The organism is Gordonia sp. CPCC 205333 (assembly GCF_048537885.1).
In the GTDB taxonomy this organism is placed as follows: Bacteria; Actinomycetota; Actinomycetes; order Mycobacteriales; family Mycobacteriaceae; genus Gordonia.
The window spans coordinates 748,445-806,115 of the sequence record NZ_JBCLVI010000003.1 but is presented as its reverse complement, the minus strand read 5'-3'; the positions used below and the strand labels follow the sequence as shown (position 1 = coordinate 806,115).

Genomic DNA, 57,671 nt, shown 5'->3' with positions numbered 1-57,671 from the left:
TCTCGACCGGATTCGAGGCCTTTACCCCAGAAGTCGGCGAGGATCCCCCGCCGCGAGGGGTGTTGGTCGCCCGGCTGCACGGTATAGACAACAGGAACGCCCGCTGCTTCGCATGCCTCGCGGATCGCGACCATATTCGGCAGCGCGGTCGCCATCGGTTCCGCGTTCATATCGTAAGCGTCGATGAAATAGCGCTGCATATCGTGCACCAGTAGCGCGGTCCGGCTTGGATCAAGGGTCCAGTCGACACGATTGGGAAAAGGGCCCGGCGGTATGTCATAGGGGGTGATCGGCGGGATACTCATTCCTTTAGGCTAGCCTAACTAAGGTGAAGGTAACTTCTTGGCCCCCAGAACTTGCGGAACGGTTTCGCCGGGACGGACTTTGGCGTGGGGAGACTTTTGACGACGTGCTGCGCGCGCGGGCCGAGGATTCATCGAGCGCCGACAGGGCCGCGGTAGTCGACATCGAACGTCGACTGACCTATCGCCAGCTCGATGAACGGGTGGAACGTCTGGCCGCGGGCCTCGTCGCCCGCGATATTGGGCCGCACGATCGGGTCCTGCTCCAAGTCCCCAATCGGGTGGCCTATGTCGAGATCGTCTTCGCGCTGTTTCGGGTGGGAGCAATCCCGGTATTCGGTTTGCCCGCTCATCGCGAATCCGAACTCGTAGGTATCGCGCGTTCATCGGAAGCGGTGGCGATGATCTCACCACACGCGGACTCGTCGTATGACTATCTCAGGCTCGCCGACTCCATTGCGGCACAGGTTGATTCGATTCAGCAGTTAATCGACGTCGACAATTTGGAGGCACTCTGGGTCGATCCTGTCGAACATCCCCGCGCCGATCCGTCCCAGCTTGCCTTCCTGCAACTGTCGGGCGGCAGCACTGGAATACCCAAGTTGATCCCGCGGACCCACGACGACTATCTGTACTCCGTCATTCGGAGCAACGAACTGTGCGGCGTCGACGCCGATACCGTCTACCTCGCTACTTTGCCTGTCGCCCATAACTTTCCGATGTCGTCGCCGGGAATACTCGGTGCCCTGTACGCCGGCGGCACGATTGCACTGACCGCGTCGCCCACGCCGTCAGTCGCGTGGCAGATCGTTGAACGTGAAAAGGTCACGATGACCGGACTGGTCCCTCCGCTGGCGCGACTCTGGACCGAATCTGCCGAGCGGGGAACCGAATTCGATATTTCCTCACTTCAGACTATCCAAGTCGGTGGCGCTCGCTGCCCAGACGAGTTGGCGCGTCGGATCGGCCCCGCGCTCGGTGTCACTTTGCAACAGGTCTTCGGGATGGCCGAGGGATTGGTGTGTTACACGCGTCTCGATGATCCGATCGAGGTCGTGACCACCACCCAGGGGCGGCCGATGTCGGACGACGATCAGGTGCGTCTGGTCGACGAGGACGGGGAGATCGTGCGCGAAGGTCCGGGATTTCTGGAAACCCAGGGGCCGTACACGATTCGAGCCTACTGGGCTGGTGCGGGCACCACGTCATTCGCCCCCGACGGTTGGTATCGGACCGGCGACGTCGTCGAAATCACCGCCGAAGGCAACTTCGTCGTCCGTGGTAGGGGCGGGGATCGCGTCAATCGGGGCGGCGAGAAAGTCTCCGCCGAGCAGCTTGAGGAGCAGTTACTCGAGCATCCCGGTGTGCGCGACGCCATCGTCGTGGCTCAGCCTGATGAATACCTGGGCGAGCGAACCGTCGCCTACCTGTTGGCCGTCGACCCCGACGAGCCGCCGACCCTTCCGCTGATCCGGAAGTTCGTCCGCGACTCAGGGCTCGCCGAGTGGAAATTGCCTGACACGGTAAAAGTTCTGGACACGTTCCCTGAGACCGGCGTCGGCAAGGTGAGTCGGCGAAAGTTGCGCGAGTTGTTGGCGGCCCCCGCTACCGGGTGAGCTGTCTCGATACCCGCGCGTCTCGCACTCGACGAGCGTGGTAGTTCGCAATCGATTGTCGGTAGTTTCCGCTGGTCGCGTGCCGGCGAGGCGCTAGCCGAGTCGCGTGTATCGAGACCACTTCAGCGGGTAGCCAACACTTGCTCTCGCCGCATCCCGACCAATCCGCGCAAGGTCAGCGCGGCCACGACGCCGAGGATCGCCAAAATCACGCCGTAGTAGACGATTGCGTCCGACGCCGCCCAGATCGTTCCGAGGAGGCCCGCGACGAGGGCGCCGACTGTGACTCCACCGACCTCCTGTGCCATCCAAATACCATTCACCCGGCCGAGTAGTGGGCCGGGCGTGTGCTCCTGGATCAGGGCGTACCGAATCACCTCGCCGACGGCATCGAGAAACCCGATGACGAACAATACGACGATGGCCAACCACGCGAACGGTGCTAGGCCGAAGAGGATCTGGAACCCGCCGGCGAGAATCAACACGATGAGCAACAGTCGCCCAGGTCGCGTGACGCCGGACATCCAGCCACTCGTCAAAGCGGCCACCATTGCTCCGGCCGCGACTGCGGCGTAAAGCAGGCCCGTCGCCGCGGCATTCTCGTTGAATCGCTCGGCGACCAACGACGGCAGCAATGCGACAAGTCCGGTGCCAAGCATGGTGACGACGCCGACGATCATCACGCCGGTTACCACTCGCTGAGTACGCAGGAAGTCGAGCAGTGATGGTGGTTCAGGTTGCGCCACAGCATCTTCCGCGGCAGGCGCCGCCGCCGCTGGGCCGCCGGTAGGGGCCGTCGGTGGCATCGACGGCAATCCCACCAGGATGAGCACCGTCACCACGCCACCCAGGGTGGCCACCGTGTACGCCCATTCAACACCGGCGCCGGCGATGATGAAACCGGCGATACCCGGTGAGACCGCCGCGCCGATCCGCACGGTCAATGAGTTGATCGCGCCAACCGCCATCAGATGTTCGGCCGGGATGAGTGTCGGTACCGCCGCCATGAGCGCCGACGTTGACAACGCGCCAATCAGTCCATCGACAACCGCGAGAAGATAGACCACCCAGACCAGCGGTTCCCCGCCGAAGACGCCGAACGCGTTGGCGGCCAGGCCGGCGAAAGATAGTGCCGCACCGCTTCGCCCGATGATGATGAGCAACTTGCGATCGAACCGGTCGGCCAGCACGCCGCCGAGCAACATGCCGATGAAGGTGCACAGGCCCGTGACGGCAGTCGCCGCACCGACATGTGCCGACGATCGCGTGAGGTCGAACATCTGAACTGGGACCGACACCAGTAGCAGGCCGATGGCCAGCAGTGAGATGAGTCGGGCGACGAATACCCGGCGAAATGGAGCGCTGACGCGCAATGGAGTGAGGTCGATGAGGACCTGGGACGCGGCGCTCATGACGCTCCTGTCGATGTTGTGGTGTCGCTGGTAGGTAGCTGAGTCTCGGATCGGCTCACCTCGGTGAGGGCGTCGAGCCAACGGTCAGCCAACCCGACCACGGTGTCGGCATCGATGAGCCGCGGCTGATACGTCCACGTCGCGCGCAGACTCGTTCCGTCGGGACCGTCGAGTGTCGTGATGTCGACGATCAGGCCATACCCGGCGGGCATCTTCTCACCCGGGCCGACATCTGCCGATTCGGGTGCCATGCCCCAGTCGTCGAAGCCGAATGATCGGTATCGCCCGAGATAGTTGAATTCGATTGCGGCACTTGGCAATTGCTGGCCACCGAGATAGCGAAGTAGGCCGTAACCAATCCCGTCGTCGGCGAATCCGGCTCGGCGTTCGGCGACCTGGCGCGCCTGCTCACCCGGTGTCGCAGAACCGCCGACCGCTACCGGGTGCACCGCGGTAAACCATCCGACGGTGCCTGAAAGGTCCGCGCCCGGAACCAATTCCTCGATCCGGCCGTGGCCTTCGAGATCGACCAGCGTCGGTGTTCGGGCGGCGGTGCCGAATGCGCCGAGGAGTACATCGTCGACAGCGACACCGAGCTGTGCCGGAATTGGGCCGAGAATCTGCTGCGCTACCGCCGCATCGACCTGCACGTGGTGCACGCGCGCGGAGCCCTGTATGTCGCGGCGTGAATCAAGTTCGTCGGTGAACAGCGCGTGCGCATTCGCCGACGAGACGGTTTCGTGCCACTGTGACAATTCAGCTGACCGGTCCTCGTTGACGAGTTCGCGCACGAACGCACCGTAGTCGGTGGGTGCGGCCGCGAGCGATACCGAATCAGGAGAGCGGCCATCGGCGAGTTGCGTATAGACGGCGATGAACTCGGGGACCACCGTCCGCCACGACACGCCGTCGACCACCAGGTGATGAATCTGTAGCAGAAGGCGACCCGGCTCGTCGCCGAAATCGATCAGACTCGCCGACACCATCGCTCCGGTGAGTGGATCTAGTCGTGCCCGCGCGCGCAGCGCAACCGCGTGGATGTCGCGGTCCGTCTCGACGACAACCGTGGGATACATTCCGGCGGAGAGGCTTTCACGTGGCGGAAGTTCGAATCGCCAGGATGATTCGGAGGTAATCAATCGAGCTCGCAACATATGATGACGTCGCACCAGCAACCGGAGGGCCTGGTCGACGAGTGTCGCGTCGATGTCGGCTGGCACGGTCAGCAGTGCGGATTGATGGAACCCCGCAATCACTTCCGGACGGCCGTCGGCTAGTTCCTGCAACCAGCGCACAATCGGCAATGCGGGTACCGGTCCTGATTCCACGCGGTCGAGGGTGACAGTCGATGCTGTTGCGGTAGGGAGGAATTCGGCGAGTTCGCCCGCCGTGCGATAAGTCATCACCTCGCGTGGCCCGACGGTGAATCCCTCAGTGCGCAGTCGGCTGACGAGGGCCATCGCGACGATTGAATCACCACCCAGTTCGGCGAAGTCGTCGTCGAGACCGATGGTGTCAACCGGCAGATCCAGTACGTCGGCGAACGCTTGACACAACTGCTTTTCAATCGCCTTTTCCGGCTTGCGGATTCGGGACTCGATCGTGGGGAGTGGCAGGTTGCGCCGGTCGAGCTTTCCGTTCGGCAAGGTTGGGAACCGGTCGAGGATCACAATCGCCGACGGCACCATGTAATCCGGCAGCACTGATCGGGCGGCCGAGCGCAGTGTCACCGAATCCAGTTGTGCGCCTTGTTCGGCGACCACGTAACCGATCAGTCGCCCAGCACGGGCGACGGTCAGCGATTGTGACACGCCGTCGACTCGCGCGAGCGTTGCTTCGACTTCGCCGAGTTCGACCCGGAATCCACGGATCTTCACCTGGTCGTCACCGCGACCTCGATACTCCAAATAGCCTTCGCGAGTCCAGCGGACCACGTCACCGGTGCGGTACATCCGTGAGCCGTCGGTATTGAACGGGTCGGCGACAAACCGCTCCGCGGTGAGATCGCCGCGATCGAGGTATCCGCGGGCCAATCCGGCGCCAGCGAGATACAACTCGCCATAGACTCCGTCAGGCGCCGGCAGCAGTGCGGTGTCCAGCACATAGGCGTGGGTGCCATCTACCGGACGCCCGATCATTGGATGTTCGGTGTCGCGAGCCCGCGCGACCAGTGCGTCCACCGTGCCTTCGGTTGGCCCGTACAGGTTGTAGGCGTCCGAGTCGGTCAGCATCCTCAGTCGCTGCCATTGCGCGTCCGGAACCGCTTCGCCACCGAACCCGATGGCAGCCATGCGCTCTGGTGCGCTACCGAGACGCGCGAGATGCGAGGGTGTCAGCTCAAGGAAATCCCATTCTTCTGAAGTCAACTGTGCGGCAAGTGCTTCGGCATCTCGTTGGGTGTCTTCGTCGACGATGACCAACTCGTGTCCGTCGAGTAGCCACAGTTGGGGCTGCCACGAAGCGTCGAAGGCCAACGACCACGCATGGCCCACCTTGAGCCGCCGGCGGCCGGTGCGGGCCTTCGCGGGGTCATAGAGCATGCGCCGATGACTGGCGAAAAGATTCGTCAATCCGCGGTGCGGCACGACGACACCCTTAGGTGTGCCGGTGGATCCCGACGTGAAGATCAGATAAGCGGGGTGCTCGGGTAGCAGTGGCCGTGCCCGCGTTATCGCTGGCACGTCTACCGAACTCACCGATAGCAAGGGGTCGTCGAGGCTGTCGATTACCCGAATCGGCCGAGCCAGTTCGGTCATTGCCGCAACGCGTTCGATCGGCGTCGACGGATCGATCGGCAGGTATGCGGCGCCGGAATAGAGGACCGCAAAGATGGTCTCCAATGCGACAACGGTTCGGGGCAGCGACACAACCACGACGTCTTCGGCGCCGATGCCCTGCGCGGCGAGTTCTGCTGCTATCGCCCGGACGCGCCCGGCGAGTTCGCCGAAGGTGCGGCTGCCGTCGGAGCCGGATAGTGCGCGAGCGGTGGGGTCGGTCACGACAGCCGCATCAAACAGTTCGGCGAACGTTGCAGGCGGTGGGCCCGACCGGAATGTATCGCGGTATTCGGTGCCGATCCGGATGTCGAGTCTGCGTAACGATGCGTCAGGATCGCCGACCATATAGCTCAGAATCGTCTCGAGTCGCGTAGCCATCGCCTCGACGGTCGCGCGTTCGAATAGGTCGGTGCTGTATTCGATGACGCCGCCCAGTTGTGCGTGCGGACCCGAGGTGTCTTCGACGAAGTCGAAGGACAGGTCGAATTTGGCCGTTGTCGGTGCGGGCAGGGCGGTGTCACCGGAGAGGTCGAGTTGTCCTTCGACGTACATGACCATCGTCTGGAAGAGCGGATTCATCGCCGTGGAGCGAGCCGGTGACACCGCTTCGACGACTCGCTCGAATGGCAAATCGCGATTGTCGAAGGCGGCGAGGTTGTTCTCGCGGACCGAGGCGAGAAGCTCACGCGTCGACTCCGGCGACTCGACGTCAGTCCGCAGTACAACGGTATTGAGGAAATAGCCAACCAACTGATCGAGTCGCGGATCGTTACGCACGGTGACCGGTGTACCCAGCGGAATGTCGCCGCCACCGCCGAGCCGCGACAGCAGCACGGCGACCGCTGCCTGGATCACCATGAACATAGACGTCCCGGTCGCGTTCGCGAGTGTTCGCAGATTGTCGGCCAATTCGGTTGGAACACGCAGGAATACGCCGTCTCCGCGACCGGACGGCCGCGCGGGACGCGGACGGTCGTAGGGCAATGCCAACTCTTCGGGAACGCCCGCGAGGGTATCGCGCCAGAAATCGAGTTGGCTCTGTGCGCGGTCGCCAGCGCACGCGTCGCGCTGCCACGCGGCGAAATCGGAGTATTGCAGCGGCAGTTCGGCCCAGTCGGGTCGCCGGCCGGCCAACCGGGCCAGGTACGCGGTATCGAGATCAGTGCGCAGCGGCGCTGCCGACCACTCGTCAGTCGCGACGTGATGCATCGTGAGCACGGCGATATCCGATGTCGCGGTGATCCGAATCGGGATTTCCGTCTCGAGGTCGAACGGATAGGCCGCCGCTACCGCGAGATCAGCGGCGTCGGCGGCGACCGACACCGGCACCACTGGCCGGTCAACCAGTTCCGGCCGTTGCTCCGGGTATCGAGTGCGCAAAATTTCGTGACGTTCGACGACATCGCCGACGGCTGCCCGCAGTGCCTCAATGTCGATGGGCGTGGACACAGAGGGTCGCCATAGCAGCGGGACGTTGTAGGTCGATGACGGCCCGGCAAGCGCGTCAAGGGTCAGCATTTGCTCCTGACCGAACGAGAGGACCGGCTCGGTCGACGCCCGGCGGGCCAGCGCTACCGCTCTCGGCACGGTAGTCCCGACACCGTCGAGATATGCGGCAAGCTGGGCGACAGTTGGCCGATCGAAGAACACTCGCAGACTCAGGTCGATCTGTTGTGACTCCCGGATGGCATTGATCGCCTTGATAGCCAGTAGCGAATGTCCGCCCGCCGCGAAGAAATTCGCGTGAATGTCGGTAACCGGGCCACCCAAGACCGCCCCGAACGCCTCGGCGACCGAGATCTCGGTCGAAGTCGTCGGCGCCTCGCCTGCCGTTTGGGTGGGCAGTGGCAAGGCCCGCCGATCCAATTTGCCGGTGTGATTGAGCGGGAATTCGTTGAGGACCACAAGTGGGGCCGGCACCATATACGACGGCAGAACTGCGGAAAGTCGCTCGGTGAGACTACTCGCGAAAGTGGAATGCTCAACCGACTGGTCGTCAGGTACCACCCACCCGACCAAGAAATCACCGGTCACCGCGACTGCTGCGGCAGCGACACCGTCGACCGCTCCGATGACCGTCTCGATTTCACCAAGTTCGACCCGGTTGCCGCGAACCTTCACCTGGGTATCCGCGCGGCCAACGTAATAGAGGACGCCGTCGCGCCGCCGCACCAAGTCACCCGTGCGATAAAGACGCTTACCGGTTTCGCTGGTCGGGTCGGCGACGAATGACGCCGCGGTCAGATCCGGACGACCGAGATAGCCACGAGCCAACGCGACGCCGCGCACATAGAGTTCACCGACACTGCCGTCAGCGACCCGGTTCAAGGAGCTATCGAGGATCAGCAGATCGGTGCCAGCGACCGGCCCGCCAATCGGCACCGGCCCTGACACCTCTCGCTCCAAGGTTTCGTCGGTCACGACCACAGTCGTCTCAGTCGGACCGTAGGCGTTAGTGATACGCAGTGGTGTGATGCGATCGTCGTGTTCGGCCGCGGCAAGGGCGCGCGCGACCAGACCTGCGGTAAGCGCCTCACCGCCGGCGATGACAGACCTCAGGGTAGGTGTCCGGTCTAGGTAGGGGACGAACAGCTCGAACACCGATGGAACGAATACGGTTGTGGTGACGCCGAATTCGGCGATGATGTGTGCTTGTCGTTGCGGATCACGTTGTGCCCCCGGTTCGGCGACGACAACCGAGGCGCCTGCCGCGAACGCCAGCAGTAGTTCCCAGGCCGCACCGTCGAATCCTGCGGGCGTCTTGGCCAAGACCACATCGTCCGGCCCGAATCCGCCGGGATAGCTGTCCAACCGCCAACGCAGCACGTTGACAATGCTTCGATGCGAGACGACTACGCCTTTGGGGCGACCGGTGGATCCCGAGGTGTAAATGACATAGGCGGCGTCGTCCGGATCGTTCGTGACGACGACGGGATCGATATCGTCTTGGTCGGCGAATACCTCGTCCGGCCCTAGCGTCACCGTCGCGAATCCCGTTGTGCGCCTGAGGTTGACCTCATCGACGAGAACGGCGGTTGGTGCGGCGTCGTCGAGAATGAGAGCGATACGCTCATCGGGCAGATCGGCATCGATTGGCAGATACGCCGCGCCCGCGCGCAGTGCGGCCTGTAGCCCGACCAATTGCGCGATCGAACGGTCCATCAAGACGGCGACCACGTGGTCTCGTCCGACTCCGGCACTTCGCAGTCGAGCTGCGGTGCGGTTGACGAGATTGTCGAGTTCGGAATACGACAGTGCGCCACCAATTGTGTCGCGCAAGGCGATTGCCTCCGCACGCGCGTTGGCGGTCGTTCGGAACAACTCGGTGAGGGTGAGATCGTGATCCATCGCGGGCGGACCGCTCTCGGCGGCGAGCAGGCTGGCGGTCTCGGTGTCATCGAGGAGTTCGATGGCGTCGATGCGGATCGCCGGATCGGCCGCCACGGCGTCCAGTGTCCGGCGTAAATGATCGAGCAGGGTGGTTATGGTGTGGGGATCGAACTGCTCGACGGCGTACTCGAGTGCGATGGTCAATTCGCCTGACGCGGTGATGTCGACGAAGGTGAACGCCAGGTCGAATTTCGCGCCGATGGCGGTGAGCGGCTCGAAAGTCGCTGGAATACCAAGAAATTCGCCTGGTGTACCGTCGAGCGGCAGATAGCTGACGCTGACCTGGAACAGCGGGTTGCGACCTGCGACACGATCGGGCGCTAGTTCTTCGACGATCCGTTGGAAGGGCACATCGGCGTTGTCGAACGCGGTCAGATCGGTGGTACGGATGCGGCCAAGTAGCTGCTCGAATGTGGGATGACCGGCGACGTCGGCTCGTAAGACCTGGGTGCCGACGAAGAAGCCGATAAGATCGTCCAGTGCCGGGTCCGATCGCCCGGAAATCGGGGAGCCCAGCGGGATGTCGTCGCCCGCGCCTTCTCGGTGGAGAAGGGCTGCCACGGCCGCCTGCAGCAACATGAACATGCTCGCGCCGGCAGATCGCGCCGAATCGGCGAGTTTGGCGCGGGTATCGACACCGAGGACTATGGTCTCGGTCGCGGCGGGGCCAGGACTACCGGGCACTCGTGCGCGATCACGCGGCAAGGTCAGTTCGGCGGGCACGTCTGCCAACTGTTCGGTCCAGTACGCCAACTGCTGATCGCCCGACTCGGCTACCTTATCCCGGTGCCACACCGCGTAATCGGCGTATTGCACTGGTAGCGGGGCGAATTCGGGTGCGCTACCCGCGACGCGAGCCGAGTACGCGAGGGTGAGATCGGTCAGCAGTGGTCGGTCGGACCACTCATCGGTCGCGATGTGATGCATACCGATAGCCACGATGGCCGAAGTGAATGCGCCGGCGGCGTCGCGGAGTTCGGTAACCCCGACCCGGATCGCTGGCTGCTCGCGCAGATCAAATGGGCGGGTGAGGATTTCGGCTGCACCCGCGGTCAGTGCCGCTGGGTCGGCCGCAGCGTCGACCGACGCCGTTATCCGTTCGACGTGAAGAAGGTCGGGAACCTCACCTAGCGCCAGGATTCGTTGGTGCACATCATCGCCGGAGTCATCGATGACGGTGCGCAATGACTCGTGACGGGTGACGACATCGAGCAGCGCCAGTCGCAACGCCTCGATATCGATGGGTTCGTGCAGCCGCACCACGTGCCCGTAGTGGTAGGACACGTCGGCCGGGTCGAGTTCGTAGAGAACCCAGAGGCGCTCCTGCGCCGGTGACAGCGGAATGGTGTCGGAGCGGTTGCCAACGGGAATATCCGAAGCAGTGCCGGTATGTCGTGCGCGCCGAGCGATCTCGGCAGGCGTGCGCGCCTCGAAGAGATCCCGGATGGCGAGTTCGGCGCCAGTCGCGGTCCGTACTGCGGCAACAAGTTTCATCGCTGCCATCGAATGCCCGCCGAGTTCGAAGAAGTCGTCGTCGACGCCGACCGCTGATTCTCCGTCGACGCGTGAATCAAGTCCGAGTACTTGCGCGAAGACCTCGCACAGCGTGCTTTCGAGATCAGTTGTCGGGGCGCGACGTACGGTGGTGCGCTGCGGCTCGGGCAACGCCGCGACGTCCAGTTTGCCATTGACTGTCATCGGGAACGTGTCGACGGTGGCAAACAGGGTCGGCACCATGTAGTCGGGGAGTACCGAACTCAGTTCGCGGCGCACTGCGGTGAAGTCGATCGTGGGCGGTGACATATCGGACTCTGCTGGAATGACGTATGCCACAAGACGTTTGATATCGGGCGACGACGGATCGGCCGCCGCGATCACCGCGGATCCAGCGATTTGCGGCAGAGCGGTCAATGCGGCATCGATCTCACCCAATTCGACCCGATAGCCGCGAATCTTCACTTGATCATCGGTGCGCCCGAGAAAGTCGAGATTGCCATCCGGGCGGACTTTCATCAGATCGCCGGTCCGATACAGCCGGCCGCCACTGCGAAAAGGGTCGGCGACGAAGCGTTCGGACGTCAGATCGGGCCGCCCGAGGTAGCCTCGTGCGAGTCCAGCCCCGCTGATATACAACTCCCCGGCAATACCGGTCGGCACCGGTCGAAGCCACGGGTCGAGTAGATGCGCAGTGGTGTTCCAGATCGGCGTGCCGACCGACGACGTCGGCGACTCGTCGGTGCCGATTCCGAGGGTATTGATGGTGTATTCGGTTGGGCCGTAAAGGTTATAGCCGAAGGTGGCCGGGTGGTCGCGCAGATGCGTCCAGACCGGGTCGCTAACCGCTTCGCCGCCAAGCAAGACCAGCGGCGGTACGTGACTATCCGAGCCGGGCGTCAGGAGTCCATCGGCGAGTAACTGGGCCGCATAGGTCGGGGTCACGTTGACCACATCGATCCGATGTGCGCGACAGTAGTCCACCAATGCGGTTGAATCGCGTCGTAGGTCTTCGTCACATACGTGCACAAGGTGTCCTTCGACGAGCCACAGCAGCTCTTCCCAGGACATGTCGAATGCGAACGAGACGGTATGAGCGATCCGCAGTTGCCCGGTGATACCTGCGGCGGCTGCCAGCTCGATCGCGGGCGCGAATACCTTCTCCCGGTGATTGAGTTGCATATTCGTCAGACCGCGATACGGGGTGATGACCCCCTTAGGCTTGCCGGTAGAGCCCGAGGTGTAGATGACGTACGCGGGGGAATCTGGATTGACCAGTGGCGCAACCCAATTCGGGTCTGACACGGCGGGCAATTGATCGATGAGAAGGGTGGGTAGACCTGCCTCGGCGAAACGTACGGCTACCTGCGAGTGTGTGAGTACCAGCAGCGGAGCGGCGTCGTCGAGGATGGCCCGGAGGCGTTCGTCCGGGTGATCCAATTCCAGCGGGAGGTAGGCAGCGCCGGCACGCAGGATCGCGAATAGTGCCACCACGGTGTGCATTGTTCGTGGAATAGCTAGCGCCACGACGGTTTCCGCACCGACGCCATTCTCGGCCAAAATCTGCGCGCACGCGTCAACCGCCGCGTCGAGTTGCGCGTAGGTCATCGATCCGCTGTCGGTGACAGCGTAGGAAACCAACGCTGTCGCGTCTGGTGTTGCCGTGGCCTGATCGGCCAGCAGGTCGGCAACCGTGCGTTGCGGCAACTGGTGTGAAGGACCCGCCAACGCCAGGTCGTCAGGCAACGTGAGCGCGAGCGCGCCGACCGGCGATCGCAGTGCGGACCCGATGCCTTCCAGCGCGATGCGTAACCGTGTGACGATGGCTGCCGCAGTGTCGGCGTCGATCAGGTCGTCTCGATATTCGAGGCGGAATGAGATTTCGGCGCCGGGACTTACCACTAGCACCAACGGGTAGTGGGTATGGTCCAGGCTTCCCTCGCCGACGACGTCGTGCAGTGCGGACTGAGCGCGTTCCTCCTCATCGGTCCGAAAATTCTGCAGGACGTACAGGACGTCGAACAATGCGTTCTGCCCGGTGTCTTCGAGTAGCTGCGCGAGCCGAATATGGTCGTAGGCCATCAGATTGACTCGGTCGTCTTGAACCCGGCGCAACAATTCGACCAGGGGCTCCTCAGGCCGCAATATCGTCCGCACCGGAACCGTATTGAGAAATAGTCCGATCACCGTATCGATGCCGGGAACCTCAGTCGGCCGTCCGGCCACGGTTGATCCATAGGCGATGTCGGTGCGGCCGAGCACTCGGGACAATGTGAGGGTCAGGGCGGTCGACAGCACCGTGTTCAAGGTGACTCCGGCGGTCCGTGCGTCAGCGCGTAGCCGCTCTGACAGATCAGGGCCGAGATCTACCTCGATGCGTCGCGGCGGGCGGGGAGCGGCGCCCGCCGCCCGTGGCGCGACAAGCGACGGTTCGTCGTAACCCGCCAGAGTGCGCAGCCAGTGCGCTCGGGCATCGGTGTCGTCGTTGTGCGCGACCCACGAGAGGAAGTCGCGTAGCGACGCCTCGCGTGTCGGCACCGCGGTGCCGTTGAGATAGGCGAGTAGCCGGGAAACGAATAGACCGCCAGACCAGCCGTCCCACAACATGAATCGGCGATTGACGACCAGCCGGTCCCGTCCGCCGGGCAACTGGATCAGTGTCATCCGCCACAGGGGTGCGTCGTCGAGTGGTATGTCGGCACGGCGGTCATCGGCGAGGACCTTCTCGAGCGCCTGCGTCGCGCCGGGTGATGTCACGTCGTCGAATGCCGACAGATCGACCTGAGCCAGTCTGGGCGGCACGTCGGCACGGATGATCTGGACGGGTGTGCCGTGATGATCAATGAAGGCCGCCCGCAATTCAAGATTGTCCGCCATTAGTTGTTCGGCCGCACGCCGCAGTGCGTCGGCGTCGATTCGATGACCGAAATCCAGCCAGAACTGGGCGGTGTAAATGTCGTCGTCGGCATCGACCTGAGCCTGGTAGAACAGACCTTCCTGCAGCGGCGCCAGCGGCCAGATGTCCTCGATGAGTCCGTAGCGGGACTCCAGTGACGCCAGCTCCGAATCGTCGAGCGGAATCAAGGTGTCGGCGGCGAATTCGGCGACCGCCGCGGTCAGCACGTCGATGACCGCTTGAGCGTCGCGGATACGAGTCGGATCGGCGCTCGCCTGTACCACCCACTGTCCTTCGACGCGGCGAATATCGACGCTCAAGCGATGCCCGGTCGGCAGACCATACTCGCCGATCAGGATATCGGCGTCGACGATTTCGCCGGACTCGGTGGCAGCGTCTAGGGCAACAGCTACCTGCGGCGACAGGTAACGCAGTGCGTCGAGCGGCGGCCCGGCCAAGGGAGTGTGTTGCGACACAAGAGGATTGACTCGGACAGGACTGAGTGCTTGCAGGGGACCGGTGGTTTGCGCGGCGTCCGGGGTCCGGAGATCGACGGCAAGGTCGATCAGCAATTCGTCGGGCGCTGCCTCTGCCCACACGCGGGCCAAGGCTTGCGTGACGACGGGCAAAAGCGCGGCCGAATCGGCCTGCGGGGGACGCCGGGTCCCCGCGATATCTAGTGGTCGACTGGCGGTCAGTATTTCTCGAATGTCGATATCGGAGTCTGGCCGAGGTGCACCGGCACCGGGCGCCATGATTTTCAGCCACTGCGGCAGCTCTGACGGATTCGCCGCACTCGCGATGAGCCGGGTCGCGATATCGGGCAGGGGAATCGCGCATGGTGTGAAGTCGATATGTCGTCCATCGGCGAGGTCATCGAGGGCGGTCTGTAGATCGGTCTCCAAAAGCGCCGCCGATACCGGATCGATGAGCGCTGCGGGTAGATCGACACGTACGTGGCCGGTGTGCGAGTCATATTCCGACACCGGCGGGATGTACGCGCCAGTCGGCTCGGTAGTCAGGGTCCACAGGATTGGCAGGGGCCGCGCGAGAGTGGTGCGCAGCGCCGCACGGCGGGTCGCCAACAGGGCGAGAGCGGAGTCGATATCCGCGATGTCGGTGCCGGGAGCAGCCGTCGCGTTCAGGCGCCGGGGCTCAAGTGTGCCCGGGTCGATACCGGCCGTGCGTAACCGGTGGATCGCGGGTGTCGGTGGCACCGGCCCGGACACCTCGAGAATCGGCGCGGGAGCGATACCGGTCGACAATTGCTCGAAGCGAGCGGTAGGAGCTTGCGAAAGCAGCGTGACGAACTCGGCGAAAGACTCGCCGATACGAGCCGCGCGCGACGTCGCGGATTCGACTGCGCGGATGACGACTTCGGCTGGCATTTCCTTGCGGCGCAATTGGATTTGGATCTCGACATCGGACACGGGGCCGGACGCGAGACCGTGGGCGACGAACTGTTCTCCACCGATGGTCTGCCGGGTCGTATTGGCCATCACGTTCACGCCGAGGCCGAACATCCGATACGGCGCTCGTGGGGAATCGGCCTGTGCGGCCAGCGCGCGACCGATGTCTTCGCCGCGGAACCGACTGTGCGACAACAGCGCGAATAGTGCGCGATCGACTTTACCCGCCGCGTCGGCGAGGTTATCTCGTGGATCGAGCCTAACCCGTAACGGCAGAACGCTGGTCACCATGGCCGGCGCGGTGCGCACGACCCGATCGAGCCGGCCAGTCACCGGTAGGGCGAGAACCAGATCTGTTGCGCCGGTGGAGGTGTGAGCGAAGGCAGCGGTGGCGGCGATGAGTAAAACCGCGGGCCGCACGCCGGTTTCACTGGCCACCGCGCGCAGGATGGTGAGTTGTTCGGTTGGAATGTCGAAACGGGCGGCGACCAAGCCGATACCGGGCTCAAGATCGTCGGGGAGTAGCCGCACCGGCGCCGGTCGGTCACCCATTTTCGTCAGCCAGTAGTCGCGGTCCTGGGCAAAGCGGTCGCCGTTGCGATACTCGTGTTCAGCCGTGGATACCGCGGACAAGTTCCAGTCAAACTTGCGGTCCTTGGCGTCGTAGAGGTCGCGAATAGCCGTGGTGAAATGGATCAGGCCAAGCCCGTCGCACACGAGGTGATGAACTTTGACGTAGAGGAAGATGGTGTTGTAGTCGGCGCGCAATACCGCGAAGCGGCTCAACGGCCCATTCTCGACATCCATCGGCCGAGCCATGTCGGCACTCATCCAGGCGTGCGCATCTTTGCCACGAATATCGACGAATTCCAGTGACCAATTCTCGGCAGGCAGGATGCGCTGGTGGACCTCGCCGTCCACCACGGAAAAGACCGCACGCATCGCTTCGGCTTTGGTCAATGCCGCGAACAGTGCGTCGGCTAGCCGATCGACATCGATGGAGCCGTGGAATTCGGCGAATAGGCCCGTGTTGTAGAGCGTTGGGTCTTGCACCACCTGCATACCGAAGTAGATATCGCGTTGCCCGGCCAGTGCAGGCAGTGCCTGTTCGGCGGTCAGGTCACTTGGGAATGACGGGTCCGCGTCAATGGCATCGTCGAGCGTGGTCATGAACGAACTCCAGAATCAGATTGCACGACAAGGGTTTCCACCGCGCCACGCCAGGAATCGGCGAGGCGGGATACGGAGTTGGCGTCGAGTTGATCGGGTAGGTAGGTGAAACGCGCGGCGATGACCGGGCCGGATGCCTCGTCGCGGCATACGATGTCGATCTCCAACGGGTATGCGGCACCGAGATCGGGATCGGCCGTCGCATTGAGGGCGGTTGATTCGGCGGACGGCTGCCAGGGCGCCCCGCCACCGACGGAGAATCGGCCAAGGTAGTTGAGCAGTACGCTCGGGCGGCTGAGCGTAGCAAGCGCAGCGGACAGTTGCGGGTTGATATACCGCAGCATCGCGAATCCCGCACCCGCACTGGGCATCTGACTCCAGGCCTGTTCGGCTGCGATGACTGCCGCATCAACCGTGCCGACCTGAGCCAGCCGCAGCGGTGCGAAGGTCGTGAACCAGCCGACCGTATGCGAAAGATCAGCGGGCAGGCCCGCGACATCGGTGTCGCGGCCGTGACGTTCGGTGTCGACCAACAGATCGGCGGTGCCGCAGGCCGACGACGCCGCAATTCGCAGTGCACCGAGAAATACTGCGGTGATGCCGACGTCGAGGGTTGCCGGGACATCAGTCAAGAGTTGGCTTGAGGTTCTGGTGTCCAGGTCGATGACGAGGTGTCGCTGTTCGCCGACCGTCCCCGCTTTGCCGGGACGACCGGGTACGAGTTCGCCTCCGGGGGCAAGGATATTGATCCAATGCTCGGCTTCGGCGAGCAGCCGCGGGTCGGCGGCTATCGTATTCATCGCGGCGGTGTAACTCGCCAGCGATGTAGTCGTCGGGAGACGAGTCGGCGTGCCACCCGTGCTGCGTTCTTCGTAGCAGGCGGCCAGGTCGTCGAGAAGAATTCGCCGCGAAACACCATCGACCACCAGGTGATGAATCACCAGGATAAGCCGACCGGTTTCACCGGGAGCGGGCCGCAGCAGTGTGGCGGCCACCATGATTCCCGACTTGGGTGCCAATCGCCCTGCGGCGGAGAATGATTCGACGGTGATGGTCTCGGCGACGGTGCCATGCGCGTTAATGTCGACGACCCGGAGCAGGTCGGCTGCCACTGGTGTCCCGGCCGGGCCCGAAGCGAGCGACCATACCGACCCGGCGACGACGTTGAGCGTTGCCCGGAGCGCGGGGTGCGCGTCGAGGAGGTCCTGCAGTGCTGCGACGAGGATCCCCTCGTCCAGGTCGGCTGGAGTATCGACGACTAGCGACTGGTTGAATCGGTCTATTGTGCCGCCGAGTTCGCGTAATCGGTGCGTGGCAGGTAGGAGCCCGAATGTCGTTGGCCCCCTGCTGGACTGGATCTCAGTCGAATCGTCGGGTTCGCCAGTCATTTCCGCTGCGACGCGTGCGAGACCGGCAACCGTGCGGTGGGTGAAGATGTCACGTGGCGTCAGGATGATTCCTCGACGGCGGGCCCGATTGACCAGGGTGGTGGAGACGATGGAGTCGCCGCCGAGCGCGAAGAAGTCGTCGTCGAGGCCGACGGCGTCCAGCCCCAGTGTGTCGGTGAAGATGTCGGCGATTAGTCGTTCGTGCTCAGTCCGGGGCACTTGTGGAGAGGCGGCGTCGGTCAATGTCATCGGAGCGGGAAGTGCTCCGGTGTCGGTCTTTCCGTTGACCGTGCGAGGGATCGCGTCGACCGTGACCACCGCGGACGGCACCATGTACTCGGGTAGGACATTCGCGACCCGAGCGCTGACTACGTCGGGTGTCGTGTCGCCTACGACATATGCGATGACTCGGGGTGAGGTACCGGGGCCGCTCCGGGTGATAACAGCCACGTCGTCGATGCCGTCGAGGGCCGCAATCGCGGAGCGAATCTCGCCTAGTTCGATCCGGAATCCGCGGATTTTGACCTGAGTGTCGGAGCGACCGATATAGAACAGATCGCCATCGGCGTCGCGACGGAAGAGGTCACCGCTGCGATACATCAGTGCTCCGCTACCCGCCGGGTCGGCGACGAAACGAGTTGCGGTGAGTCCGTGTCGATGCAGGTAGCCCGCGGCGACCTGAGGCCCCGAGAGATAGAGCTCGCCGGTCGCTCCGCTGGGAACCGGGCGGAGGTAACTGTCGAGTAGTAGCGCAGTGAAACCGGGAAGCATCGGTCCGACGGCACTGCCCGGTGCCGTGCGGGCGAAGTCGGGATCGATGTGCAGGAAGCTCGAATGCACCGTGGTTTCGGTAATTCCGTACATGTTGATCGTCAGTGCCTGCGGATGGCGACGATGAAAGCCGGTGAGCCGCCTCAGATCCAGTGCCTCGCCGGCGAAGATGACATAGCGCAGCGTCTCCAGTCCCGCATCGGCTGAGGCGAGATCGGCGTCGGTGGCGTCGAGGGCGAAGAATGCGGTCGGTGTCTGCGAGAGGACGGTCACTTGCTCGGTGGCGATCAGCGTACGGAAATCCCGCGGCGATCGGGCGGTGTCTTTGTCGACTAGCGCGATTCGAGCGCCGGTGCTCAGAGCGCCCCAGATTTCGAAGACCGAGACGTCAAAAGCGTATGAGTGAAACAGGCTCCAGACGTCACGCTCATCGACGTCGTACCGGGGGAGTGCCCCGGCCAGCAGCGCGACGGCACTGCGGTGAGTGACCAGGACACCCTTCGGCCGTCCGGTTGAGCCCGAGGTGAAGATGACATAAGCCGGCTGATCGGGATGTACCGCCGGCAGGGATGCAGCGGGGACGTCGGCGCTCAGCGCGTCGCGCAGATAGCTATCGTCCACGGTGACAGTGGGATTCGCGTCGGAAAGGATGCCCGCGATCCGATCGGTGGGTGAGGTGGGGTCGATGGGGACATAGGCCGCGCCGGCCCGGAGAATTCCGACGATCGCGACGATCAGGTACTCGTCGCGGTCGATACTCATTGCGACGAGGTCACCGGCGCGCACACCATCGGTGACGAGGCGTCGGGCAACGTGGGTGGACAGTACGTCCACGTCGGCGTAACTCAGTGTCGAAGGGCCCGCGCTGACCGCGGGCCGGGTGCCGAAACGTGCTGCGGTGGAGGCAAATACGTCTATGAGCGTGGTGTATTCGGGAGAATCGCCGTGCCGGAGTACCGGTACTGCGGGAGTGTCCGGGTCCAGTCGTAGCGCTGCGATCGGAGTACCGGGATCGGTGTTCAGCAGCAACGCCGTGCGCCGAACTCGTTCGGCGAGCGCGATCACGGTCGGCCGGTCGAAGAGTTCGGTCGCGTATTCGATCCGCAGGGTAATGCCGCCATCGGCGGGTGCCTGCGCGAACTCGAAAGTCAGATCGAATTTGGAGGTAGTGCTCGACGGGAATACCGGATCGGCCGTCAGCGCGGCGAATTCCGGTGCCACAATCGGATCGCGGTACTGCACCATGGTTTGGAAGACGGGATGGCGAGCGAGGGACCGATCAGGCGCGAGCGCCCGCACAACGCTGTCGAAGGGGATATCGGCGTGAGCGTAGGCGTCGAGGTCGGCCCGACGGACTCGGGCGATCATCTCTGACAGCGTCGGATTGCCGGACAGGTCGGTGCGGAGTGCGAGTGTGTTGACGAACATCCCGATGAGCGCTTCGGCAGCGGCGCTCGATCGACCCGCGGTCGGTGTACCGACGACGACATCGTTGCCCGCACCCGATGCGGACAACGCGATCGCTACCGCGGTATGCATGAGCATGAACATCGATGCACCTTCGATGCGGGCTCGGTCGGCCAGGGCGGCCAGTTCAGTGGCGGTGAAGGTAACCGCGACTTGAGCCCCGCGGTGATCACGATCGGCGGTTCGCTGCCGGTCGAATGGAAGTTCGGTCTCTTCCGGTGCGCCGGAGAGGTTTTCACGCCAAAAGGTCAACTGCCGACTTGCCAATGAGTCCGGGTCGTCTTCGGTGCCGAGCCGATTGAGTTGCCAGACGGTATAGTCGGCGAATTGAATCGCGGGTGCCAACACCGGCGTGCCGTTGTACCCGGCGGCGAGCTCGTCGAATAGCCGTGCGGCCGACCATTCGTCGGCTGCGATGTGGTGAACAGTGAGTAGCAGTACTGCCTGATCCGTCTTCGCTATCCGAATCAGGTTGGCGCGCAACGGATAGTCCGCGGCGAGGTCATACGGCAGGGCGATGCGTTCGGCCATCGTGGCATCGAGGTCATCGGAGCCGTATGCCACCGTAAGTTCATCGATCCGTACCGGGACCTGTTCGATCGGTGAGATAACTTGCTGACCGTCTTGAATTCTGGTGCGCAAAGTCTCGTGTCGCTTGACGATGTCCCGTAGGGAGTTCCGCAGACGTGGCAGATTGATCGCGCTCGCGGGGGTGAGCCGGACAGCGAAGGGTATGGTGTACGCCGAATCGTCGATGCCGCTCTGGAAATAGAGGCGTCGCTGCGCTGGCGAGAGTGGCAAGGGATCTGGGCGGGTTGTGAGTGCGATCGGCTCGTCGATTGTCGACGAACCGGCATCGAGAAGCGCTGCGATATCGGCGATTACGGGGTTGTCGAAAATCTGCGCGACCGTGAGTGATTGGCCGGTGGTCACTCGCAGTCGGGTTAGTACGCGTGTCGCCGACAACGAATGGCCGCCCAGATCGACGAAGTTATCGTCGAGGCCGGGCGATTCGATTTTCAGGACATCTGCGACGGCGGCGACCACCGCCTGCTCGGTGTCGGTAACCGGTGGACGATGCGCCCTCCGCACGGCTCGGTGCGGTGCAGGCAACGCACGACGGTCGAGTTTGCCACTCGGCGTGCGGGGGATCCGCGGCAATTCGGTCCACGTCGACGGGATCATGTACTGCGGCAATGTCGTTGCGAGTTCAGCGGAGAGTTCGCCGGTGCGGGCGGCGCCGACGACGTAGGCGTCGAGTCGCAAGGCACCGTCGATGTCAGCCCTGGCGACGACGGCGGCTTCTTCGACTGCGTTGAGGGCGAGGATTGCTGCCTCGACTTCACCAAGCTCGACGCGGTTGCCGCGGATCTTGACCTGGGCGTCGGTACGGCCGAGCAACCGCAGAAGTCCATCGGGTCCGATCACGCCGCGATCACCCGTGCGGTACATGCGACTGCCGGGGTCGGAGATGTCGGCGACGAATGCGACGGCGGTCAGGTCCGGGCGATTGCGATAGCCGCGTCCGAGTTGGATGCCGGTCACGTAGACCTCACCCGCCGCGCCAATTCGCGCTGGCCGCAGATGACGATCCAGCACGATGACACCGGCCCCGGGTACCGGCGAACCGACATGGATTTCGGAGGTGATTATTCCGGCCGTGACATCGCCGGCAACTTCGGATGATCCGTAGGAGTTGACGACTTCTTCTGCGGTGGCGCGCAATCGATCAGCGGTGACCTGTGCGAGCGGTTCACCCGAGAGTACCCATCGATGTAGCCTCAGCGAGGTCGTTTCGCTCATCACCGCGGCAAGCGATGGAACGGCAGTGACCTGGTCGGCTTCGCCCGCGATAGCCAGAGCGGACAGCTTGCCTGCGTCCCGGATGGCGTCGTCGGGGGCAAGGAGTACGGTGGCGCCGCTGGCCAACGCTCCGAGTAGTTCGGTGGTGCCGTCGATGAATGCGAGTGAACTCTTCGCGGCGATCACCGATGCGGTCCAGCGGGTAGCTGCCCAGGCGATTCGGTTGGCCAGGCCGACCGAGGTGCCGACCACTGCCTTGGGGGTGCCGCTCGAGCCGGAGGTGTAAACGACATAGGCCGCCGCACCGGGAGCCGGGTGCGCCGGATTCGGAAGGTCGGCTTCGGCGACGGCGCTGGTCCGCCAACGCGCACAGGTCGCCCCATCAACGATTACGTCTGGCGCGGAGTCGTTGAGCATGAAGGAAATCCGCTGCTGCGGATACTCCAGATCAATCGGAAGATATGCCGCGCCGAGTCGTGCGGCGGCGAGCAGTGTGGCCACCAGGTCGGCACCGCGCGGCATCGCGATCGCGACGAGTGACTCTTCGCCAACCCCCAGCTCTGCTAGCTCAAAGGCGAATTGTGCCGCACGACGGTCCAATTCGCTGTAGGTAAGGCGTTCATCACCGATGATCAAAGCGTTGTGGTCGGGTCGATCCGTGGCCACGCCGGCGATCTGCGCGGCGATCGGAACATAGGGCAAGGCGGGCGATTTCGGCATCTCGACATCGGCACCGGGGACCGGGAGGGCGGCAATCGGGCTCTCGGGTCGCGCGACAATCGAATCCAGGTAGCCGACGAGCCGCTCGAGGATCTGCCCAGGCACGCCGCGGTATTCCAGGAGGACTCGGATCTCGTCTTCGTCTTCGACGAGAAGCGTTGCCGGGTAAGTATTTTCGTCTGTGATGGTCGGTCTGACCGCACCGCGGGGGAAAGACTCGAAGACGACGATGGAATCGAAGAGTTCCCCTACGCCGATCGCCGATTGGATATCGCCGAGCGCGAGGTGATGATGACCGATCAGCGCGAACTGCTCACGCTGAATCCGCCGTAGCAGATCACGCACGCTCTCCAGCGGGTTGAGCCGCACTCGGACCGGGACGGTATTGATAAACATCCCGACCATCTCGTCGATGCCGGGAACCTCTGGATTGCGTCCGGAGACGACCGCGCCGAACACCACGTCGTCGGAGTCGTTGACTTCGGCCAGAACCAGGGCCCAGGCGACCTGGACGAGTGTATTCGTTGTGACGCCGGATGACGTCGCGACCGCACGTAAACGGGTGGAGGCTTTGCTACCGAAGGTATGTGAAATCACCTGTGCGGCAGGCAGAGCTGAGTGTGTACGGGACACGGGAACTGAAATGGCCGCCTGGTCGTGCACGGCGGCGATCGGTGTCGGGCCATCGAACTCTGCCAGCGCTCGCGCCCAGGGGGTCACGTCGTTGTCACGCGACCCGAGCCACCGGTAGAACTCACTGATCGGCGCGACGTCGGGTGCAGTGGCGCCCTGATAAGCGGCGACGATCTCGGCGAAGATTCGGTGAATCGACCACCCGTCAACGGCGATATGGTGGGCAACCATCAGCAGCGTGGTTCGGGGCGCGTCATCGACGAGAACGAAACGCACCGGCGGCGGTGCGGTCAAAGAAATGCCGCGCAGACGTTCCGCGGCACGGAGTGCTTCGAGCCCACCCGGCGGAAGGCCGTCGACGGCGTGGAGAACAATCTCGGCACTCGTATGCACTCGGGCGACCGGCGTGCCGTTGCGCCGCCGAGTGTATGAAGTACGAAGGGCCGCATGGCGATTGACCACAGAGGCGATGGCTGCGTGTAGGTGTTCGGCGTCCACCGGGCCGAGATGGGCGGTCAGTTCGATATCGGCGAGGATCAGGTACGGATCGGTTTCCTGCGCTGCGCGAGGCTTGGTGGAGTGATAGACGATCGCTTCCTGCAACGGGGTCAGGGGCAGGACGTCTTCGAGCGCCGCGGTCACAGTAGGTTGTCCTCCATCAGGTCGTCGAGTTCGTCGATGCCGATTTCCGCGGTAGTGGTCGACTGTCCGCCGGTATGCCGGTCGGGTTCCGCGACCGAAGTGGCCGCACTGGCCACCAGGGCCAGTCCGGCCACCGTCGGATGGTCAAAGACATCAAGAGGTGTCACCGTCCACCCGCTGCGTGCGGCGGCTGCGACCAGTCGCACGGCGCCGATGCTGTCGCCACCGAGTAAGAAGAAGCTGTCCTCGGCGCCCACCCGGGGCACCCCCAGAACGGTCGCGAAGGCCGCCGCGAGCGCCTTCTCGGTATCGGTACGAGGCGATCGGGTGTGTCCGGCGAGTGCGGCGAAATCAGGTTTCGGCAGTGCACGACGATCGACTTTTCCGTTGGGTGTCAACGGGATCGCATCCAAAGCGATCAATGTTGCCGGGACCATATAGTCGGGCACCTGGGTAGCGAGCGCGAGTCGAAGCGCATCCAGGTCAAGTGTTGAACTCTCGTGATCGGGTCCGTGGCCGGCGGTCAGGTAGCCGACGAGCCGGCCGTCATCTGCGACAACTACTGCGCGATCGACCGATTCATGTCGCGCCAGAGCTGATTCGATATCTCCGAGTTCGATGCGGAAACCCCGGACTTTCACCTGATGATCGGTGCGTCCAAGGCAAATCAGCGTTCCGTCGGGCAAAGTGCGGGCGACGTCGCCGGTCCGATACATCCGTGCACCGACGTCGCTGAACGGGTCCGCGACGAATCGGGTGGCGGTGAGGTCGCCGCGCCCGTGATAGCCGCGGGCCAGTCCCGCACCGCTCAGATACAGTTCACCTGGGTGACCGGACCGGACCGGGTTGAGTGCGGCGTCGAGAATCCGGATCCCGGTGTTGTCGATTGGCGACCCGATGGATGGAGTTTGCCCGGCGGTGACCAGGGCGCTCGTCGACCAGATCGTGGTTTCGGTTGGGCCGTACATATTCGACACAGACGAAGCGGACTCGGCGAGGCCGGTGGCGACGTCGGCCGGCAGTTGTTCGCCGCCGACCAGGATTGTCAGACCCGAAAGCGCCGCTGCGTGGCCAGCGTCGAGGAACGCCGACCACAGCGACGGAGTCGCCTGCATGTGGGTGACATCGTGGGCGGCTATCAATCGTGCCAGCCGGTCGGGGCTGTGGACGTCGTCGGTACCGGCGAGAATTACCGTACTGCCCGCAACCAGCGGGACAACTGTCTCCAGGAGTGAGATGTCGAAAGAGATGGTGGTGACCGCAAGGACCGATTGCCCTGGGCGATAACCTAATTGGCGAATCATAGCGGTGGTGAAATTGCGTAACGCCCTGGTCTCGACGGCGACTCCCTTAGGTGCGCCGGTCGAGCCCGAGGTGTAGATGACATATGCCGGTGTGAGGTCGTGTGCGCGATGCGGCGCGTCGATGCCGCTGTCGGCGTTCGGGCGATCGCGCCGACTCAGGCGTGTGACGGCGGGTTGTCCGTCGGTGGCTGGCTCGATGATCGCGACCGGGTCGGCATCGGCGAGAGTGGCGGCGATCCGGTCTTCCGGGAATCCGGGGTCGAGGGGGAGAAAAGCCGCGCCGGTGCGCAGAACTCCGACTAGCGCCGAGACTAGCCCAATGCCGCGTGGAAGTCTCACCGCGACAATGTCTTCCGGGCCGGCGAAGTCGGCCGCTGCCGCGATGGCAGCCGACTGAACACGCAGTTGGCCGTAGGTGAGTTTCGTTCCGTCACTGATTGCCGCGATGGCCTCGTCGGGATGACTATCGATGGCGTCGAGAAGCGAGGTGGTTTCGGGGTCTATCTCGGTGGACTCATCGGCATCGCGAATTGCCTGTACGCGCGCAGCGGTGCCAATGGTGTCGAGCGGCAGCGATCCGATCCGTGTGCCGGTGTCGACGATCGAGAGCGACACGAACTCGCCGAGTACGTCGGCGAGGTACCGCAATTCGTCTGCCGAGTAGAGGTCAGCGTCGGCGTCGATCAGAAGTTCTAGGTCGCCGTCAGTTCCATTGTGCGCCAGGTCAAGTGCGTAGATAGACAGGTCTACCACCGGTCCGCGCGCGAGCGAGGTTACCTCAGCTCGGAGGTCGCCGAATTCGACGGTCGAAGAGAAGGGTTTGATATTGACGGTCGGGCCGACCGCGCCGTCGACTCCGATGCGGCGGAGGTCGCGCACGATATCTTCACCGCGATATGACGAATAGGGTTGTAGTGCGCCCATCGCGTCGGTCACCCGCCCGACGATGGCGTCGAGGGTGTCGGCGAGTCCGACGCCGACCCGCAGTGGCACGACATTAACTGTGCTGCACGGGATATTCGCAGCTGGACTACCGAATCGGTTCATCATCGGGAAGCCGAGGATCACGTCGTCGGTTTGGGCCTGGCGAGCGCAGAACGCCGCGATCGCCGCGGCGAGTCGGGCCGGAGAACGGGTGAGGCCACCGGCGCCGCTGACTACGGTACGAGCGGTATGGATGGTGGTAGCGATTCGGTGCGCGCGAGGGGTGTCGGCGAGTGTCAGCGGGCCGGTTACTCCGGCCAACGTGCTCGCCCAGAAGTCGGCGGCACCGGACTTGGGCGCGTCGAATTCGTCCGGCAGGGTAGTGATCGACTTGAACACACGATCATCGGCGAGATTGGAGTACAACTGCGCCGCCCGCCGGAGCAGTAGTCCGAGGCCGTAGGCGTCGATGACAATATGATGCGCCACAACGAGAATTGCGGTTCGTTTGGCCGTGGTGAGGATTTCGACGTTCGCGCACGGCCCCGTGCCCGGGTCGATACCAACCTGAATCCGAGTCTGAGTGTGCGTCTGGATGTTTGCGGGATCGTCATCTAGGCGGACACGTATCGCTTTGATCGGCTGGCCGTGGGCGACATGGACATCGCCGTCGGAGTCCTGATGAAAGACCTGGCGCAGTCCGTCAGCTTCGGCCAACGTCGCGTCCATCGCGGCCTGTAGCCGATCATGGTCGACCTGGCCATGTAATTCGATGAGTTGGGCGACGGTGAATGACGCGGCAGACGGGGTCACCGATTGTGCGAACCACAGACCGCGCGCCGCGGCCGACGCGCGGGTCAACGCTGCTCCCCGGACGGCCGTCGGGTGGCTAGGGGTAGTAGTTGGAATCGCACATAGCTTAGGCTACCCATGCTTAGGAATGGGTACAAAAGCACCACCCGAGAATGGGTAGGATTTAGGGTAGGCTACCCTGCTGGGAGGTTGCCGAAATGGCGTTCGCCGTCGTTGGTAGCCGGATCTTGCAAACATAGTCCTCAACGAAAGATGCAACCATGTCGACCACCAGCCCTGTGCTGACGAGGGAACAGATCATCGGGGATCTGGCCGAAATCCTGCAGGTCTCGCCAACTGAAATAGGCGACGACACCAATGTGCTGGATTACGGTCTCGACTCCGTCCGGCTGATGGCCCTGATCGAGAAGTGGCGCGCGGCCGGGGCACTAAAGGCTGACCTTGTCGCACTGGCATCAGATCCGGTCGTCGGTGCGTGGGTTCGTGAACTGACCGACGGGGAGAGCGCGAAATGAGTACTGCGGCAGAAGAATTCGACGTCATCGTGGTGGGTGGCGGTCCAGGCGGATCGACTACCTCAACCCTTCTGGCCCGCAGCGGCCACCGCGTTCTGCAATTGGAGAAGGAGACGTTTCCGCGCTACCAGATCGGCGAGTCGCTGTTGCCGTCGACCATCCACGGCGTATGCAAACTCCTCGGTGTCGAGGACAAGATCGCCGAAGCCGGATTCGTTCGAAAACGGGGCGGCAGTTTCCGTTGGGGCACCAACCCGGTTCCGTGGAACTTCCTGTTCGCAATATCACCCGAGTTCGCCGGTGACGGCTCCTATGCCTACCAGGTTGAACGAATGAAGTTCGACAACATTTTGCTCCAGAATGCCGCCGACAGCGGTGTCGATGTTCGGCAGAACGCGCGTGTGGCCGGAGTGGAGAAGAACGCGGATGGGCGCGTCGTCGGAGTGCGCTATATCGACGCCGATCGGGTGGAGCATCAGATCTCGGCGAAATTCGTCGTCGATGCTTCCGGAAATACCACGCGTCTGTCGAAACATGCTGGCGGAGAACGGGTCTACTCGGACTTCTTCCAGAATGTCGCGCTATTTGGATACTTCGAGAACGGCAAACGACTGCCGCCCCCCGACAGTGGGAACATTCTGTGCGCTGCCTTCGACGAAGGATGGATCTGGTACATCCCGCTCTCGGACACGCTGACCAGCGTGGGTGTGGTCATCGCCAAGGAGAAGGCGGAAGCCATCAACGCGCAAGAAGATACCTATCGGGGTTTCATCGATCGGTGCGAGATCGTCAAAGACATGTTGACCGATGCCACCCGGGTGACCGACGGAGTCTACGGTGAGATCCGGTTGCGCCAGGACTATTCGTACGCCAACACTGAATTCTGGGGCAATGGAATGGTTCTCGTCGGCGACGCGGCCTGTTTCATCGACCCGGTGTTCTCGACGGGCGTCCACCTGGCCACCTACTCCGGTGTGCTCGCAGCTCGTTCGATCAACAGCGTGTTGGGTGGTTCGCTGACCGAGGAGCGCGCGTTCACCGAGTTCGAAGGGCGTTACCGTCGTGAATACGCGGTCTTCTACGAGTTCCTGTCGGCGTTCTACGACATGGAGCAGTCGGAGGATTCGTATTTCTGGAAGGCGCGCAAGGTGACCAACCTCCAGCAGGCTGACATCACCGCATTCGTCTCGCTGGTGGCCGGCGCGTATTCCGGCGAGAATGTGTTGACCGATCCTGCGGCCCTGGTCCAGCGGTTCGAAGAGTCGACGGCCGAGCTAACCGAGGCAACGCAGCGCACCGGCGGGATGGACACTGACTCGGGGCAGCGAATGGGCCACATGTTCGGCGCACCGGTGGTCCGTGAAGTGATGGAGGAGATGAACGCGTTGCAGGCGCGTGTCGCAACCGGAAGCGCACGGGTAGAGCCGCCCATTCTTGACGGCGGTCTGGTGCCATCGGCCGATGGTTTGCATTGGGTAGAACCCGAGCAGGTATCGGCATCGGTGTGAATACGCTCCGCGTGCTTCGGGGCGGTCCCTTGTCGTGTTGAGACTGCTCGCGGTCGTCTTGATCGCAGCCGTCGGATTGGGCATGCTCGCCCGGCGGTTGGGCTTGCCCGCATTGGTGGGTGAGCTCCTGGCGGGTGTTGTGCTTGGCCCGTCGGTGTTCGGATGGCTGTGGCCGGAAGCGTCAGAGGCCCTGCTGGGACCCGATCCGGCAAAGTCTCCGGCGTTGTCGGCGGTGAGTACGTTGGGGGTGTTGCTGCTCGTCGGCCTCGCTGCCACCGAACTCGATGAGGACTTCCTGAAGAAGCGGGCCGCTACCGTTGGATCGATCAGCGTATTTGGCTTCACCATCCCTTTGCTCGCCGGAATCGGAGTGGGATTGCTTGTCCCGCAACAGTTTCATGGCCACAGTTCGCAGAATGCGGCATTCGTACTGCTGTTGGGTGTCGCGCTGTCGGTCAGTGCCATCCCAGTCATCACTCGAATTCTCATCGATCTGGATCTGCTCAAACGGGACGTCGGGCAGCTGACGCTCGCGTCGTGTGCAGTTACCGATATGGGTGCCTGGGTGGTGCTGGCGGCGGCGTCGGCGATGGCGACCGTCGGTATCGGCGGAAGCCGGTTTCTGTTAACGGTCGGGGCGATGGTCGTAGTGCTGGCCTTCACCTGGCTGGCGCGACCGTGGGTTCGTCGCGGACTCGATCGACTGGAAGCGTCGTCTCACGGTGGCTACACCACCGCCGTAGTGGTGATACTCATTATCGCGGGCGGAGCGGCCACCGATGCGATGCATCTGGAGGCCGCGCTGGGTGCGTTTCTCGCCGGCATTCTGGTCGGCAAACGTGGTACCGGTGTGATCACTCCGCTTCAAACGGTGACCACCGCCGTGCTGGCGCCGGTGTTCTTGGCCGGCGCCGGATTACATTTGGATATAACGGATTTGGGCGATCCGCAGACCTTGATCTGGGGTGCGGTCGTGCTGGTTGTGGCGATCGTCGCGAAGTTCGCGGCAGCATATCTGGGTGCACGGGTCGGTGGCCTGCCGCACTGGGAAGCCGCCTCCCTGGGGGCGGGACTCAATGCTCGCGGTGCGGTGGAGATCATCATTGCCACCGTCGGACTGAACTTGGGGATCTTCAATCCCCAGGTCTACATGGTCGTGGTGCTACTCGCGATCACGACGTCGATTATGGCCGGGCCGATGCTGATATATACGACCCGACGCAGCGAGCGGGTTGGGGCAGTTGTACCGACCTAGAATATTTAGGATAGTCTTACCTATGTCCGATTTCCCTGTGCGGACCCCGGCCGCGTATGACCCGCCGGCTCACGAAGCCTGGTTCATCCGCGCTAATCGTAGAAATGGAGGCGCAACGCGTGCGCGCACACAATGAGGCGCTGCTAGATGTGGTCGGGATCGGATTTGGTCCATCAAATCTGGCGGTGGCAATCGCTATCGAGGAACACAACTGGGCGTCAGCCCCGAATGCGCAGATCACCGCGCGATTCTTCGAAAAGAAGGACAAATTCGGCTGGCATCCGGGAATGTTGTTGCCGGGCACCACGATGCAAGTGTCTTTCCTCAAAGATCTTGTGACGCAACGCGATGCGACCAGTAGCTACACATTCCTGAACTACCTCGCGCAGCGCGGTCGGCTGACGCATTTCATTAATCGCCAGGATTTCTTCCCGCTGCGCGACGAGTTCCACGACTACCTCGAATGGGCTGCGGACCGGGTGGAGATACCGGTGGACTATTCGGCCGAGATTACCGATATCGACTGGGACGGCACCGCTTTCGTGTTGACGGCGCCGTGCGGCGAGAGCGTTCGGGCGCGCAGCGTGGTGCTAGGCGGCGGCCTGCGGGAGAAGCTGCCGCCGGGGGTCGTCAGCGGACCGAGGGTGTTCCACAACCACCAGATGCTGATTCGCTACGGGGAACTGCCATCGGCGAACCAGGGCAAGTTCGCGGTGATCGGTGCGGGTCAGAGTGCCGCCGAAGTCGCGGCGTTCCTACATGAGCACACCGACGCCGAGGTGCACACGGTATTTGCCAAATACGGCTACACACCGGCGGACGATTCTCCGTATGCGAACCGGATATTCGACCCCCAGGCGGTCGACGAGTACTTCGGCGCCGACGATAAGTGGCGCGACCGATTGATGGCGTATCACCGTGGCACGAATTACTCGGCAGTCGATCCGGAACTGATCGAGGACCTGTACCGCCGGGAATACGCGGAGCATGTCAGCGGTAAGCGCAGACTATTCGTGCATGGCGCATCGGAGGTAGTCGATGTATCCGAAAGTGCCGACAGTGCACATCTGACCATCGTTCAGCGACTGACCGGGGCGGTTACCGAAATCGATTGCGACGCTGTGATTTTCGCTACCGGATTCGATACTGTTCCGACGTCGGATATGTTGGGTTCGCTGTCTAATCGATGCCGAGAGGACCAGCACGGCCGTCCGGTGCTTGATCGGCAGTACCGGCTGCAGACCGACGACGATGTGACCGGGCAGATCTTCGTGCAGGGAAATACCGAACACTCACATGGCCTGACATCAACTCTGTTGTCGAATCTCGCGGTGCGGTCGGGTGAAATCGTCCGCGCTGTCGCCGAAGATCATGCGGCGGTGGCCGGCGGGGTGACGTCGTGACCGTAGACGTGACGCCCCACCCGACGCAGCCGCAGCTGGCGATGTATCCGCTGCTGCCCAGAACGATTGAGGTGGTCAGGTCGACTGACTTATCGGCGCAACTGCGTCGAATAACTTTCTCGATCACATCGCCGCAGGATTTCCGTTTCACCCACATGGCGCCCGACGATCACGTCAAACTGTTTTTCGCAGACGAAACTGGCGAGATCGTCATGCCGGGAGTCGGTCCGGATGGGATGCGGTTACCTGCGGAAGGGAAGCGTCCAACATACCGCGATTACACGATTCGGGCGTTCGACCGCGAAAACGGTTTGCTCGACATCGATTTCGTTCTACACGATCACGGCGTCGGTGGCTCGTGGGCGATCGGGGCGGCGGTCGGCGACTCGCTCGGCATGTTGGGGCCGCGCGGTTCGGTGGTCTATCCGACTGGTTACGACTGGTACCTGTTGGGAGCCGACGACACCGCTATCCCGGCCCTGGCGCGTTGGCTGGAGGAGTTACCCGACGGCATTCCGGTGGTGGCATTCGTCGAAGTAGGCGACCGCCACGATGAGCCGGAACTGCCGGCACGCGAAGGAGCGACGGTTCGTTTTCTACACCGTGCCGCTGGAGCGGGTGAGGGCAACTTACTCTTCGACGCGATTCGCGACCACGAGTTCGCGGGCGGCTCCTTTTACAGCTGGGTCGCTGGAGAAGCCAACTCGCTCAAGCCGATTCGACGGTATCTCCGCCGTGACCTGGGGCTACCGAAAGACCGGGTTAAGGTCGATGGCTACTGGCGGCAGGGCACGGTGAATCTCGATCATCACGAAGCCGACGGTCAAGAAGACTGAAGCCTGCGGACTGCCTGGCGTCGAGGGGAGATGCCCCTCGACGGCCGCAAATCAACAGGTTTGAGCGGGCACCTAGTTCACCAATGGTGACAATGTCTCGCCAAGTAATTGCACGCGTCCAGGGATGTGCCCATTGGGCATCAGGTTCACAGTGAAACCGTCGACGCCGGTAGCCAGCAACTGCTCGAAACGAGCCTTAACCTCGTCAGGAGACCCGACGACGATCGCATCACGACGTGCGCCGGCCGCGGGGTTGCGTTCGATATAGGCGTCCAGGTCGGCGACGGCTTCCTCGTGGGTTGGCGCGATACACGCATAGGTCTGGAGACTGACAGTGATCTCCGACCTGTCGCGGCCCAGCCGCTCGCAGTGCTCGGACAAGGCGGCCAATTTGCGCGGGATCTCATCGACGCCGCAAATCAAATTCGATTCATCAGCGTATTGCGCGACGAGCCGCAATGTCTTCTTCTCGCCGCCGCCGCCGATCATCACCGGTATCGAGGAGAGCGGCGCGGGCACATTGATCGCCTCGCGCACCTGGTACCACTTGCCGTCCAGACTGGGTCGCTCGCTGCGCAGCATCCCCAAGATGATCTGCAACGATTCTTCAAGTCGTTCGAAGCGGTCAGTAAAGGTGCCGAAGTCGAACCCCAGCGACTCGTGCTCCAACTCGAACCAGCCAGCGCCAATCCCCAGTCGGGCCCGTCCACCCGATACCAGATCGAGTGCGGTGACTGTCTTCGCGAGCAGCGCCGGTGCCCGGTAGGTGTTGCCGGTGACCAACGCGGACAGGCGAACTCGCGATGTGTGCTGTGCCAGCGCGGACAACAACGTGTATGCCTCGATCATTTCCTGATCAGGCGTGCCGAGCATTGCCAGCTGGTAAAAGTGGTCCATCACGAAGACGGTGTCGAAGCCGGACCCATCAGCTTCTTTGGCCTGGGCCACGATCGTGTCGAATAGTCGTTCTGCTGGAATGCCGGGATAGGTGAAGTTAGGTATCTGATAGCCGAGTCGCGTCACACCGACACAGTACGCCGACGTCAGGAGAGTCGACGGGCAAAACTGCTTAGCGTCTCAATCAGCTTGTCCAGCAACGCGTCTGCGTCCGCAGATGAGACGATTGCGGCATTCGGGGCGCCGGTCATGCCGCGTTCGTCGGCAACGGTCATCCCACGCGTATGAGTGCCGGTCAGTTCGACGGAGACCCGCGCTGGCGTAGTTGTCACCAAGGTCGGGTTTACCGCGACCATCGCTGCCAGTGGATCATGAGCATGGGCCAGGTAGCCCTCGTTCATGTCGGAATGAAACTCGAAGTAGAACCGCAGTGCATCCACGAGATGTCTAACCAGGTGATTCGATGCCACCGACCGCATACCGCGTTCGTCATCGACGTCGGGCAATTCAAGCGGCGTCGAGTCGGCGGCAGCGGCGAGCCGTACGAGATGATCGGGCGTAAAAATCATCGACTCGGTGATGTCGAGTGCGCAGACAATAGGATTGGGCGCGTCGTCGTCGCTGAATGCCTCGAAGACTTCCGCCGCCGCCTCGGGATCGACGATAATATTCCACTCGCCGACCGGCGTTGTATTGCCGTGTACGTGAAAGGCCCCACCCATGATGACCAAACGCCGGAGTTTGGTGGGCAAGGTCGGATCGCGCCGAATCGCTTCGGCCAATGAGGTCAATGGCCCGGTGACCAGACCGACCAACTCGCCGGGATAGGCGTCGGCGGCGGCAAGCCACGCATCGGCGGCGTCGATGTGCGAGGCAATCGTTGTGGGACTTGGTAGTTCGGCGTAGCCAAGTCCCAGCGGGCCGTGCGTGTCCTCACATGTGCGCAGCGGCACGGCCAACGGACTCGCGGCACCGACATGGACCGGAACGTCGTCTCGTCCGGCGAACTCCAGCCAGGCCAGGTTATTTCCCGCCACGACATCGGTCGGCACATTTCCACCCGTTGACGCCACGCCGACGATAGTCAACGCGGGCTGCGCGAGGAGATAGAGCAAAGCCAACGAATCGTCGATGCCGGTATCGCAGTCGTAGAAGATAGTCGCGGCAGACATGAGAAGGAGTGTAAAGGGAGGAAAGCAAAATCCCCGCGACCTATAGATCACGGGGATTTCATCGGTGTCCGAGGGGGGACTTGAACCCCCACGTCCGTTAATAGGACACTAGCACCTCAAGCTAGCGCGTCTGCCATTCCGCCACTCGGACGAGCGCTGGACAACAGTAACCGAGGTTGTGTTCAATACTCAAATCCGCTGGTCGGAAGCCTGATGGCAGTAGATAGCCAATGCCGTCGTCGTCCCGCACGAGCGATGGGGTATGAATTGAAACGTGAGCACCCCAGCGGCAGTCGACGAAGTGGTGGATCTGGTCAGCCGACTCATTCGGTTCGACACCTCTAACACCGGTGAATTGGACACCACTCGCGGCGAGGAAGAGTGTGCCAAGTGGGTGGCGCAACTCCTCGAAGAGGTCGGCTATACGACGGTCTATGTGGAATCCGGTCAACCTGGCCGGGGCAATGTCTTCGCTCGACTCGCCGGTGACCCGGCGTCGACCAAGGGCGCCTTGCTTATCCATACCCATCTCGATGTGGTGCCGGCCGAGCCGGCCGACTGGAGTGTGCACCCGTTCTCCGGTGCGGTGAAGGACGGCTACATCTGGGGTCGCGGCGCAGTCGACATGAAGGACATGGTCGGGATGGCACTCGCGTTGGCGCGCCAGTTCCAACGCGATGGGACTGTGCCACCACGCGATCTGGTGTTCGCCTTTCTCGCCGACGAAGAAGCCGGCGGCAAATGGGGGTCGCAGTGGTTGGTGGCCAACCGACCAGACCTATTCGACGGCATCACCGAGGCAGTCGGTGAGGTCGGCGGATTCTCGCTGACCGTCGACCGGCCCGATGGCGGCCAGCGGCGGCTCTACCTGGTGGAAACTGCGGAGAAGGGACTGTCGTGGATGCGACTGACCGCCACCGCGACAGCCGGGCACGGATCGTTCTTGCACGCCGACAACGCAGTCACCGAGGTTGCTGCCGCTGTTGCCCGCATCGGCCAGCACACCTTTCCGATGGTGATCTCGGACTCGGTAGCCGAATTCCTCGCGGTGGTGTCTGCGGAATCAGGTCTGAACCTGTCGTCCGACGCGCCGGACCTGGAGACAAGTCTGTTCAAACTGGGCAATCTGGCGCGAATCATCGGAGCGACACTGCGCGACACCGCCAATCCCACCATGCTTTCGGCGGGATACAAGGCCAACGTGATCCCGCAAACCGCGACCGCGGTGGTGGATTGCCGGATTCTGCCCGGTCGGCAGGCGGCCTTCGAAGCCGAGATCGACGAACTATTGGGGCCAAATGTGACCCGCGAGTGGATCACTCACCTCGACTCCTACGAGACGACCTTCGACGGTCACCTCGTCGATGCGATGAATGATGCGATTCTCGCCCACGATCCCGATGGTAAGACCGTTCCCTACATGCTTTCCGGTGGGACCGATGCCAAAGCCTTCGCCAAGCTGGGGATCCGCTGCTTCGGCTTTGCGCCGTTGCAGTTGCCCCCCGATTTAGACTTCGCGGCGCTGTTCCACGGCGTCGACGAACGCGTGCCGGTAGACGCGGTTCTATTCGGTACCAAGGTGTTTGAACATTTCCTCCTTCACAGCTGAAAGTTCAGGTGACCCGCATGACATCCACCTCCTTCGATCCCTACTCGGCGCTTCCCGCGTTACCCGGATTCACTCTGACATCGGAGAGCGTCACCGACGGGCAGTCGTTGGCAACTCCCCAGGTATCCGGCCTGATGGGTGCCGGCGGCAATGATGACTCGCCACAGCTGTCCTGGTCCGGATTTCCCTCGGAGACAAAGAGTTTCGCGGTCACCGTATATGATCCCGACGCTCCGACAGCCTCCGGATTCTGGCATTGGGCCGTTGCCGACATTCCGGTGTCGGTCACGTCGTTGGCGCAGGGGGCGGGTGACGAGACCGGATCGGGATTGCCGGACAGTGCGGTAACGCTTACCGGCGATGCCTCGCTCAAACGCTACGTCGGTGCTGCGCCGCCGCCGGGACACGGTCCCCATCGTTACTTCGTCGCGGTGCACGCGGTCGATGTCGAGTCGCTCGGCCTCCCCGACGCCGCGACCCCGGCCTACCTAGGCTTCAACCTGTTCTCACATGCGATCGCGCGCGCGGTCATCGTCGGGACCTACGAACAACCCTCCGAGAACGTCTGAGCAGCAGGCCCTACCGGGAAAATCGTCCGAATAGTTGGTGACCAAGGGCATATTGCCCTTGGTCACCAACTATTCGGACGATTTTCCTGAGTGGGGCCGTCTGGAAGTTGGCGGCGGTGGTTAGTGTGCTGTCGGGTCGTATGGGGTGGGCCGATAGGCGGCCCATACGACACCGTCATCGAGAGTGTGCGATTCGATGAGTTCGAGGTCGAAATCGCTTGTGGCACCCCCGAAGACCGGCGCGACTCCGGTCTTCGGGGTGAGCACCGGGAAAATCGTGACTTCAAGCCGATCGACTAGGCCGGCGGCGAGCAGTGCCCGGTTCAACGTCAGGGATCCGTGTGAACGCAACGGGATCGACGAGGTCTGCTTCAACTCGCGGACGCTATCGACCGCATCACGCTGGCTCAGTGTTGAATTGAGCGACAGCGGTGCCGTGAGGCCATTCGAATAGACGACCTTGTCCATCGCGCAGAATCGCTTAATCCACGCGACGTCGAGGCCGGGGCCGAATTTCGCCATCACCCGGTAGGTGTTGGCGCCAAGCACAATCAACTGCTCCGGTGTGTAGAGCTGCTCGCGCAAAGCCCAGAGGTCGGCCTGACCCTTACCCCAGTTCCCACCCCAGGTATGCGTTGAGCCGTAACCGTCGAGGGTCATGAATACGTCGGCGGTGTAGGTGGCAGTCATCATGTGCTCCGATCGGCGGGGGAGTTGGATGCAAGTCAGACCGTCGGGCGCCGTCGAACTCATCGCTGCGGCGAAAATCAGTGCGTGCCAGTGCCTACCGCGTCGGTGATCGAACGATAACCCGCCGCCTTGACGCGTTGAGCAAGACCAGCGTGAATCAGATGCGCCCACAGTGGTCCGCCGTAGATGAAGGCCGTGTAACCCTGCAATAGAGAGGCGCCCGCGCGGATACGCTCCCACGCGTCATCGACGTTCTCGATTCCGCCGACGCTGACCAGGACGAGCTTGCCGCCGACACGCCCGTGCAGCCGACGCAGTACCTCCAGCGACCGCGCCTTCACCGGCGGGCCGGACAACCCACCCGCACCGGCGAGTTCCACGTCAGCAGCCGGGGTTGCCAACCCAGACCGGGAGACCGTCGTGTTGGTGGCGACAATACCCGCCAGACCCAGTTCGACGGCGAGGTCGGCGACCTGGTCGATATCGTCGTCGGCTAAGTCAGGAGCGATTTTCACCAGCACCGGACGGTCGGTTTCCGCCAGTACCGCAGCCAGGATCGGCCGTAGCGAGTCGACGGCCTGCAAGTCGCGCAGTCCGGGAGTGTTCGGTGAACTTACGTTCACCACGACGAAATCGGCCAGCGGCCCGAGTAGGCGAGCGCTGTACCGGTAATCGTCGGCGGCATCTGCCGGCTCGACGATCTTCGTCTTGCCGATATTCGCTCCGATCGGTACTCGTACTGGACCGCGACGCGGTGCGGCCAGGTTGACGGCCGCCTGATCAGCACCGGGATTGTTGAAACCCATCCGATTGATCAGCGCCTTGTCGGCAGGGAGACGGAATAATCGAGGTTGGGGGTTACCCGGCTGCGCGCGGCCGGTGATAGTGCCGACCTCGGCGTAGCCGAAACCGAGCTGACCCCAGGAATTCGCCGACGCCGCGGTCTTGTCGAAACCGGCGGCCAATCCGAGCGGAGCCGGAAAGTCGACGCCGAAAACACGTTGTGCGAGAACGGGATCGGTACGTGAAAGCAAGGCGGCGCTGAGTTGGCGCAGACCCCAGATATTTCCGGCGATCCGGATAGCGCGAGCGGCTACACCGTGAATCGACTCCGGCGACGCGAGAAACATCACCTTGAGTAGCGGCGGGTAGCAAATTGCGTTGGCCAACTTGAGAATTCGGTCGACGACGTCGCCGGGGGTGGTATCGCGGGCGCTCATCGACTTACCGCCGCTACGCCAGCGCCGGTGGCGGACACCACATACAGCGTGCCGCTGGCCTGATCGAATGCCATCGAATCAGGTTGTGCCACAGTGGGGATCCGTCTCTTCTCCACGGGCTCGCCACTGCCGAGGTCGTACGCTACGACTTCGTTTCGGCCGGTGACACTGACCCACAACAGATTTGACTTGTCGTCATACGCCAGCGCATACGGGGCGTCGTCGACCGCGCCGCGAAACCGCATTACCAGCGGATCACCGAAGAAGCCGACAACTTCGCCGTCGCGGGTATTGGCGGAGATGAAACGGCCGTAGCGATCGCTGATCAAGGTGGTGGCGCCGTTGCCGACCCGAAGTGACAGGCCCAGTTCGCCGTCGGACAGTTTGAGTTGAGTCACCGATGACTGCGCGCGGTCGAGTACGACGATCTGATCACCGTGTACGGCGATGTCGTCGGCGCGGACGAGACCGCCGATATCTCGGACCTGCGTGCCATTCGCGTCGAATTCGACGACATGGCCGTTGGCGGTCCCCACCAGCAGATGACCGTCGGCGATGGACGCGACCGACAGTGGCTCGCCGATGCCGGTCTGGCGCCGGGTGAGCGCCCCGTCGTCGCCGATCAGAATCAACGATTTGGGCCCGACACCGACGAATCCGCCGTCGGGCCGGGCAATAATTCGAGACAGCGGTGCGACGTCGAGGACGCGTGGCGGCGCTGTTATGTCGCTCACTTTCGATAGCCATGCCTGCTTGCCATCCGCGCTCAGGATTGCCAGGGTGCGGCCCGCGTGGTCGACCGCGACATTCCGTCCGCCGGAGGGAAGTGGAATGACCTGTCCGGCAGCAGGTTTGGTGGCAGTAGCCGGTGCGAGTGCGGCGCTGGCCGGGGTGACTGTCGCGACGTCGGGTGTGTCGGAGTCATTGCTGCCGCATCCGGCAATCAACCCGAGTGTCGTCATCGCGACAACCGCCGCATATCCCGCACGCATCGCTGAGAGTCCCATGGGTCTATCTTGCGGCACAGCTAAACCAAAGGTGATTGCAGGTAGCATCTGCGGCCGTGAGTGACACCATGAACTGGGCGCAATCGATCTTCCTCGGCGCACTACAGGGACTGACCGAGTTCCTACCCATATCGTCGTCGGGACACCTGCGGATCGCATCGGAGGTGCTATTCGGCCAGGACGCCGGCGCATCGTTCACCGCGGTCACTCAACTGGGGACCGAGGCGGCCGTGCTGATCTACTTCGCCAAAGACATCGGCCGGATCATCGCGGCGTGGTTCCGCGGGCTGTTCAACGCCGACGACCGTGGCCTGGACTATCGGGTCGGCTGGTACGTCATCCTGGCCACTATCCCGATCGGCCTACTCGGATTCGTGTTCAAAGACGAGATCCGTACCGCGGGTCGGAACCTATGGATCACGGCGACGGTGTTGATCGTCTTCTCCGGGGTCTTCTGGCTGGCCGAACGCTATGCGACGCAGCGTCGGAACTTAGAACAGCTCACGCTGCGCGATGGGATGTTGATGGGCCTGGCGCAGTGTCTCGCGTTGGTTCCGGGCGTCTCACGGTCGGGTGCGACTGCCAGCGCGGGCTTGTTCCTGGGGCTCGAACGTGAAGCGGCGTTCCGGTTTTCCTTCCTGATCGCCATCCCGGCCGTCCTGGCATCGGGCCTGTTCAGCCTGCCCGACGCGTTCCACCCCAGCGGTGAAGGGATGAGCGCGAGTGGCGCGCAGATCCTGGTCGCGACGCTGGTGGCATTCGTCCTCGGCTATATCTCCATCGCCTGGTTGCTGAAGTTCGTCTCACACCATTCGATGAACTGGTTCGGCGGATACCGGGTGATCCTCGGTGTGACGGTGCTGATTCTGCTGGGAACGGGAGTCATCAGCGCGACCTAGCGCGGAGTGCGGCCGGTTTCTGCGTCTCGACGTCGGCGCGGGGAAAATACCCCTCGCAGTTGACCCAACTGCAGGTTCCAGTCCGCCGACGCCTCCCGCCCGCAGCGCCTCAACTGTCACCACCTACTAGGCTGGAAAGTTATGACCGTCATTCTGCTGCGGCACGGACGTTCGGTGGCCAACGCCCGCTCTCAGCTGGCTGGGCGTACCCCCGGAATCGAACTCGACGAGACGGGACGCGCTCAGGCAGATGCTGTCGTCGACCGCCTTGCGGCGTGTCGAGAGCACATCGTCGCGGTTGCCCGGTCACCGTTGCAAAGGTGTGCCGAGACTGTAGCGCCACTGCTGGCATCGATTGATGTACCCGAAATCGTGGTCGATGATCTGATCGAAGTCGACTACGGCGACTGGACCAATCAGCCGATCAAGGACTTGCTCGCGCAGCCGTTATGGAAGACCGTGCAGCGTCATCCGTCGGCGGCGGTGTTCCCCGGTGGCGAAGGGCTCGCCGACGTTCAAACGAGGGCCGTCGCGGCGATCCGGCGGCTCGACCGTGAGCTGGGCGGACCCAACGGCGACCAGGTATGGGTGGCCTGCTCGCACGGTGACGTGATCAAGAGTGTCATCGCCGACGCGATGGGCACCCATCTCGACAGTTTTCAGCGGATCATCGTCGAACCGGCGTCGATGAGCGTCATCAGTTATCACCCGTCGCGGCCATCGGTCCACACGGTCAATTCGACGGCCGTGGTCGCGGTGCCGCTACCAAAACCGCCGGCCGCCGCCGATCACGACGGGCACCACGCTGACGCGATCGGCGGCAGTACCGGTCGCAGCGAGATAATGACAGGAGCTACGGAGGTCTGATGTCACGAGCTATCCATGTATTCCGAAGCCCCGATCGATTCATCGCGGGCACTGTCGGCGAACCCGGCGACCGAACATTCTTTCTGCAAGCGGTACACGAGTCGCGTGTGATCAGCGTCGCCCTGGAGAAACAGCAGGTGGCGATTCTAACGGACCGGATCGATAGCCTTCTCGACGAGATCGCCCGCCGATTCAACGCCGAGGTGCCGCCGCGTACCCGTAAAGTCAGCGACCTGTCGCCACTGATAACCCCGATCGATGCCGAATTTCACGTGGGCACAATGGGACTCGGCTGGGACGCGGAAGCTCAATCGGTTGTCGTTGAATTGCTCGCGGTAACCGAGGGTGAATTCGATGAGAGCATCGTCCTCGACGACGCCGACGAAGGCCCCGACGCGGTTCGGGTGTTCCTGACGACCGATGCGGCGCGCGCGTTCGCGGCACGCTCCCAGCGGGTTCTGTCCGCCGGACGGCCCCCCTGCCCGCTATGCGGCGACCCGCTGGATCCCGCTGGGCATCTGTGTGTACGAACCAACGGGTACAAGCGCGACGTCCAATTCAGTGTTGGCGGCGAATTCATCGACCCCGAAGTTCTGAAAAACCTTGCGCAGCAAGCAGATACCGGTCTTTTCGACGACGATGACGACACCGGAGCTGTCGATCCGGAAGAAGGATCCGACGACCCGGATACGCCGCCGCGTGGCTGACGTCGAAACGATCCTGCGTGACGGCGATATAGAAATTCTCGGCCGAGTGATCCACGCGAGTAACGCGACGCTTGTCTGTGAGGCTCGTCTCGGCGACGGCGATCCGCTGCGGTGTGTGTACAAACCGGTCCGGGGTGAGGTGCCGCTGTGGGACTTCCCGGACGGTACCCTCGCAGATCGTGAAGTGGCGTCCTACGAGATCTCGCAGGCGTTGGGTTGGGGTTTGATCCCGGAAACCGTGCTCCGGAGCGAGGCGCCGCTGGGGCCGGGAATGGTGCAACGCTGGATCGATGTGCCAGATCAGGAGTCGGCCGCAGAAGTCGTCGACCTGGTCCCTGCCGATGCGGTATCCGGCGACGTGAAGGCGATCCTGCGGGCTGTCGATGCCGCGGACCGAGACGTGGTGCTGGTGCACGCGGATAGTGACCGGTTGCGTCAACTCGCGGTGCTCGACGTCATCATCAATAACGCCGACCGCAAGGGTGGGCACATCCTAGTTGCCGGTGATGGCGAGATCTTCGGCATCGATCACGGCATCTGTCTACATGCCGATGACAAACTACGAACGGTTCTGTGGGGTTGGGCGGGGGAGTCGATACCCGTGGACCTGCGCAACGACATCGAAAGTCTGACCCGGAAACTCGTCGATCCCGATGATCGGCTGTGCGAGGCACTGACCACCCACCTAACCGCCGACGAACTCGACGCCCTGGCACTACGCTGCGCGATTCTCGCCGAAACTGGCACCATGCCCGAACCTCCACCGCATCGCCCGATCCCGTGGCCGCCGTTCTGAGGTTTCTCCGCAAGCCATACAGTGGAGTTCATGCAGTCGTGGTCTTCCCCAACGATTCCCGAAGCCCTGGGTAAACCACCGGCGCTCCGCCTCTACGACACCGCCGCGCGTCAAGTGCAGCCGGTCACCCCAGGGCCCGAGGCGACCATGTACGTCTGTGGCATCACGCCGTACGACGCGACCCATATGGGCCACGCGGCGACATACGTCACCTTCGATACGGTCAATCGGCTGCTCCGCGATAGCGGCCACGACGTCCACTACGTGCAGAATGTCACCGATGTCGACGATCCGCTGTTCGAACGTGCCGACCGCGACGGCGTTGACTGGCGCGATTTGGGTACTCGTGAGATCCAGCTGTTCCGCGACGATATGGAAGCGCTACGGGTATTGCCGCCACGCGAGTACGTCGGCGCGATCGAGTCGATCGACGAAGTGATCGAGATGGTCGGGAAACTCCTCGCCAGTGGGGCAGCCTACGTCGTCGATGACGCCGAGTACCCGGACGTCTACTACCGGACCGATGCGACCGACACCTTTGGCTACGAGTCCGGTTACGACCAGCCGACGATGGAGAAATTCTTCGCCGAGCGGGGCGGGGACCCCGATCGGGTGGGTAAGCGCGACAAACTTGACGCGTTGTTGTGGCGGGCCGCTCGACCGGGCGAACCGTCGTGGCCGTCGCCGCATGGTGTGGGCCGACCGGGCTGGCATATCGAATGTTCGGCGATCGCCCTCAATCGGCTTGGCATCGAATTCGATATCCAGGGTGGCGGCAACGACCTGATCTTCCCCCATCACGAGTTCTCCGCCGCGCACGGCGAGGCGCTCAACCAGGGACGACGATTCGCGCGGCATTACGTCCATACCGGGATGATGGGCCTCGACGGCGAGAAGATGTCGAAGAGTCGCGGCAACCTGGTGTTCGTCCACAAGCTGCGCGAAGCGGGCATCGACTCATCAGCCGTGCGACTGGCGCTGCTGGCCGACCACTACCGATCTGATCGCATGTGGTCCGACGAACTGCTCTCGACCGCGCAGGATCGTCTCCGGCGATGGCGCGCGGCTGTCGCCGCGCCTACCGCGCCGGACCCGACCGACGTCATCGCGCGCGTTCGGCAACATCTCGCGGACGATCTCGATACACCCAAAGCGCTTGCTGCCGTTGATGGTTGGGCTGCTGATGTGGCGGTGGGCATTGGTTCGGACGCGGGTGCGGGCACGCGCGTCGCGCAGATCGTCGACGCATTGCTGGGCGTTGCCCTGTAGCTCTCGGCGTCGGGCAGCGACTCCGGTGGCATGCGCGGGCACACGATGGATAGAGTCTTCCCGTGGCCCAAGTGACCGAAATCGATCCTGACACCATGGCCGGCGTGTGGACCGTGGTGACCCGCACCTCGACCTACCTGCTCGACTTCACCGAGATGACGCTGCTGCGCGCCCCGGGCGTCGGGAGTTCGGATGACGAGAGTTGGTCGGTGTCGAGACTGCGTCGGGACTCCGAAGACATTCCGCTGCTCGGCGTCAAATCCTGCCGGGTGGGCGAATCCGCTCAATTCTGGGTCCGGGCGGCCGATGACCCCGACGTGCGAACCTGGCGTATTACGACACCGGTGGTGTCGATCGAGAAAATCGGGTGACTGGTCGGCTGGAGTCTGCGGGTTGAGTGAGGGCGGGGGAGTATTTCCCTCGCGCGGGCTGACGTCGCAGTTTGCCCCTGCCAGTGCCTAAAGTCCGAAATTCGGCGGATTGGGTCGACGCCGCTTGAGGTACCTCTCGAAATCGGCCGCGAGCGATTCGCCGTCTATCTCCGACAATGCCTCATCGACATTGGTCTGTGCATCGCCGCGTTCCTCGAGGCCCCGTACGTAATCGCGCACTTCGTCGTCATCCTCGGTCATCTCGTTGACCGTCTCCTCCCACTCTTCGGCCTCAGCGGGCAGCGATCCCAGCGGAACTTCGATGTCGATGACCTCCTCAATGCGAGTAAGCAGGGCAGCGGTCGCCTTGGGATTCGGCGGCGCCGACATGTAGTGCGGAACCGCCGCCCAGAGCGATATCGCCGGGATGCCGGCGCGGACGAAGGCATCCTGCAACACCCCGGCGATACCGGTCGGTCCCTCGTAACGGCTTTCGGTGAGGCCGAATTTTGTTGCGGTAGCACTGCTATAAGCAGCGCCCGTCACCGGAACCGGTCGCGTGTGCGGCGTGTCGGCGAGCAATGCGCCGACGACGACGGTGGTCACCACATCCAGCGCCGACGCGATCGCAACGATCTCGTCGCAGAATGTGCGCCAACGCATATTCGGCTCGATGCCGCGGAGCAGTACGATGTCATGGTCGGATCCGGGCGGATTGCAATAGGAGAATGAGGTCACCGGCCAGTCGATGCGACGGGTTACCCCGTCCACGAGATTCACCGTCGGGCGATTTACCTGGAAGTCGTAATAATCCTCGGATTCGATATCGGTGAGGTGGGTTGCGCCCCAACTCAACGCAAGGTGATCGATAGCTGCACTCGCGGCGTCGGCCGCGTCGTTCCAGCCTTCAAAGGCCGCTAACAGGATCGGGGCGCGCAGGCTGACATCGAAGTCCTTATTACTCACCGAACTAGCCTACGACCATGCCGCTTTAGGGCGCGAACTACTCTGGAGACCATGTCTGACCGTAGCAATGCCGCAAGCAGTACCAGCGGCCAACAGGGGGCTGCAGCTTACGACACGACTCTGCTTGAAGCGATGTCGCGTCGAGTGCTGATCGGTGACGGTGCAATGGGGACGATGTTGCAGGCCGCCGATTTGACCCTGGACGATTTTTTGGGCTTAGAGGGATGTAACGAGATCCTCAACGAAACCCGACCGGACGTCCTGGCCGAAATCCATCGCGCCTATTACGAGGCCGGCGCCGACATAGTCGAAACCAACACGTTTGGTTGTAACCTGTCGAATCTCGGTGACTACGACATCGCCGATCGCATTCGGGAACTGGCCCGCAAAGGCACCGCTATCGCCCGCCGGGTCGCCGACGAAATGGGGCCCGGCCCGCATGGTGACCCGCGCTACGTCCTGGGCTCGGTCGGCCCCGGCACCAAACTGCCCAGTTTGGGCCACACCACCTTCGACGTCATCCGGGACGCCTATGCCGAATGTGCCGCCGGCATGCTCGACGGTGGCGCCGACGGCATCCTCATCGAAACCTGCCAGGACCTGCTACAGGTCAAAGCCGCCGTCGTCGGATCACGGCGCGCGATGGAACGTGTCGGCCGCTCGATCCCGATCTTCGTGCACGTCACGGTCGAGACCACCGGCACGATGCTGCTTGGTTCGGAGATCGGTGCCGCGCTGACCGCGCTGGAACCGCTTGGCATCGACGTTATAGGTCTCAACTGCGCGACGGGGCCGGCCGAGATGAGCGAACATCTACGCTACCTCTCGCGTCACGCGCGCATTCCGGTGTCGGTGATGCCCAACGCGGGCCTGCCTGTACTGGGAGCCAACGGCGCCGAATATCCGCTCACCGCACCGGAATTGGCGATCGCATTGAGCGGGTTCGTTCGCGAATTCGGCTTGTCGATGGTCGGTGGCTGCTGCGGCACAACGCCGGAGCACATCAGCCAGGTCGCCGAAGCTGTTGCGCAGGTTCAGAAAGCCACTCGCGAACCTGCGCACGAGTCTTCGACATCGTCGCTGTATTCGCCGGTACCCTTCGCGCAGGATGCGAGCTTCCTGGTCATCGGTGAGCGCACAAATTCCAATGGCTCCAAGGCTTTTCGTGATTCGATGATCAGTGGTGACTATCAGCGTTGCCTGGACATCGCGAAAGATCAGACCCGCGATGGTGCCCATATGCTCGACCTGAACGTTGACTATGTCGGCCGCGACGGTGCCTCGGATATGACGGCGCTGGCCAGCCGATTCGCCACCGCGTCGACGCTGCCCATCATGATCGATTCCACTGAGCCGCAAGTGATTCAGGCCGGTTTGGAAGCACTCGGTGGTCGTTGCGCGGTGAACTCGGTGAACTATGAGGACGGCGACACCCCTGATTCGCGGTTCGCGCGGATCATGACGCTGGCCGTCGAACACGGTGCCGCGGTCGTCGCATTGACGATTGACGAGCACGGACAAGCACGTACCGCGGACCACAAGGTGTCTATCGCCGAACGACTCATTGCCGATATCACCGGGAATTGGGGACTACTCGAAGAAGACATCATCATTGACGCGTTGACCTTCCCGATCTCCACCGGGCAGGAGGAGGTGCGCCGCGACGGTATCGAGACGATCGAGGCGATCCGGCGGCTGAAAGAGGCGCACCCGGAAATCCACTTCACGCTGGGTATTTCGAATATCTCCTTCGGTCTGAATCCTGCTGCGCGGCAAGTGCTCAACTCAGTATTTCTCCATGAATGTGTGCAGGTGGGACTGGATACGGCCATCGTGCACGCATCGAAGATCCTGCCGATGGCCCGGATTCCGGAGGAGCACCGGGAGGTTGCTCTCGACTTGATTTACGATCGCCGCCGCGACGGTTACGATCCGCTTTCGAGGTTGATGGAGCTCTTCGAAGGTGTCTCGGCCGCGTCGGCCCGCGAGACTCGCGCGGCCGAACTCGCGGCGTTGCCGCTGTTCGAGCGCCTGGAGCGGCGCATCGTCGACGGCGAGCGCAACGGGTTGGAAGACGACCTCGACCAGGCGATGACGCAGGTACCGCCGCTGAAAATCATCAATGAGACGTTGTTGTCGGGGATGAAGACCGTCGGCGAACTATTCGGCTCGGGACAGATGCAGCTGCCCTTCGTTTTGCAGTCGGCCGAGGTCATGAAAACCGCTGTGGCACATCTGGAACCTCATATGGAGGCGACTGGCGAGGACGGCAAGGGGCGCATCGTTCTTGCCACCGTGAAGGGTGATGTCCACGACATCGGGAAGAACCTCGTCGACATCATCTTGAGTAACAACGGCTACGAAGTGGTGAATATCGGTATCAAACAACCGATTTCGACGATTCTCGAAGTTGCCGAAGACAAAAAGGTCGATGTAATCGGCATGTCCGGACTACTCGTCAAGTCGACAGTCGTGATGAAGGACAATCTCGAGGAAATCAACCAACGGGGATTGGCGGAGAACTATCCGGTCCTCCTCGGCGGTGCGGCCCTGACCCGGTCATATGTCGAGACCGATCTGGCCGAGACCTATGGCGGTGACGTCCATTACGCACGGGACGCCTTTGAAGGGCTGCGCCTGATGGACGACATCATGGCCGTCAAACGTGGCGGCGGACCAGACCCGGACAGTCCAGAAGCGTTGGCAGCCAAGGCGAAAGCCGAAGAACGCAAGGCGCGACATGCGCGGTCCAAGCGGATCGCCGAGAAGCGCCGTGCCGAGCAGGCACCCATCGAGATCCCAGCGCGTTCGGATGTTGTTGCTGACAACGAGGTCCCGACGCCGCCGTTCTGGGGCACTCGAGTGGTGCGCGGTATTCCGGTCGCCGACTATTTGCAGTTGGTCGACGAACGCGCGTTATTCCTAGGCCAGTGGGGTTTACGCGGCACTCGCGGTGGCGATGGCCCCGACTACGACGAGCTGGTCGAGACCGAGGGCCGTCCTCGATTGCGCCAGTGGATCGATCGACTATCCACCGAGGGAATCCTCGCTCATGCCGCTGTGGTGTACGGCTATTTCCCGGTGGTTTCCGATGGCGACACCCTGCATGTGCTCACCGAGCCGAAACCCGATGCGCCCGTTCGCTTCAGCTTTGATTTCCCACGTCAGCAACGGTCGCGGTTCCTGTGCATCGCGGACTTCGTGCGGTCACGCGAGGACGCGATCGCGCAGGGAGTCGTCGATGTGCTGCCGATGCAGTTGGTCACGATGGGGCAGCCGATCGCCGACTTCGCCAACACGCTGTTCGCGGAGGACGCGTATCGCGACTATCTGGAGGTGCACGGCATCAGTGTGCAACTCACCGAAGCGCTGGCCGAGTTCTGGCATCAGCGGGTGCGATCGGAGTTGCAGTTCGCCGGGCACGCTATGGCGAGTGAAGATCCGGATAGTCCGCAGGGTTTCTTCGACCTTGAATACCGCGGCGCGCGTTACTCATTCGGCTACGGGGCGTGCCCGGATCTGGAAGATCGCGGCAAACTCGTCGAGATGCTCGATGCCGAGCGAATCGGTGTGACGCTCTCGGAGGAGTTGCAGTTGCATCCCGAGCAGTCGACCGATGCCTTTGTCCTGCATCACCCCGAGGCCAAGTACTTCAACACGTAGGTCGCTGGAAATGTCCCCGTGTCCCGCGCAGATGGCGATGTAGCGCGCCTGCTCGCGCTACGGGGACAGTTCCAGGGCGTCCGGTCGGCTTCAGTTCGTGCTGATAACCCAGTTCTGGCGCAGGTCGGCCAGGACGGCGGTCGGCGTGAAATTCTTGGCGACGAATGGTGCCGCCTGTGCAACCTTGTTCGCGGGTTGCAGCTCGACGGACAGGCCGCCGACCTCAGTGCCGAGCAATGAACCGTCGGCGATGGCAATACCCAAGGTCGATGCGACATCCTTGAGCGCGGTGTCGTCGAGACCGTCGCCGCAGACCGTGATGGCCACCCGCAGCGGTGCGGCCGCACCATCCACCGCGATGACGGTTCCGGTGCCGGTCGCGACTCGATGGGGCAGCGCCGACAGTTTCGGGACCGCCGCGTTCAGAGCGTTGCCCAGGCCGTAGTCGGAAGTGGCCGAGCCGGGGCAGGTGGGTAGCGGCGCGGCGGTTTGATCGCCACTCTGGCAGCCCGAGACGATCACAGCGATCGCGACGCCACAGCAGATCACTCTCCACTTCGGAACAGTTCGCATGCAAAGTATTGAATCACGGTTTGTGGGTTGGATCGTGTGTCACTAGCGTGCAGGTCGTGAGTATCGCAAATGAGCCCGTGCCCGCGGCTGTCCTCTGGGATATGGATGGCACGCTCCTCGACACCGAGCCGATGTGGGACGTCGCGATGGCCGATCTGGCGCGCCGATACGGCGTCGAGATGTCCGAGGAATTGCGTGCGTCGACGCTGGGTAATGCCGCGCCGGACGCAATCGGCAAAGTATTGCTCGCCGCTGGTATCCCCGAGGCGCAGCGGGATCTCGCCGCCGACGAATCGTGGATCAACGCTCGTGTGCAGGTGTTGTTCGCCGATGGTTTGCCGTGGCGGCCGGGTGCCGTCGAAGCGCTCGATCTGTTGGGCGCTGCGGGGATACCGATGGCGCTGGTGACCAACACTGTTCGCGAACTCACCGACGTCGCGCTGAAAACCATTGGCGCGCACCGATTTACCGTGACCGTCTGTGGCGACGAAATCGATCGGGCCAAACCTGCACCCGATCCGTACCGCCGCGCAGCCGAACTTCTCGGCGTCGATCCAGGTGACTGCGTCGTCATCGAGGACTCGCCGACGGGGGCGCGGGCCGGTCGTGATGCGGGCGCGGCCACGCTCGTCGTCGGCGAAGAGGCAGTCGGCGGCCGAATTCCGGTGATGTCGCGGCAAACCCGGCGAGCCGACCTCGTCGGACTGACGGTTGCCGACCTGAAAGTCGCGCTGCGCGCCTAACGTGCGAAAATTGGGACTCGTGAAGACCTTCGATGAACTATTCGCCGAGTTGACCGAAAAGGCGACTACCCGTCCCGAGGGCAGCGGCACCGTCGCCGCGCTGGACTCGGGCATTCACACGCTGGGCAAGAAGATCATCGAAGAAGCCGGCGAGGTGTGGCTGGCGGCCGAGCATGAGTCCGACGAGGCGCTCGGCGAAGAGATTTCGCAACTCCTGTACTGGCTGCAGGTGATGCTCATCAAACGTGGGATGACGACCGCCGACGTTTATCGACATCTGTGAGTGATGATCGGCCCCATCATCTGTCATCTGCGTGAAGAGATAAAGGATTTGCCATGCTGCGTGTAGCAGTCCCCAACAAAGGGTCGTTGTCCGAAGCGGCCGTCGGCGTTCTATCCGAAGCCGGTTATCGGCGCCGGACCGATGCCAAAGATCTGACCGTTCTCGACAACAACAACGGTGTGGAGTTCTTCTTCTTGCGCCCCAAAGACATCGCGATCTATGTCGGCGCGGGCACCCTCGACCTCGGTATCACCGGACGAGACCTCGCTCTCGATTCGCAAGCCGCAGTCGCCGAAGAACTGTCGATGGGCTTCGGCGGGTCGACATTCCGTTACGCCGCCCCCGCCGATCAGACCTGGACGGTCGAAGATCTGGCGGGTAAGCGGATCGCGACGTCGTATCCGAATCTGGTGCGCCGCGATCTGACCGAGCGCAATATCGACGCCGACATAATCCGCCTCGACGGCGCGGTGGAGATCTCGATTCAGCTCGGCGTCGCCGATGCCATTGCCGATGTGGTCGGGTCGGGACGTACCTTGCGCCAGCACGGACTCGCGGTATTCGGTGACGTCCTTTGTGACTCCGAAGCGGTACTCGTTCGCCAGGCTGACGCTCAATTATCCAAGTCCGCAAAACAATTCGTGGCGCGCGTACAAGGTGTTGTCTTCGGGCAGCAGTACGTGATGATCGACTACGACTGCCCTAGGGGGTTACTTGAGCGGGCCGTGGCAATCACGCCGGGTATCGAGTCACCTACGATCTCGCCGATGGCCGATGATCGGTGGGTCGCGGTTCGCGCGTTGGTGCCGCGTAAGCAGCACCAAAGTCTGATGGACGAACTATCGGAGATAGGCGCGAAAGCGATCTTGGCGTCCGATATCCGATCATGCCGGTTCTGACTGTTCAGAACTGATAGGGCTTGCCCGCACCGCCGGACGAGACCACCTGTTGTTTCACCTCGTCGGTCAGAGCGGCGAACTCAGGCCATCCGCATGGTCCTGGGTTTGCTACCTCGCGCTCCCATGCTCCCTGGTCGGTGCGGAGTTTGGCGGTGACCAGCATGCCGTCGCTGACAAGGCAGTAGTCGGCCTTCGGAGTACGCAAGATCGTTGCGACCTGCTGCGCCAGTTCGACGACCTTCGCCACAGACACCTGACGTTCGGTGTATCCGGTGGGTGATGCGGAATCGTCGACGATGGCGCTGCCATCGGCGTGGACGACGACTCGTTGTCCGCCAGTACCGGGTAGCAGCAGATGTGTCGCCAGGTCGATGACAGTGTCATGCGGATCGGAATGAGTGATGCTCTGCGGTGTTGTCACCGACGCGGGTGCGATCACACCACACGTGGATTGGCCGGGAAGCAGCACGTTCATGCGCATCGTTGTGGGCTCTGCTCGGCTGGCCGATTCGGTGTTGAGTATCGCAGCCGTCTGGTCGAACCTGGTGATCGCAGAGCCCGGAATGACAGCACAGCCGGAGAGCTTGCGCTCGTCGTGCCATCGGATCGGGAGATCCCGCAACGGCATCTTCAGCGGCCATGTCGCCGGACCTGGCGGCGGCGGCCCGCCGAGGTCGAGAACGACGCGGTCGGCGTAGTCGGTACGCGAACCCGATGCGGTGAGATCGGCGGCGATCCTCTCGATCGTGGTTTCGAGGGCGGGCCAGCACTCGCGGTTTCCGGCCGATGCGGTGTCAAAGGACAGACCGGACATCTCGTAATGCCATTCGGAAGCATTCGCTATAACGGTTGCGGAGACTCTCGGGGAGTTGTCCGCCGCACATGCTTCGCGACCGTCGACTTCTATGATTCCCCGTGCCCGACGTGTAGCGTCAGCGACGTTGTTACGTGGCACCATGCGGCGGGAGTACCCCGTTCGTGAGTTCGTGTCCCGGCTGATCACTTCGCCGTCGGAGGAAACAACCAGGCGTCGGACAACCCCGTCGCGAGTCCAGGCGAAGTCGAGCACCGGACGTTCGGTGGCCGCCGGAGTGTGGATATCCTCCTCCTGATTCGACGCACAGCTTGCCGTCGCAGCGGCGATCGCGACGATCACGAAGGCGGCCCCCAGTATTCGAAACATGCCACACGCTAACAAACCAATGGCGATCGGCACCCTTGTCTGCCACCGATCCCGGCCGAGTGGGTTCAGTCGAAGTGACTTGAGAAATCTCGTCCCCGTGGGTCATGTCAGAGGGCAATATGCCCTCCGATCACCTTGTGGGGGATGCGTTTTCGAAACACCGACCGAAGCTGTCAGTTCTAGCTACTGTCCGGCGAGCAATACCGTTTGCGCGGAGCGTCCGAAAAGCCCATCGGCGTCGTAGAGGTCGCCGAATGTGGCACCGTAGCCGTCGGGGCCGATGGCGAGGTCGGTGTCGAGTCCAATCCATTGTCCGCGCGGCGGACGGCTCAGATGCACCGTGGTATCGGTATTCATCCACGACCACTCGCGGGGATCGAGTTGTGTGCCGACGCCATTGGCGACATCGATGACTATGAAGGCCGACACCAGATCGGAAGTAGGTTCCCCATCGACCAGGGGGAGCGCGGGCCGTATCCAGGTCGCCGGATTGGCTCCGTTTCGGCCGGGCACCCGGCCCGTCTCGGTAGCCCCGATGAAGCCGACCGTGCCCCACTTCACGCCGACGGCTTCATCGTCGGGGAAGCCGACCTGCGTCGCGATGTCAGGGGGCAGCGGGGTGAGTGGTGGCAGCGGACTGTGTTCGATAGATGCGGTCGACGGACCGTCGAGAAACCATGCGCTGGCCCGGGCAGCGGTACGGAAACTGCCATCGGGCTGACGTACGTCGAGCTCCGCGCCGATGACGCTGATCTTCTTGCCTGGCCGAATCACTTGTGCGCGAACACGATTGACGTCGAGTCCGACGGCGCCGAGGATGTCGGTGGTGATCCTGCTGAATCCCCCGGAGCGTCCGGCGACGAGAGCGGAAAGTGAGCGCACAAGCAGCGCGGTCGGCGGACCACCGTGCTGTAGATGCGATGCCCACACACTCAACGTCGATGACGTCGGCTGAAAGTACTCATAGCCGTCATCGCTTGGGGCGGGTAACGGCAGATAATAGGCGGCATCCATACGCCTAACCCTAGAGTCGGCGCGGCGGCGAGAATCCTTCGGGCGGGCCAGGATAGGGCGGAATGGTGCCGCCGAATTCCGGGCAACGAGTCTTGTGCTCGCAGAATTTGCACATCCGAGTCTTATGCGGCCGGAAGTCACCGCTGGCGACGGCTTCGGTGATGGCGGTCCAGATAGCCTTGAGCGTCCGGCCGAATCGTTCCAGTTCGGCTCGATCGGGGTGGTAGTGCAACTGCTTTCCATCGGACAGATACATCAGTTGCAGCCGATCGGGGACGACGCCCTGGCTGCGGAATATCGCGAGCGCGTAGAACTTCATCTGAAACAGGGCTTTGGCCTCATACGCCTCGCTGGGACATCGGCCGGTCTTATAGTCGACGACGCGGATTTCGCCGGTCGGCGCGACGTCGATCCGGTCGATGTAACCCCGGAGAAGTACGTCGCCATCCTCGATTTCGACATGCGCCTCAACGGCTTTCGCGTCGAAGGCGGTCGGATTCTCCATCGTGTAATAGGTGGTGATCAGTCGCTGGGTCTGCGCGAGAAAGGTTGCGGTTTCTTCCACGGTGATGACGTCGTGTAGCGCCGGATCGGCTTCGCACATCGCGGCCCACGCGCCCTCGACTAACAGGTGAGCGGACTCGGGTGTGCGCAAAGCTGCCGGCATGTCGAACAGATTCTCCAGCGCTGCGTGGACGACGTGGCCGCGAGTCTGAGCTTGGGTCGGCTGCTCCGGGAATCGATCGATGGTCCGATATCGGTACAGCAGCGGACACTGCCGGAAGTCCGCGGCCCGCGACGGCGATAACGCCAATGGCCGCCCGGCCAGACCACGGCCATCGACAGGGGTGGGTTCGACAGCGGTAGCCGATCCCGGATGGATGTTCACATATGGCAGGGTATTCGGGGGTACCGACACCGCGCACCCAGATCCGTTCGACTGTTGAGAAATGAGCTGTTTGATGCCTACGACCGGCCCGTTCGCCGCTGGCGACCGCGTGCAATTGACCGATTCGAAGGCCCGCAAGTTCACCGTGGTCCTTGAAGACGGCAAACAGTTCCACACTCACCGGGGCGCCATCAACCACGATGACTTGATCGGTGCGCCAGAGGGCAGCATAGTTTCGGCCACCAGCGGAACCCAGTATCTCGCGCTGCGACCGCTCCTGACCGACTACGTGCTGTCGATGCCGCGCGGCGCGCAGGTCATCTATCCGAAGGACGCCGCGCAAATCGTGGCCGAGGGCGATATCCATCCCGGTTGCCGGGTTATCGAAGCTGGCGCCGGGTCCGGTGCCCTGACGTGCTCATTGCTCCGCGCGGTCGGGGCGGGTTCGGTGCTGTCCTACGAGATCCGCGAAGACCATGCCGAGTACGCGGTCCGCAACGTGGAGACCTTCTTCGGCAAGAAGCCCGACAACTGGGAATTGGTGGTCGGCGATTTGGCTGACCACGACCCGGTGGATCAGGCGGACCGGCTGATTTTGGACATGGTCACCCCGTGGGAGCCATTGGAAACGGTGGCTAAGACATTGAAACCCGGCGGCGTCCTCGTTACTTACGTCGCAACCGTGACTCAACTCTCGCGAATGGTCGAGGCACTGCGTGAGCAGGCATGTTGGACTGAACCGCGTGCCTGGGAGTCGTTAGTGCGCGAGTGGAGCGCCGTCGGTCTCGCGGTGCGCCCGGAGCATCGGATGCAAGGTCACACCGCATTTCTGATCACCGCACGCCGCCTGGCCGATGACACGACACCGCTGCGTCCGCACCGCCGACCTACCAAGGGGTGACATTGCACTGGCGCACAATCGTTTCGCCCAACCTGGTGCGCCTGTCGGCACGATCGGTCACCCGCCGGTAGCGTGGAGTTCTACCAACGGTTGCCGAGACAGTTGGCGCGAGCGCGTAATGCGACGCCGAGAGGAGTCAGACATGACCGAATCAGATCGCACCCCCGAGTCCCGACCCGGAGTGCAACGGCAGTCCGGCGATGCAAAGGAACTCCAAGACAGGGTGGACTCGCTGACCGTCCGCAACGCGAAACTCTTGGACACGCTCAAAGACGCGCGCCAGCAACTCGTCGTTCTTCGCGAGGAGGTCGACCGCCTTGGTCAGCCGCCGAGCGGCTACGGCGTGCTTCTCGCGACATATCCCGACGACACGGTCGACGTCTTCACCTCGGGCCGCAAGATGCGGCTCACCGTCTCGCCCAATATTGACGTCGAGACACTGCATCATGGGCAGACCCTGCGACTAAACGAGGCGCTGACCGTCGTAGAGGCAACCGATTTCGACACCGTCGGCGAGATTGGGACACTGCGTGAGGTCTTGAACGACGGACGTCGCGCGCTGATCGTCGGGCATGCCGACGAAGAGCGGGTGGTGCGTCTCGCGGAGCCGCTGCTGGCGGCGACCGACCCGGATCGCGAATCGAGTAATCGTAAACTGCGGCCAGGTGATTCGCTGCTGATCGACAACAAGGCCGGCTTCGCCTTCGAGCGGATCCCCAAGGCTGAGGTTGAAGATCTGGTCCTCGAGGAAGTACCCGACGTCGGGTACGAGGACATCGGTGGCCTCGGCCGGCAGATCGAGCAGATTCGCGACGCGGTTGAGCTGCCGTTCCTACACAAGGATCTGTTCCGGGAATACTCGTTGCGGCCACCGAAGGGTGTCTTGCTGTACGGCCCGCCCGGATGCGGAAAGACACTGATCGCCAAGGCGGTCGCCAATTCTCTTGCCAAGAAGATCGCGGAAGTTCGTGGCGACGACGCGAATGAAGCCAAGTCGTACTTCTTGAACATCAAAGGTCCCGAACTATTGAACAAGTTCGTCGGCGAAACCGAACGGCATATCCGGCTGATCTTCCAGCGCGCGCGCGAGAAGGCATCCGAGGGCACACCGGTAATCGTCTTTTTCGACGAGATGGATTCGATTTTCCGTACCCGTGGTTCAGGCGTTTCGTCGGATGTCGAGACCACCGTGGTGCCGCAGCTCCTCAGTGAGATCGACGGCGTCGAAGGACTCGAGAATGTCATCGTCATCGGCGCGTCCAACCGTGAGGATATGATCGACCCCGCGATCCTGCGCCCCGGCCGACTCGACGTGAAGATCAAGATCGAGCGCCCCGACGCCGAAGCAGCCATTGATATCTTCTCCAAGTACTTGGTGACCGAGTTGCCGGTACATGCGGACGATGTCGCTGAATTCGGCGGCGATCGGGCGCTATGCGTCAAGACGATGATCGAGCGGGTCGTCGACCGGATGTACGCCGAGAGCGACGACAACCGATTCCTCGAGGTCACTTATGCCAACGGTGACAAAGAGATCATGTACTTCAAGGATTTCAACTCCGGCGCGATGATCCAGAATGTCGTTGACCGGTCCAAGAAGTATGCGATCAAATCGCAGTTGGAATCGGGTCAGCCTGGCCTGCGCATCAGTCATTTGTTCGACTCGATTCTCGATGAGTTCGCGGAGAACGAGGATCTGCCGAATACCACCAATCCGGATGATTGGGCGCGGATCTCGGGCAAGAAAGGCGAGCGTATCGTCTATATCCGCACGCTGGTCACGGGTAAGAGCAGTGGTGCTAGCCGTGCCATCGACACCGAGACGAACACCGGGCAATACCTGTAATTTGGTGCGCATCCGCACGTTGTGAACCCGTACCGATTATTGTTTATCGGTGATGAACAGCGTAGAGATCGCGCCGATTCGAGTCACGGTTGACGGCACCGTACGCCTCGTCGGCGCCAAGGCACGGTTGACGATCGGACGGACGCCGGAAAACGACATCGTCGTCAATCACCACTTGGTGTCGCGACAA

The 57,671-nt window shown here is 62.8% G+C and carries 36 protein-coding genes and 1 tRNA gene (2 of these 37 running past the window's edge); 21 read left to right on the top strand and 16 right to left on the bottom strand.

Annotated features, from left to right (window positions below):
* Positions 1-305, bottom strand: partial view of an isochorismatase family protein gene (locus tag AAFP29_RS13895; protein WP_419217939.1) — the 5' end (the start) only. 352 nt of this gene lie to the left of the window's left edge; only the first 305 of its 657 coding nucleotides appear in the window; its start codon is at positions 303-305; its stop codon lies off the left edge, out of view.
* 23 nt (positions 306-328) lie between these two features.
* Here AAFP29_RS13895 and AAFP29_RS13890 point away from each other — a divergent pair, with 23 nt between their 5' ends.
* Positions 329-1,918: a (2,3-dihydroxybenzoyl)adenylate synthase gene (locus AAFP29_RS13890; protein WP_419217938.1), complete on the top strand. Its 1,590-nt coding sequence runs from the start codon at positions 329-331 to the stop codon at positions 1,916-1,918.
* A 122-nt stretch (positions 1,919-2,040) separates the two neighbouring features.
* On the opposite strand, the gene entS is transcribed toward AAFP29_RS13890, so the two are convergent.
* Genes entS through AAFP29_RS13870 form a run of 4 tightly spaced genes read right to left on the bottom strand, consistent with a single transcriptional unit; the run spans position 2,041 to position 26,979 of the window.
* Positions 2,041-3,330 (bottom strand): enterobactin transporter EntS, encoded by a 1,290-nt coding sequence (gene entS, locus AAFP29_RS13885; protein ID WP_419217937.1) that lies wholly within the window; start codon positions 3,328-3,330, stop codon positions 2,041-2,043.
* Positions 3,327-16,466 (bottom strand): amino acid adenylation domain-containing protein, encoded by a 13,140-nt coding sequence (locus AAFP29_RS13880; RefSeq protein ID WP_419217936.1) that lies wholly within the window; start codon positions 16,464-16,466, stop codon positions 3,327-3,329. Before AAFP29_RS13880 ends, entS begins: the two co-directional genes overlap by 4 nt.
* On the bottom strand, positions 16,463-23,890 hold the full coding sequence (locus AAFP29_RS13875; RefSeq protein WP_419217935.1) for an amino acid adenylation domain-containing protein: 7,428 nt from the start codon (positions 23,888-23,890) through the stop codon (positions 16,463-16,465). The genes AAFP29_RS13880 and AAFP29_RS13875 overlap by 4 nt, the downstream gene beginning before the upstream one ends.
* Positions 23,887-26,979 carry an amino acid adenylation domain-containing protein gene (locus AAFP29_RS13870; protein WP_419217934.1) on the bottom strand — a complete coding sequence of 1,031 codons (3,093 nt, stop codon included), beginning with the start codon at positions 26,977-26,979 and terminating at the stop codon, positions 23,887-23,889. The genes AAFP29_RS13875 and AAFP29_RS13870 overlap by 4 nt, the downstream gene beginning before the upstream one ends.
* 212 nt (positions 26,980-27,191) lie before the next feature.
* Here AAFP29_RS13870 and AAFP29_RS13865 point away from each other — a divergent pair, with 212 nt between their 5' ends.
* From AAFP29_RS13865 to AAFP29_RS13845, 5 genes are all read left to right on the top strand, one after another.
* Complete coding sequence (locus AAFP29_RS13865; RefSeq protein WP_419217933.1) at positions 27,192-27,446, top strand: phosphopantetheine-binding protein; 255 nt, start codon at positions 27,192-27,194, stop codon at positions 27,444-27,446.
* Positions 27,443-28,954: a tryptophan 7-halogenase gene (locus AAFP29_RS13860; RefSeq protein ID WP_419217932.1), complete on the top strand. Its 1,512-nt coding sequence runs from the start codon at positions 27,443-27,445 to the stop codon at positions 28,952-28,954. Before AAFP29_RS13865 ends, AAFP29_RS13860 begins: the two co-directional genes overlap by 4 nt.
* Before the next feature lie 34 nt (positions 28,955-28,988).
* Positions 28,989-30,209 (top strand): cation:proton antiporter, encoded by a 1,221-nt coding sequence (locus AAFP29_RS13855; RefSeq protein WP_419217931.1) that lies wholly within the window; start codon positions 28,989-28,991, stop codon positions 30,207-30,209.
* 119 nt (positions 30,210-30,328) lie between these two features.
* Positions 30,329-31,612 carry a lysine N(6)-hydroxylase/L-ornithine N(5)-oxygenase family protein gene (locus AAFP29_RS13850; protein WP_419217930.1) on the top strand — a complete coding sequence of 428 codons (1,284 nt, stop codon included), beginning with the start codon at positions 30,329-30,331 and terminating at the stop codon, positions 31,610-31,612.
* Positions 31,609-32,448 (top strand): siderophore-interacting protein, encoded by an 840-nt coding sequence (locus AAFP29_RS13845; protein ID WP_419217929.1) that lies wholly within the window; start codon positions 31,609-31,611, stop codon positions 32,446-32,448. Before AAFP29_RS13850 ends, AAFP29_RS13845 begins: the two co-directional genes overlap by 4 nt.
* A 72-nt stretch (positions 32,449-32,520) precedes the next feature.
* Here the strand turns inward: AAFP29_RS13845 and AAFP29_RS13840 are convergent, their stop codons facing one another.
* The 3 genes from AAFP29_RS13840 to AAFP29_RS13830 all read right to left on the bottom strand — a co-directional run bounded on the left by AAFP29_RS13840 (position 32,521) and on the right by AAFP29_RS13830 (position 34,668).
* Positions 32,521-33,471, bottom strand: coding sequence for an LLM class F420-dependent oxidoreductase (locus AAFP29_RS13840; RefSeq protein ID WP_419217928.1), 951 nt, complete (start codon positions 33,469-33,471; stop codon positions 32,521-32,523).
* Positions 33,472-33,491: 20 nt separating this feature from the next.
* A complete protein-coding gene (locus AAFP29_RS13835) occupies positions 33,492-34,517 on the bottom strand; it encodes a nucleoside hydrolase (RefSeq protein ID WP_419217927.1) in 1,026 nt (341 codons plus the stop codon).
* A gap of 65 nt (positions 34,518-34,582) precedes the next feature.
* Positions 34,583-34,668, bottom strand: a tRNA-Leu gene (locus AAFP29_RS13830).
* A 123-nt stretch (positions 34,669-34,791) separates the two neighbouring features.
* Between AAFP29_RS13830 and AAFP29_RS13825 the strand changes: the two genes are divergently transcribed.
* Complete coding sequence (locus AAFP29_RS13825; RefSeq protein WP_419217926.1) at positions 34,792-36,126, top strand: M20/M25/M40 family metallo-hydrolase; 1,335 nt, start codon at positions 34,792-34,794, stop codon at positions 36,124-36,126.
* Between the two features lie 17 nt (positions 36,127-36,143).
* Positions 36,144-36,695, top strand: a complete 552-nt coding sequence (locus AAFP29_RS13820) for a YbhB/YbcL family Raf kinase inhibitor-like protein (protein WP_419217925.1) — start codon at positions 36,144-36,146, stop codon at positions 36,693-36,695.
* Between the two features lie 120 nt (positions 36,696-36,815).
* On the opposite strand, the gene AAFP29_RS13815 is transcribed toward AAFP29_RS13820, so the two are convergent.
* The 3 genes from AAFP29_RS13815 to AAFP29_RS13805 all read right to left on the bottom strand — a co-directional run bounded on the left by AAFP29_RS13815 (position 36,816) and on the right by AAFP29_RS13805 (position 39,612).
* Positions 36,816-37,385 carry a dihydrofolate reductase family protein gene (locus tag AAFP29_RS13815; RefSeq protein WP_419217924.1) on the bottom strand — a complete coding sequence of 190 codons (570 nt, stop codon included), beginning with the start codon at positions 37,383-37,385 and terminating at the stop codon, positions 36,816-36,818.
* Positions 37,386-37,462: 77 nt separating this feature from the next.
* Positions 37,463-38,605: a quinone-dependent dihydroorotate dehydrogenase gene (locus tag AAFP29_RS13810; protein ID WP_419217923.1), complete on the bottom strand. Its 1,143-nt coding sequence runs from the start codon at positions 38,603-38,605 to the stop codon at positions 37,463-37,465.
* Positions 38,602-39,612, bottom strand: coding sequence for a YncE family protein (locus AAFP29_RS13805; RefSeq protein WP_419217922.1), 1,011 nt, complete (start codon positions 39,610-39,612; stop codon positions 38,602-38,604). The genes AAFP29_RS13810 and AAFP29_RS13805 overlap by 4 nt, the downstream gene beginning before the upstream one ends.
* Positions 39,613-39,668: 56 nt before the next feature.
* Between AAFP29_RS13805 and AAFP29_RS13800 the strand changes: the two genes are divergently transcribed.
* The 6 genes from AAFP29_RS13800 (at position 39,669) to AAFP29_RS13775 (ending at position 44,521) form a co-directional block, all read left to right on the top strand.
* On the top strand, positions 39,669-40,511 hold the full coding sequence (locus AAFP29_RS13800) for an undecaprenyl-diphosphate phosphatase (RefSeq protein ID WP_419217921.1): 843 nt from the start codon (positions 39,669-39,671) through the stop codon (positions 40,509-40,511).
* Positions 40,512-40,652: 141 nt separating this feature from the next.
* Positions 40,653-41,378 (top strand): MSMEG_4193 family putative phosphomutase, encoded by a 726-nt coding sequence (locus AAFP29_RS13795; protein ID WP_419217920.1) that lies wholly within the window; start codon positions 40,653-40,655, stop codon positions 41,376-41,378.
* Positions 41,378-42,085, top strand: a complete 708-nt coding sequence (locus AAFP29_RS13790; protein WP_419217918.1) for a DUF3090 domain-containing protein — start codon at positions 41,378-41,380, stop codon at positions 42,083-42,085. The genes AAFP29_RS13795 and AAFP29_RS13790 overlap by 1 nt, the downstream gene beginning before the upstream one ends.
* On the top strand, positions 42,078-42,881 hold the full coding sequence (locus AAFP29_RS13785) for an SCO1664 family protein (protein WP_419217917.1): 804 nt from the start codon (positions 42,078-42,080) through the stop codon (positions 42,879-42,881). Before AAFP29_RS13790 ends, AAFP29_RS13785 begins: the two co-directional genes overlap by 8 nt.
* A gap of 30 nt (positions 42,882-42,911) precedes the next feature.
* The gene (gene mshC, locus AAFP29_RS13780; protein WP_419217916.1) at positions 42,912-44,150 is read left to right on the top strand and encodes a cysteine--1-D-myo-inosityl 2-amino-2-deoxy-alpha-D-glucopyranoside ligase; all 1,239 of its coding nucleotides are present in this window, start codon (positions 42,912-42,914) and stop codon (positions 44,148-44,150) included.
* 62 nt (positions 44,151-44,212) lie between these two features.
* A complete protein-coding gene (locus tag AAFP29_RS13775) occupies positions 44,213-44,521 on the top strand; it encodes a hypothetical protein (protein WP_419217915.1) in 309 nt (102 codons plus the stop codon).
* Positions 44,522-44,608: 87 nt separating this feature from the next.
* On the opposite strand, the gene AAFP29_RS13770 is transcribed toward AAFP29_RS13775, so the two are convergent.
* Complete coding sequence (locus AAFP29_RS13770; protein WP_419217914.1) at positions 44,609-45,487, bottom strand: PAC2 family protein; 879 nt, start codon at positions 45,485-45,487, stop codon at positions 44,609-44,611.
* A gap of 51 nt (positions 45,488-45,538) precedes the next feature.
* Here AAFP29_RS13770 and metH point away from each other — a divergent pair, with 51 nt between their 5' ends.
* Positions 45,539-49,150: a methionine synthase gene (gene metH / locus AAFP29_RS13765; protein ID WP_419217913.1), complete on the top strand. Its 3,612-nt coding sequence runs from the start codon at positions 45,539-45,541 to the stop codon at positions 49,148-49,150.
* A 90-nt stretch (positions 49,151-49,240) separates the two neighbouring features.
* Here metH and AAFP29_RS13760 read toward each other — a convergent pair whose 3' ends face one another.
* Positions 49,241-49,723, bottom strand: a complete 483-nt coding sequence (locus tag AAFP29_RS13760) for a hypothetical protein (protein ID WP_419217912.1) — start codon at positions 49,721-49,723, stop codon at positions 49,241-49,243.
* A gap of 62 nt (positions 49,724-49,785) precedes the next feature.
* Here AAFP29_RS13760 and AAFP29_RS13755 point away from each other — a divergent pair, with 62 nt between their 5' ends.
* Genes AAFP29_RS13755 through hisG form a run of 3 tightly spaced genes read left to right on the top strand, consistent with a single transcriptional unit; the run spans position 49,786 to position 51,648 of the window.
* Positions 49,786-50,466 (top strand): HAD family hydrolase, encoded by a 681-nt coding sequence (locus AAFP29_RS13755; protein WP_419218106.1) that lies wholly within the window; start codon positions 49,786-49,788, stop codon positions 50,464-50,466.
* A gap of 19 nt (positions 50,467-50,485) precedes the next feature.
* A complete protein-coding gene (locus AAFP29_RS13750) occupies positions 50,486-50,749 on the top strand; it encodes a phosphoribosyl-ATP diphosphatase (RefSeq protein WP_419218105.1) in 264 nt (87 codons plus the stop codon).
* A 53-nt stretch (positions 50,750-50,802) separates the two neighbouring features.
* Positions 50,803-51,648, top strand: coding sequence for an ATP phosphoribosyltransferase (gene hisG / locus AAFP29_RS13745; RefSeq protein ID WP_419217911.1), 846 nt, complete (start codon positions 50,803-50,805; stop codon positions 51,646-51,648).
* A gap of 4 nt (positions 51,649-51,652) precedes the next feature.
* Here the strand turns inward: hisG and AAFP29_RS13740 are convergent, their stop codons facing one another.
* From AAFP29_RS13740 to AAFP29_RS13730, 3 genes are all read right to left on the bottom strand, one after another.
* A complete protein-coding gene (locus tag AAFP29_RS13740; protein WP_419217910.1) occupies positions 51,653-52,831 on the bottom strand; it encodes a hypothetical protein in 1,179 nt (392 codons plus the stop codon).
* A 183-nt stretch (positions 52,832-53,014) separates the two neighbouring features.
* A complete protein-coding gene (locus tag AAFP29_RS13735; RefSeq protein ID WP_419217909.1) occupies positions 53,015-53,845 on the bottom strand; it encodes a thioesterase family protein in 831 nt (276 codons plus the stop codon).
* Between the two features lie 10 nt (positions 53,846-53,855).
* On the bottom strand, positions 53,856-54,734 hold the full coding sequence (locus AAFP29_RS13730) for a RecB family exonuclease (protein WP_419217908.1): 879 nt from the start codon (positions 54,732-54,734) through the stop codon (positions 53,856-53,858).
* 73 nt (positions 54,735-54,807) lie between these two features.
* Here AAFP29_RS13730 and AAFP29_RS13725 point away from each other — a divergent pair, with 73 nt between their 5' ends.
* The 3 genes from AAFP29_RS13725 to AAFP29_RS13715 all read left to right on the top strand — a co-directional run.
* Positions 54,808-55,635: a tRNA (adenine-N1)-methyltransferase gene (locus AAFP29_RS13725; RefSeq protein ID WP_419217907.1), complete on the top strand. Its 828-nt coding sequence runs from the start codon at positions 54,808-54,810 to the stop codon at positions 55,633-55,635.
* Between the two features lie 142 nt (positions 55,636-55,777).
* Positions 55,778-57,481: a proteasome ATPase gene (gene arc / locus AAFP29_RS13720; protein ID WP_419217906.1), complete on the top strand. Its 1,704-nt coding sequence runs from the start codon at positions 55,778-55,780 to the stop codon at positions 57,479-57,481.
* A 52-nt stretch (positions 57,482-57,533) separates the two neighbouring features.
* On the top strand, positions 57,534-57,671 hold the 5' end (the start) of the coding sequence (locus AAFP29_RS13715) for an FHA domain-containing protein (protein ID WP_419218104.1). 2,517 nt of this gene lie beyond the right edge of the window; 138 of the gene's 2,655 nt are visible here — the first part of the coding sequence; its start codon is at positions 57,534-57,536; the stop codon falls past the right edge of the window.

What these genes read in the sequence shown, in the direction of transcription:
- entS (WP_419217937.1), bottom strand. Translation starts at nt 3,330, where the DNA reads ATGAGCGCCGCGTCCCAGGTCCTCATCGACCTCACTCCATTGCGCGTC.
- AAFP29_RS13880 (WP_419217936.1), bottom strand. Translation starts at nt 16,466, where the DNA reads ATGACCACGCTCGACGATGCCATTGACGCGGACCCGTCATTCCCAAGT.
- AAFP29_RS13865 (WP_419217933.1), top strand. Translation starts at nt 27,192, where the DNA reads ATGTCGACCACCAGCCCTGTGCTGACGAGGGAACAGATCATCGGGGAT.
- AAFP29_RS13860 (WP_419217932.1), top strand. Translation starts at nt 27,443, where the DNA reads ATGAGTACTGCGGCAGAAGAATTCGACGTCATCGTGGTGGGTGGCGGT.
- AAFP29_RS13835 (WP_419217927.1), bottom strand. Translation starts at nt 34,517, where the DNA reads ATGTCTGCCGCGACTATCTTCTACGACTGCGATACCGGCATCGACGAT.
- AAFP29_RS13820 (WP_419217925.1), top strand. Translation starts at nt 36,144, where the DNA reads ATGACATCCACCTCCTTCGATCCCTACTCGGCGCTTCCCGCGTTACCC.
- AAFP29_RS13815 (WP_419217924.1), bottom strand. Translation starts at nt 37,385, where the DNA reads ATGACTGCCACCTACACCGCCGACGTATTCATGACCCTCGACGGTTAC.
- AAFP29_RS13810 (WP_419217923.1), bottom strand. Translation starts at nt 38,605, where the DNA reads ATGAGCGCCCGCGATACCACCCCCGGCGACGTCGTCGACCGAATTCTC.
- AAFP29_RS13805 (WP_419217922.1), bottom strand. Translation starts at nt 39,612, where the DNA reads ATGGGACTCTCAGCGATGCGTGCGGGATATGCGGCGGTTGTCGCGATG.
- AAFP29_RS13795 (WP_419217920.1), top strand. Translation starts at nt 40,653, where the DNA reads ATGACCGTCATTCTGCTGCGGCACGGACGTTCGGTGGCCAACGCCCGC.
- AAFP29_RS13790 (WP_419217918.1), top strand. Translation starts at nt 41,378, where the DNA reads ATGTCACGAGCTATCCATGTATTCCGAAGCCCCGATCGATTCATCGCG.
- mshC (WP_419217916.1), top strand. Translation starts at nt 42,912, where the DNA reads ATGCAGTCGTGGTCTTCCCCAACGATTCCCGAAGCCCTGGGTAAACCA.
- metH (WP_419217913.1), top strand. Translation starts at nt 45,539, where the DNA reads ATGTCTGACCGTAGCAATGCCGCAAGCAGTACCAGCGGCCAACAGGGG.
- AAFP29_RS13760 (WP_419217912.1), bottom strand. Translation starts at nt 49,723, where the DNA reads ATGCGAACTGTTCCGAAGTGGAGAGTGATCTGCTGTGGCGTCGCGATC.
- hisG (WP_419217911.1), top strand. Translation starts at nt 50,803, where the DNA reads ATGCTGCGTGTAGCAGTCCCCAACAAAGGGTCGTTGTCCGAAGCGGCC.
- AAFP29_RS13740 (WP_419217910.1), bottom strand. Translation starts at nt 52,831, where the DNA reads ATGTTTCGAATACTGGGGGCCGCCTTCGTGATCGTCGCGATCGCCGCT.
- AAFP29_RS13735 (WP_419217909.1), bottom strand. Translation starts at nt 53,845, where the DNA reads ATGGATGCCGCCTATTATCTGCCGTTACCCGCCCCAAGCGATGACGGC.
- AAFP29_RS13725 (WP_419217907.1), top strand. Translation starts at nt 54,808, where the DNA reads ATGCCTACGACCGGCCCGTTCGCCGCTGGCGACCGCGTGCAATTGACC.
- arc (WP_419217906.1), top strand. Translation starts at nt 55,778, where the DNA reads ATGACCGAATCAGATCGCACCCCCGAGTCCCGACCCGGAGTGCAACGG.